Consider the following 54,671-nt stretch of genomic DNA (forward strand, 5'->3'; position numbering starts at 1 on the left):
TAGACTGTGTCGCGGTCGCGCACGCCCGCCTGCAATGCCTGTTCCAGATACTGGCGCGCCACGTCGAGCTCGCCCATCTGCAGGGAAATCAGGCCCACCGCCAGGGGCACCTCCGCGTTGTCCGGGAAGTCTTTTACCAGTGTCTGGAACTCGGCACGGGCTAAAGAATATTGCTTCTGCTGCACCAAGAAGCGGGCGTAGGCCAGCCGCATCTCGCGCGCGCGCGGGTAGCGCGCGAGATAGTCGGTGAAGTAAGCACTGGCCTTATCGGGTGCGCGCGCCGCTAGCATCTGGGCCTGGAACAAAGCCGCGTCCTCCCAGTCCGGGCGCAGCCGCAAGGCCTCGCGGATAGCGGCGAGGGCGAGCTCGGTCTTGCCCGCATTCCAGGCGGCGCGCGCCACGGCGAAATGGGCTTCCGGCAGCTGGGGATAAGGCTGGGCCAGGGTTTGAACCAGACTCAGCACCTCCTCTTTGTTGCCATGGCGGGCCAGCAGGTTGTTAAGGTGCAAGAAGCCATGCCCCAGGTTCGCGCCTTCCGCGGCCAGAAGCTTGGTTAGATGCGGGCGCGCCTCGTCGAGCCGGCCCTGGGTGACCAGGATGGCAGCCACGGTCTGGCGCGCGGCGACGGACTCGGGCTCCAATTCCAGCCAGCGCTTCGCCGCCGTCAGGGCCTGGTCGATGAGCCGGCTCTGCAGCGCCACCTGGGTGGCGCGCTCGGCGATGCGATAGTCCCGAGTGCGTGCGAGCAGGTCGAGATAGGCCTGGGTGGCCAGGCGCGCATCGCCCCGCTGCAGCGCGATTTCCGCCAGCAGGGTTTCGTAGAGGAGCTGCTGGGTGAGTGCCTGAGTGGGGGGCGTGGGACGCTTGGGCGCAGCGAGCGCTTCGCTCTGAATGACAGCTTGCGCAAGGGACGTGGGCGTGGCGGGCACTGGTGACACAGTAGGGGTGGGTCTGGCCGCTAGGCCGGCGCAGCCGGTAAGCGTCGCTGCCAGGGCGCAGTATGCCGCAGCGCGCAAAAAGGAAAACGTGTTCATGGATATCGACGCCATGAGGTTGATGTGCCGCTTTGGGCCGGTGGCGATTGGAGACGCAAGGATGTGGATGGTTCTCTTCTGGAATAGAAATTCGTGCCGCAGCAGGCGGAATCCGGTATATTCCGAGCTTCACGCCGCACCTATCCTAGCAGCAAACGTCGTCCATGTCCCCTCTCGCCGCCTCCCCCGCGACGACCGTCGAGCCCTTGGTCACCGTTGCCGCGCGTGGTCTGTCGCGGCGCTACGGCGCGGCGGTGGCAGTGGAGCCACTGGACCTGGAACTGCGCCGCGGCGAGGTGCTGGGCCTGCTGGGCCCCAATGGCGCAGGCAAGTCCACCACGCTGCGCATGCTCACGGGTAATCTCGCGCCCAGCGCGGGGGAAATCCGTATCTGCGGCATCGACCTTTTGGCGGCACCGCGCGCCGCCAAACGCCATCTAGGTTATTGTCCGGAGACGCCACCCCTCTACCGGGAACTCACGGTGGACGAATATCTCGATTTCTGCGCGCGCCTGCACCGCGTCCCCAGCGGCCGGGTGCATGCCGCGCGGGAACAGGCCAAGGCCCGCTGCGGCCTGGCGGACATGGGTCGGCGGCTGATCGCGCAACTTTCCAAGGGCTATCAGCAGCGGGTGGGCATCGCCCAGGCCATCGTGCACGAGCCCGACGTGATCATTCTCGACGAGCCCACGGTGGGGCTCGACCCCCACCAGATGCGGGAAATCCGCGTCCTCATCCGGGAGCTGGGAACCGCCCATAGCGTGATCCTGTCCAGCCACATCCTGTCCGAAGTGGAAGCGGTGTGCGACCGGGTGCTCATCCTTCATCGGGGACGGGTCGTGTTTGCCGATCGCATCGAGGCCTTGAAGCACTTCCGCGCGGGCCATGCCCTGCTCGTGTCGTTTACCCGCCCGCCCGCAGTGGAGGCGCTCGCCGCCCTGCCAGGCATCGTTGCCGTGGAACCCCTAGAAACCGGACTATTCCGCGTGCGGCTGATGCCCGATGCGGGGGCGCCCCAGGCCATCGCCCGCGCGGCAGTGGAAGGCGACTGGGGCTTGACCCGTCTCTGCCCCGAGCATACCACCCTGGAAGAAGTGTTCGTGGAACTCACCCGCGACGTCACGGGAACGAAACCATGATCCTCACCCTCGCACGCAAGGAGCTGAAAATCCTGTTCGCCTCACCCCTCGCCTGGGTGGTGTTGGCGGTGCTGCAACTGGTGTTCGCCTGGGTGTTCCTGTTTCAGCTGGACCAATATCTGGAGAATCTGCCGCGCCTGCGCCAGCTCGCCAATCCGCCCGGGGTGACGGAGGTGGTGGTGGCCATGTTGTTCGGCTTCGCGGCCATCGTGCTGCTGATGGCCGTGCCGCTCATGAGCATGCGCCTGTTCGCCGACGAATACCGCAACCAAACCCTGCCGTTACTGTTTGCGGCGCCGGTCTCCCTCACCGAGATCGTGCTGGGCAAATTTTGTGGCCTCATGCTGTTCCTGTCGCTGGCGGTGCTCCTGCTCGTCGCCATGGCGATGTCGCTGGCCCTGGGTGGCCCGCTCGACTGGGGACTGCTCGCCGCCAACGTGCTGGGGATCGTGCTATTACTCGCGGCGTTTTCCGCGCTCAGCCTGTTTCTCTCCAGCCTCACCCAGCATGGCGTGGTGGCGGCGTTCTCCAGCTTCGGCGCATTGCTCCTGCTTTGGCTGATCAACGCCTCGGACAGTGATCCCGAGGCCCTGCTCAACTACCTGTCGCTGATGCGCCATTTCGATGGCTTAAACCGCGGGCTTTTGGACACACGCGACGTGGCCTATCTGCTGATCTTTACGGCGTTGTTTCTAACGCTCACCATCCGCCGCCTCGACGCGCGGCGCCTCACGGGCTGACCCATGGAGCTCAACCGCAAGACGCGGCTTGCTCTCGCCGTGCACCACTGGGTGTTCATCGTGCTGCTGCTCATCCTGGCAGCGCTTCTGGCGGCGTTAAGCCGGCAATATCACACCAGTTGGGATCTGTCTTTGAACGCTCGCAACAGCCTGAGTCCAGGGAGCCAAGCCTTCCTCGCCAAGCTTTCAGGGCCTGTGCGCATCACCGCCTATTGCGCCCCCGATGGGGACACGGCGCGCGCCATCCGCGATTTCCTCACGCCCTACCAACGGGTCAAGCGCGACATGGCCCTCACTTTCGTCGATCCCGACCGGGAACCCCAACTCGCCCGCGCCGCTGGCATCCAGCGGGAAGGCGAACTGGTGGTGGAATACGCCGGCCGCAGCGAACACCTCACCCTACTCAACGAAATGAGCTTCACCAACCTCCTCATGCGCCTGGCGCGGGATCGCGAGCGGGTGGTGATGTATCTAGACGGACACGGCGAGCGCAAGCTGGAAGGCGGCGCCAACTTCGATCTGGGTGAATTCGGCGGCCAGCTCACCCGCCGTGGCTTTCGCTTAAGCCCCCTCAAGCTCACCCTGGCCCAGGAGGTGCCGGCCAACGCCGCCCTGCTGGTGATCGCCGGGCCACGCGTGGACTTGCTGCCAGGGGAAGTGGACAAACTCAAGGCATGGCTTTACCGCGGCGGCAATCTGCTGTGGCTAATGGAACCGGGCCCACTCCATGGCCTGCAACCCCTGGCCGAGCAGCTGGGACTGGTGCTCAACCCCGGTGTGGTGGTGGACCCCGCCGCCCAAAATCTGAATGCCCCGCCCACCTGGGCCTTGTCCGCCGCCTATGCGCACCACCCGGTGATCGGCCCAATGGAGCTTGTCACCGTGTTCCCCATGGCGCGCGCGGTGGGCGTGGCCGAGGCGCACGATGATTGGCAGGCCACATCCCTGGTGGAGGTGGCGCCCCGCGGCTGGGTGGAGACCGGGCCGCCAAACGGCCCGCTACGTTTCGACAAGGGACAGGACACGCCGGGGCCGGTGACAGTGGCAGTCGCCCTGGAACGCCATCGCGAAGGGCACGCCCAGCGGGTCGTGGTCGTGGGCAGCGCCGATTTTCTCTCCAACCAGTTCCTGGGCAATGGCGGCAACCTGGACCTGGGCGTGAACATGATCAACTGGCTGGCAGGGGATGACAACCTCATCAGCATCCAGCCGCGGCCCACGCGCGATGCGGAATTCGCCCTGTCGCGCAGCCGCGCCTCTGGGATCGCGCTCGTCTTCCTGGTGGTTTTGCCACTTGCTTTCCTCAGCATGGGCGGCCTGCTCTGGTGGCGGCGGCGCAAGGGATGAAAGCGAGCCAACCTAACTCGAACGCGCATGGAAAGCTCTGACGCCTGGCTTTCGATGACTGCAAAACCCTTGTTTCGGTTTAGCCACTGGGTGCGCGTGCGACGCGCCGGCTTTATCCCATCGAGGTTTCGAACGTGAGTAGCCGGCTCATCACCAACCTGGTACTCGCAGCGACGGTGCTGGCCCTGGCAAGCGTCCTGCTTTTCAAGCCCGAACCGGCGGGGCCGCCGCAGTTTCACCTGTCCACGCTGACGCCCCAGACGGTCACGCGCATCGAACTCACCCCCCGCGACGGGCCGGCCATCGTGCTGGCGCGGAAGGCGGCAGGCTGGCGTCTGGCTGCGCCTTTTTCCGCGCGCGCCGACGAGGCCCGCGTCGAGGCCCTGCTCGGGCTGTTGGCAAGCCGCAGCGAACAGCGCCTGCCGGCGCGCGAGCTACAAAAATTTGGGCTGGCGCCGCCCTACGCGCGCCTCACCATTGACACGGCCGCCAGCCGGCAAGTATTCGATTTCGGCGATCGCCAGCCTGTGAGCGACCAGGTCTACGTCCTGACCGGCGGCTGGGTGTATCTCGTCTCGCCGGTGTATCTCGTGGATGTCTCGCGCGGCGCCATGGATTTCGTGGCCAAGAACCCGCTGGCCGAGGAAGAAAAGCCAGTGGGCTTCAGCCTACCCAGACTCAGGCTCAGCCTCGAAAATGGCCGCTGGCGCCGCGAACCCGACAACGGGCGGTTGTCCGCCGATTCGCTCAACCGCTTCCTGGACGAATGGCGCCTGGCGAGGGCCGTCTCGGTGCAGCAGGCGGGCCGGGCGCCGGCTCAATCCCGTGCCAGTGTGCACCTGGCCGATGGCCGCGTGCTGGTCTTCTCCCTGATCGCGCGCGAGCCGGAATGGATCCTGCGCCGCGAGGACGAGGGGCTGGAATACCACTTCGCGCCGGACGCGGGGGCGCGGCTAATTGATCCTGCCCGCGCCGAGGCCGCGCCCTGACATGCCCGAGCTGCCGGAGGTGGAGACCACCCGCCGGGGCCTCATGCCCCACGTGGTGGGCCGCGTCATCGAAGGCGTGACCGTGCGCGCCGTCCGGCTACGCTGGCCGGTGCCACCGGGTCTTGCACGGCGGCTTGCTGGCGCGCGCCTGGCCGACATCGAACGACGCGGCAAGTACCTGCTGTTCCGCGTCGAAGCGAGTACCCCCGGCTGGCTAATCGTGCATCTGGGCATGTCCGGTAGCCTGCGCATGGTGGCGGCGGGTACGCCTGCCGGCTGCCACGATCACCTGGATCTATCCCTCGACAATGGCCACGTTGTTCGGCTGCGCGATCCCCGCCGCTTCGGAGCGGTGCTCTGGCACCCGGGCGATCCCGCCCGTCATCCGCTGCTCGCCCATCTGGGCGTGGAACCGCTCTCCGAAAGCTTCACCGGCGCGTGGCTATACCGCCATACACGCAACCGCAGCGCCGCGATCAAGCAGGTACTCATGGATGCGGGGCTGGTGGTGGGGGTAGGCAACATCTACGCCAACGAGGCCCTGTTTCATGCCGGCATCGACCCCCGGCGGCCGGCGCGGCGCCTGGGTCAAGCGCGCTGCACACGCCTGGTGGAGGCCGTGCGTGCCACCCTCGAGCGCGCCATCGCGGCAGGTGGCTCCAGCCTGCGCGATTTCGTCCACGCGGACGGCCAGCCCGGTTATTTCCAGCAGCACTACGCCGTCTATGGGCGGGCAGGCGAGCCCTGCCGCCGCTGCGGCGGACCCATCCGCCACCTGCGTCAGGGCAATCGCTCCACGTTTTTTTGTCCCCGTTGCCAGCGCTGACGATCATGGCGATGCATTACCCCGGAGAATGAAGCCCACCGCCAGGGTCGTGGCCTCACGCCGCGCCCCATGGGGAGAGGGCGACCATGGACGCTTTGCGTCCTTCGGCTAGCCAAATGGCTGGCAGGCGGATTGCCATTCCCCACAGGCGATAAGCCGAGTGTTCCATGGCCGCTTTGCCGGCTCCCCGTGTACGCGGGGACGACGGAAAGTCAGGCAGCAATCTCATGCCCGACAAACCCTCAAGTGTGGGGCAATCACGCCGATCATGACTTTGGCATTACCGCAAATCACTCTAGCAACTTGACGTAAGCCTGTTGTTTTGCTGGGAAATCATGCTAGAGTAGCGACGCGGTCCGCAGGCGCCCCGGCAGCGGCGCCAAAACGCCAAAACCTCGCGGGAGGCTCCATGAGCAATGACAACCTCGTCGCCCACTTCCAAGCCTACAGCGCCTGGCGCGAACGACTCGCTGACACCGTCGCGGCCCTGCGCAAATGGCTGGCGGAACAGGATCTCACCGACGCACAAATCGACCTGCGCATCCAACACGTGCTGGAACGGCTGAAGGACGACAAGCTCAACGTGGCCTTCGTGGCAGAATTCTCCCGCGGCAAGTCGGAACTCATCAACGCCATTTTCTTCGCCGATTACAAGCAGCGACTGTTGCCCTCCAGCGCGGGGCGCACCACCATGTGTCCCACTGAGCTCCTGTGGGATCCCACGCGCGAACCATGCATCATGCTGCTGCCCATTGAGACGCGCGCCACCGACACCACCACCACCGAGTACAAGCGCTACAGCGACGAATGGAAGGTGATCCCGCTGGACACCTCCTCCGGCGAGGGCATGATCCAGGCGCTACAGCGGGTTTCCGAGACGCGGCGCGTGTCAGTGGAGGAAGCCGAACGCTATGGGCTCTACGACCGCGACGACGAGGACAATGTCCTCACCGTGCACGATGACGGGACGGTGGACATTCCCGCCTGGCGCCACGCCATCATCAACTTCCCTCACGCCCTGCTGGAGCAGGGGCTGGTGATCCTCGACACGCCAGGTCTCAACGCCATCGGTACCGAGCCGGAGCTGACCCTCAACCTGCTACCCAACGCTCACGCCATCCTATTCATCCTGGCCGCCGACACCGGCGTCACCAAGAGCGACATCGAAGTGTGGCGTAACCACATCGGCAACACCCAGGGTCGTCAGAAGGGACGGCTGGTGGTGCTCAACAAGATCGACGCCATGTGGGACGAGCTCAAGGGCGAGGAAGCAGTGGAACGGGAGATCGCCCAGCAGGTGGAAACCACGGCGCATCTTTTGGGTCTCGATCCGGCCCAGGTGTTTCCCGTCTCCGCGCAGAAGGGACTCTTGGCCAAGGTGCAGCACGACCAGGCGCTCCTCGTCAAAAGCCGCCTACCACAGCTCGAGCGCGCGCTGTCCGACGAGCTCATTCCCTCCAAGCAGGAGATCGTGCGCGACGCCACCCAGAGCGAGCTGGAAGACATGATCCAAGCCACCCGCGACATCCTGCGCGGACGGCTGGCCGGCGTGCGCGAACAGCTCACGGAACTCAAAAACCTGCGTGGCAAGAACCAGGATGTCATCGAACACATGATGGCCAAGGTACAGCAGGACAAGCAGGATTTCGAGAGGGGCCTGCAGCGCTTCCAGGCCCTACGCTCGGTGTTCTCGCACCACACCAACGTGCTGTTCAGTCACTTGGGCATGGACGCACTCAAGCAGGAAATCCGCGACGTGCGCACGCAGATGGCCAACAGCAAGTTCACCAAGGGCATCCGCCATGCCATGAACCAGTTCTTCCGCGACACCCATGCCAACATCGCCAAGGCCTCCGAGCAGATCGAGGAAATCAAGGCGATGATGGAAGCCATGTACAAGAAATTTGCCGACGAGCATGGGCTCAAGGCCGCCAGCCCGGCGCCCTTCTCCACCCTCAAGTACACCAAGGAACTGGCCAAGCTAGAGAAAGCCTACAATGACCATTTCGGCACGGTGACGGTGTATGCCACGGAACGCTTCAGCCTCATGGCTAAATTTTTCGAGACCGTGGCCGCGCGCGTGGTCCATGTCTATGAGGTCGCCAACCGGGACGTGGAGAACTGGCTCAAGGCGGTGATGGCGCCCATGGAAACCCAGGTACGGGAACACCAGCTTCAGCTACGCCGCCGCCTGGAGAGCATCAAGCGCATTCACAAGGCCACCGACACGCTGGAAGACCGTATCGCCGAACTCGAGCAGATGGAAAAAACCATCCTCGACCAGCTGGCCGACCTCAACGACTTGCACACCCGCCTCATCGAATCGCTCGCCTACGACGCCAGCCACGAGCGGGCCGTGGTCTGGGCTTGAGGTCCCCGTCTCTGGAGTCGGTCGCAAGCGAGGGCGTGCTGGTGCAAAAGCACGTGAAGCGTTTCCTTGTTCGCCTTTACCGCTTGCAAGCCACTGGGATGCAGGAACGATCATGGCCAGGTAGCGTTTGATGATGCCCATCGCCGTGATCGTTGATAAAACGAACAGGGCGGCTTGCGCCGCCCTGTTCTCCAGTCTGTCACGGGAAAACCGTCACGCCACCTTCTGCCCGCTGATGATGCGGTAGCGCTCCTCGAGCACTTCACGCGATTCCTCGACGCCGGTGATGATGCAGTCCACCGGGCACACCTCCATGCACTGCGGCGTGTCGTAGTGCCCCACGCATTCGGTACACATATTGGGGTCGATGACGTAAATGTCGGGGCCCTGGGAAATAGCGCCGTTGGGGCACTCCGGCTCGCACACGTCGCAGTTGATGCATTCGTCGGTGATCTTGAGTGACATGGCCGCTTCCTCGTATATGAGAAGTCACTAATATTCAGCGCATTCTGGCACTGAGACGGGAATTAATCAAGGGATGGACGAACTCGCTCACATCGCCCCCGAGCCTGGCGATTTCCCGCACCAGGGAAGCCGAGACGAACATGTATTGCTCGGAAGGCGTGAGGAACAAGGTTTCCACTGCGGGGTTGAGCTTGCGGTTCATGCCGGCAAGCTGCAGTTCGTATTCAAAGTCGGACACCGCGCGTAAGCCGCGCAGCACCACGGTGGCGTCCTGCTCCTCCAGGAATTTCATCAGCAGGCCGGAGAAGCCCACCACCCGTACCCCCGGCACTTCCGCCAATGCCTCGCGGGCCATGTCCACCCGTTCCTCCAGACTGAAGAAGGGACGCTTGTTGGGACTTTCCGCCACGCCCACGATGACCTCATCGAACAGCTTGGCGGCGCGCCGCACCAAATCCTCATGGCCACGGGTGATGGGGTCGAAGCTGCCGGGATAGACGATTTTTCGTGGGTTCATAAAGCCTCCGCCGGCTCGCGGCAGGCAAGGCCAAAATAAACCATACCAGCGCGCGCGCTCTTGAACAGTGCCCAACCTTCCGGCAGCGCAAGCGGCGCGCCGCTTTCCAGATAGACCACACCGTCCCCTGCCAGGCGCGGTCCCACCAAGGGCCACACGGCCGGCAGCAGGGCGGCGGCGAAGGGCGGGTCGAGAAAGATCACATCATACACGGCCGTGTCGCGCCGCAGCCACGCTAGGGCGTCGTCCTTGATGAGGGTGCATTGGGTCGCGCCCAACCGCGCGGCGTTCTCGCGCAGGGCAGCGAACACCCGGTGCTGCTTTTCCACCAGGGTGACATGCGCGGCGTGCCGTGAGGCAGCCTCCAGGCCCAGCGCGCCGCTGCCCGCGAACAGGTCGAGACAACGCTTGCCCTCTAAGCTCTGGCCCAGCCAGTTGAACACGGTTTCCCGCACCCGGTCAGGCGTGGGGCGCAGTCCTTCCGCCGCGGGGAAGGTAATCGAGCGGCTGCGCCAGGCACCGCCGATGATGCGCACCCGGCCCGCGCCACTTTTGCCGCCGCGTGCTTCAGGGCGTATCCGGGCCACCCACCACCACCGTGATCATCTTCTCCGGCAGCACCCGCCGCTGGAACGCATCCCGCACCTGGGCTACGGTCACGCGCGCCACGGCCTTGGGATAATCGTCAAGCCAGGTGAGGGGCAGACCATAGAAACCAATCACGCCGAGAAAATCGAGAATCTTGCGGTTGCTATCCACCCGCAGGGGAAAGCCCAGCACGATGTTGTTCTTGGCCTGGGCGAGTTCCGCCTCGGTGGGGCCTTCCGCGACGAAGCGGGTGACGGTGTCGCGCAGCACCCGCAACACTTCCGGCGCATCGTCCTTCTTGGTCTGCACGCCGATCTGCAGGGGACCAGGCTGGGCCAGGGGCAGGAAATAGCTGTAGGCGCTATAGGCGAGCCCCCGCTTCTGGCGAATCTCCTTGAGGATGCGGGAATCGAAACCGCCTCCGCCCAGCACGTAGTTGCCCACCAAGAGCGGAAAGTAATCGGGATCGAGCCGGCTCATGCCAGGCTGGCCCATGAGGATGTGCGCCTGCGTCGCCGGATGGGGCAGCCGCACCTGCTGCCCGGAAGGGGCGGGAATGGGCAGATCGAGGGACGGTAGCGGGGAACCCTCGGGCAACCCGGCAGTGAGACGCTCGGCGATGACTTGGGCCTCATCCCGCGTCACATCGCCTATCATCACCACCACCGCGGTGGCGGCCCCGTAGTGGGCGCGATGAAAGGCGAGGAGATCATCCCGCGTGATGCGTGCCACCGTTTCCACCTCGCCGCTTTCCGGCAGCGCATAGGGATGCGTGCCGTAGAGGGCCTTGTAAAAGGCCTTCTCCGCGATGTGCTCAGGCTGGGTATCCGCTTCTTTGAGTGTGGCCATGAGCCGCTCTTTTTCCCGCGCCACCACCGTGGCGGGAAAATCCGGTCGCGCCAAGATGGTGGCCAGCAAGCCAAGCGCTTCTTCGCGCTCGTGGCGGCTTACCAGCGTGCGCAGCGAGTAGCCGGCGCGGTCACGCTCGAAGGCCGCACCGAGCTCAGCCCCCACCGCGGCCAAACGGCGGGCAATCTCCTCTTCGGACAAGCCGCCCGCGCCAAGCTGCAGCAGGTTGGCCACCAGTGCGGCGCGTCCCGCGAGCGCCGGCTCGTCGCGACGGCTACCGGCGTCGAACCACACCGCCACATCCAACATGGGCAGGTCATGGTTTTCCACGAACAGCACCCGCGCCCCCTTGGTGGTGCGCCAGTCCTGGATGCTCACCCCGGCATGGGCAGCTACCGCCATCAGCCACAGGACGAGCAGAAGCATCAACCGTCGCACGGTCCGCCCGCGCGTGTATCCCTCAATCCACATGACGCAATCCTTTTGGCGGGGTAGTCGTTTGCCGCGCATCCAGCGGCTGGGGATCCAAAGTAGCCACGGTAAGATGGTCGTCCACCAGATACTTGCGTGCCACAGCCTTGATCTGCTCGGCGGTGACAGCCTTCAGTTTCTCGATGCGCCGCTCGACGAGACTGGGGTCGAACCCCACCGTCACCACCTCACCGATCTGCATCGCCTGGTAGAACATGGAATCCCGCTGATACACCTGGGCGGCGATGAGCTGGGAGCGGATGCGCGCCAGTTCCTCCTCCTTAACGCCCGCGTCCTGGATGCGCGAAAGTTCAGCGCGGATGGCGGCCTCGAGGTCATGGACCGTGCGTCCCTCGCTGGGCGTACCATCAACCAGGAACAGGCCCGGACCACGCTGGATGCTGTCGTAGCTCGCACCCGCTTGCACCGCCACGCGACTGTCGCGCACCAGGCGTGTGGGGAAGCGCGCCGCGGCATTGGCATCCAGGACACCGGCGAGCATTTCCAGCGCATAGGGTTCCCAGTCGTTCTCCGGGTCTTTCAGCACCGGCACCTGCCAGGCCATGATCAGGTAGGGTAGTTTCGCCGGCGCCTTTAGCGTCACCCGGCGGGGCCCGGTTTGTTCCGGCTCCAGCTGGGGCTTGCGGCCAGGCAATGGGCGCGCCTTGAGCGGACCGAAGTAGCGCTCGGCGAGTCGGAAAACCTCGTGGGGCTTTACATCGCCCACCACCACCAGCACGGCGTTGTTGGGCGCATACCACCGCCGGTACCAGGTACGCGCATCGGCCACCGTCATGTTGATTAGATCGTTCATCCAGCCGATCACCGGCCAGCGGTAGGGATGGGCCTCTAGGGCGGTGGCCATCAGCGCCTCATAGACCAAGGACTGGGGTTTGTCCTCGGTGCGCCAACGCCGCTCGTTGCGCACCACCTCGATCTCCTTGGCAAATTCCTGCTCGCTCAGCACGAGGTTGGCCATGCGGTCGGCTTCCAGCCGGAAGGCGAGCGGAAGTTTGTCCTTCTGCAGGGTTTGGAAATAGGCGGTGTAATCGCGACTGGTGAAGGCGTTCTCGCGACCGCCGGCGGCGGCAATCAAACGCGAAAATTCCCCGGCAGGCACCTGGCGCGTGCCTTTGAACATCATGTGTTCCAGCACGTGGGCCACCCCCGTCGTGCCGTTGTGTTCGTCCATACTGCCGGCGCGATACCACACCTGGGACACCACCACCGGCGCGCGATGATCTTCCTTGACGAAGATACGCAAGCCGTTGGCCAGGGTATGGCTCTCGATGCGGCTCGTCGCCCAGGCCGGCAGCAAGCCCATGCAAAGGAGCAAGACTGTCGCTGAAAGGCGTGCTACCAGTGCTCGTCTCATGCTCGGTCCTTGTCAGAAGGGAGCGGGTAGTATAATCGACGGCCCCAGGCCCCGTGCTCTGACACCCCAGCCCATGTTTGGTTTCTTCAAGTCAAAGTCCGAACTCGAACCCGAAGCCGCCGCCCAGGAACCGCGCCTCACCTGGCGTGAGCGCCTGAAGCGGGGGCTCGCGCGCACACGCGAGGCGCTCGGCGGCCGCCTGAGCGGCTTGTTCGGTAGCCACACTCAAATCGACGAAGCTCTATTCGAGGAGCTGGAAACCATTTTGCTCACCGCCGATGTGGGCGTGCAGGCCACCGAAGCCCTCCTCGCCACTCTGCGCGCCCGCGTCAAGCGCGATCGGCTCACCGATGCCGCCCAACTCAAGGCCGCCCTCATCGAAGCCATGACCGAGCTTCTCGCGCCCTTGGAAAAGCCGCTTGAAATATCCACTCACAAACCCTTCGTGATCATGATGGTGGGCGTCAATGGCGCGGGCAAGACCACCACCATCGGCAAGCTCGCCCACTGGCTCCAGAATCAGGGCAAAAGCGTATTGTTCGCGGCGGGCGATACCTTTCGCGCCGCCGCCCGGGAACAGCTCCTGATTTGGGGCGAGCGCAACAACGTCACCGTGATCGCCCAGGAGAAGGGCGATTCCGCCGCGGTGATCTTCGATGCGGTGCAAGCCGCCAAGGCCCGCAGCATAGACGTGGTGCTGGCCGACACCGCCGGCCGGTTGCCCACCCAGCTCCACCTCATGGAAGAAATCAAGAAGGTCAAGCGCGTGATCGCCAAGGCTGAACCTTCGGCGCCCCACGAAATCCTGCTGGTACTGGACGCCAACACGGGGCAGAACGCGCTGGCCCAGGTGAAGGCCTTCGACGACGCGCTGGGCCTTACTGGACTGGTGGTGACCAAACTCGATGGCACCGCCAAGGGCGGGGTACTGGCTGCGATCGCCCAAAGCCGGCCGATTCCGGTACGCTTCATCGGCGTGGGCGAAACCAAGCAAGATCTGCAACCTTTCCGCGCCCGCGAATTCGTAGAAGCCTTGTTCGAGTGATCACCTTCAGTCAGGTCACCAAGCGCTACCCGGGCGGCCACGAGGCCCTTTGCGAGGCCAGCTTCACCATCGCCACTGGCGAGATGGTGGCCGTCACCGGTCCTTCCGGTGCGGGTAAATCCACTCTGCTCAAGCTCATCGCTGGCATCGAGCGCCCCACCTCGGGCAGTGTGCTAGTGGATGGCCAGAACATCGGCCGCCTGTCACGCAAGGCCATGCCCTACTGGCGCCGCACCCTTGGCCTCGTGTTCCAAGACGCCAAACTCCTCTACGACCGTAACTGTTTCGAGAATGTGATGCTGCCGCTGCGCATATCGGGCATGCCCGTGAAGGAAGCAGCCCGCCGGGCGCGCGCGGCGCTGGACAAGGTGGGACTTAAGGACCGGGAACGGGCCATGCCCATCACCCTTTCGGGCGGCGAACAGCAGCGCTTGGCCATCGCCCGCGCGATTGTCAACCGGCCCAGCATCCTGCTCGCGGACGAACCCACCGGCAACCTAGATGCGGATTACGCCGAGCTGCTGCTGGACATGCTGGCCGCGTTCAGCCGCGCAGGCGTCACCCTGGTGATCGCCACCCATGAGCCGCGTCTGATCGAACGCCTCAAGCCCCGGGTGCTAGCCCTGCGGGGCGGACGGGTGCTGACATGAGGAACTGGCTCGCCCAGCAGCGAGCAGCCTTGACTCACACCCTGGTGCGTCTTGGCGCCGCCCCCTTTGCCACGGTTCTCACCGTGTTGGTAATCGGTGTGGCCCTTGCCCTGCCCGTCAGCCTCTACCTAGCCGTGGCCAACGTGGCTCGCCTCGCGACCCATGTCTCCCACACCCCGGAGATCACCCTCTTTCTCGAGGATGGCAGTGACCAAACCCAGACACTCGCGCGTTCCCTGCGTGCCCGCAAAGACCTGGCCCGCGTTCGGTTCGTGAGCCGGGAAGAGGCGCTCAAAGGCCTCGCCGGCCGGGCCGGCATGGCGGATGTGATCGCCACCCTGGGTCGCAACCCCCTGCCGGATGCCTTCGTCCTCACCCCGAAAGCGACCGAGCCCACGGCGCTCGAGGCCCTGCGCCAGGCGCTTTCCCGGCTGCCTGGCGTGGCGCGCGCCACCCTCGACTCCGCCTGGGCGCAGCGGCTTGCCGCGTGGCTCGCCCTGGGTCGCGACTTCGTGCTGATCTTGGCGGGGCTGTTCGGCACCGCCCTGGTGGCAGTCAGTTTCAACACCATCCGCCTGCAAGTGCTGGCACAACGGGAGGAAATCGAGGTGAGCCGCCTGCTGGGCGCCACCGACGCCTTCGTGCGTCGCCCCTTCCTCTATCTGGGCACGCTGCAGGGTCTAATGGGCGCCCTGCTCGCCTGGCTTTTGCTGGCGGCGGCCCTATTCTTCCTCGGGGAGCGGGTCGATGCCCTGGCCGCGGCCTATGGCGCCACGTTTCGCCTGGAAGGCCTGGGCTGGCATGAGACGGGGCTGCTGCTCGCCCTCTCCGGCGCCCTGGGCTGGCTCGGGGCGTGGCTTGCCGCCACCCAGCATCTGCGCCGCCTCTGACGGTTATTTCAGCATGCGGAACTTTCGCCCCTGCTAGCACTCTCAGGCCAGGAGTGCTAACATCAACGTAGCGAATGGGAGGGACCCACATGACCGCAATCACCTTGCCGAATCCGACCGTAGGCAGCCTGGAAAGCTACATCCAGGCGGTGAAGGCCTTTCCCGTGCTAAGTGCCGAGGAGGAATACGACCTGGCCCGGCGCTTGCGGGACCACAACGATCTGGACGCAGCCCGCGCCCTGGTGCTATCCCATCTGCGGGTGGTGGTGAACATCGCTCGGGGCTATGCCGGCTATGGGCTACCGCAGGCCGACTTGATCCAAGAGGGCAACGTGGGCCTGATGAAGGCAGTGCGCCGGTTCGATCCGGACCGCGGCGTGCGCCTGGTGTCCTTCGCCATCCACTGGATCAAGGCGGAAATCCACGAGTTCATCCTGCGCAACTGGCGCATGGTGAAGATTGCCACCACCAAGGCCCAACGCAAGCTGTTCTTCAACCTGCGTAGCATGAAGCAGAGCCTGGGCACGCTGGGGCCGCGGGAGGTGGAAGCCATCGCCAAGGATCTGGGGGTGAAGCCGGAAGAAGTGGTGGAAATGGAAACCCGCCTGGACGGCGGCGATGTGGCCCTGGAGCCCGTGGGCGACGACGAGGAACAGGGCTTTGCACCCATTGCCTACCTCACAGACGCAGAGGCCGAGCCAGCCCGCCAGCTGGAGTACAAAGAAGGCGAGCTGCTTCGTGAGCAGGGGCTCACTCAGGCGCTGGCCAGCCTGGATGAGCGTAGCCGCCGCATCATCGAGACGCGCTGGCTAAGGGAAGACGACACCCTGACGTTGCATGAGTTGGCGGCGGAATACGGCGTGTCCGCAGAGCGCATTCGCCAGATCGAGGCCAAGGCCTTGCAGAAGATGAAAGCGGCCATCGTCGCCCAGGGCTGCGAAAGCGCCACCTGCTGAAGACCGGATGCCCAAACGAAAAGCGCTGGCGGCTTACACCGCCAGCGCTTTTTTTTGGCCCGGGTACGACTTTAGAGATTGGCCAAGATCACGGACAAGAAAGACATCCAGCCCAGCAGCACCAGCGCGGCCACCAGGGTCATGGGCAGGTTTTCCTTGGAGAACAGGGTCTTGATCATGATCGCTCCGCAAGTGTTTGAAAATATTGGCTCATTATAAGCCCTTAGTCCTTATCCTTCAATTGTGCGTCACGCCCAGGCAAGAGAGGGTCGTCCTCATCCATCAGGATGCGCTGGGCCGGGCCTTCCAGATCGTCGAACTGGCCGCTTTTCACCGCCCACCAGATACCAATGGCCAGTGCGATGAACACCAGGGTGGACAGGCCGATGAGGAAGAACAGGATGGAAGCCACGCTCACTTCAGCCGCAAGGCGTTGAGGACCACGATCAGAGAGCTCGCCGACATGCCGATGGCCGCCACCCAAGGTGGGATGTAACCGAGCACGGCGAAAGGCAGGGCCACCAAATTGTAGCCCACCGCCCAGGCAAAATTGGATTTCATCACGGCCATGGCGCGGCGGCCGGTGTTGAGCGCCTGGGCTACGTCCAGTAGGTTTTCCGACAGCAGGACGATGTCGCTGCTCGAGCGTGCCACCTGGGTGCCCCCGCCCATGGCGATGGACACCTGCGCGGCAGCCAGTACCGGCGCATCGTTCACACCGTCCCCCACCATGGCCACCACCTTGCCCGCCTGCTGCAAGGTCTGCAGGGCGGCGAGCTTGTCCTCCGGCCGTGCCTGGGCGCGCCAGTCCGTCACACCCAAGCTCTGGGCGACATGGCGCACGGCCGGCTCGGCATCCCCACTCAGGATGCTCACCCCTACGCCCATGGCCTCGAGGCGGCGCACCAGCGCCGGCGCCTCGGGGCGCAACCGGTCACCCAGCAAGAAAGCGGCCAAGGCACGGCCCTCGTGCGCCAGCCACACCACCGACGCGCCTGGCGGAACATCCGCCGGCAACGGTGGCACCTGGGCCAGAACCCGCGCATTGCCGAGCTGGTAGCGCACCCCGGCGATGGTCCCCGCCACGCCCAGCCCCGGTGTGTTCTGGGCTTCGGCGACAGGCAGCAAGGCCTCGGCAGGGACCGCGGCCAGAAAGCTCGCCGCCAGGGGGTGTTCCGAGGCCTGTTCCAGACTCGCGGCCAGCACCTTGGCCCGTTCCGCGTCCAGCTCGGCAAAGGGAATCACCCCGATCAGCCAAGGACAGCCATGGGTAAGGGTGCCGGTCTTGTCCAGCACCACGTGATCGACCCGCGCCAGAGTCTCCAGGGCGTGGCCACGGGTGAGCAGGATGCCCCGCTTAAGCAAACTGGAGCCGGCAGCGGCAATGGCCGCGGGGGCGGCAATGGACAGGGCGCAGGGACAGGTCACCACCAGCACCGCCAACACGATCGCGAACACCCGCTCCGGTGCAACCAGCGCCCAGCCGATGCCGGTGGCCAGCGCCAGTAACAACAAGGCCATGGTGAAGTAGGCCGCCACCTGGTCGGCAAGCTGAGCGAGCCGGGGCTTTTGCGCCTGGGCGCGATCCAGCAGGCGCACGATGCCAGCCAGCACGGTGTTCTCCCCCACCCCGGTTACGCGCACCAAGAGCGGCCCCTCCAGGTTAACGCTGGCGGCGATCACATCATCACCGGGGCGCTTGAGCACAGGACGGCTCTCCCCGGTAAGCAGGGCCTCGTCGGCGCTACTCTCCCCTTCCACCACCACCCCGTCGGCGGCAATGGCCTCACCCGGCTTGGCGAGGATGAGATCGCCGGGTGAAAGCTCTAGCACCGGCACGACTTCCTGGCGACCCTCGCGCACCCGCGTGGCCATGGCCGGCGCCAGCTTGAGCAGGTTCTCCGCCGCTTCGACAGATTTTTCCCGCGCCCCTTGCTCGAGGAAACGGGAAGCAAGCAGGATGAAGACGAACATGGTGATGGTGTCGAAGTACACCACGCCGTCGCCGTGCCAGGTGACCCAAGCGCTGCCCAGAAAGCCGCTAAGCACCGCCAGACTGACGGGTACGTCCATGTTCAGATGGCGGCTCAAAAGACCGTTCCACGCCGCGCGATAGAAGGGGACGGCGGAATAGAGCACGACGGGGATGCTAAGGATGAGGCTCGCCCAGCGCATGAGCTGAGCGGTGCCGTGATCCATGTCGTAGTAGTAAGCCCCGGCGTAGAGAGCGATGGCGAACATCATCACCTGCGCCGAAGCAAGCCCCGCCACGAACAACCGGCGCAAGTCTTGGCTGCGCCGCTGACGGCGCAGGGTTTCGGCGGCGTGGGCGTTGTAGGGATGCGCCTCGTAGCCCAGTAGACGGATCTCGGCGAGGATCTTGGAAAGGCTGATTTGGCGCTCGTCCCAGGCGATGCGGGCGCGGTGGGTAGCGTAATTGACGCTCACCGCTTTCACCCCGGGCAGCTGCATGAGGTGGCGCTCATTGAGCCAGATGCAAGCGGCGCAGGTGATGCCCTCCAGGATGAGCACCGCCTCGCGGGTGTGCTCATCGGCGTCGATGACGAAGCTCTTTTGGATGGCCGGATGGTCATAGACCGCAAGCCGGCTCAGGGCCTCCGGCACCAGCTCCTGGGGTGTGGTGGCAGGCGCGGTGCGATGGCGATAGTAGTCTTCCAGATGGTTGGCAACGATTGCTTCGGCGACCGCCTGGCAGCCGCGGCAGCACATGGCCCGCGGCTCGCCGTCGATGGTCACGGACAGCGCCACATCATCCGGAATCGGCTGGCCGCAGTGGAAACAGTCGCCGCTCATTGCACCCGCTGTACGCTGAGCTGTTCCTCCGCCTGGAAGCTGTCGCCACGCCGGCTCACGTGAATCACGGCGATCCAGCGTCCGGGCTCCGGCAGCCGGACCCACGCCTGGAACAGGCCGGGCTCGGTGGGCGCTAGATCCAAACTGAGATCGCTCTTTGCCTGGGCGGGACGGAGCAGTTCCAAGGTCACGCGCGCATCCGCCAAGGGCGTGTCGTCGCGATCATGGGCGCGCACGGTCACTTGTGCGGCCCCGTCGCGGGCCAGGGTATCCAGTCCCTTCCAGGTCACGCGCCAGCCCAGCCGCATCTGGCGATGCCGTGCCGAGAGTTCGGAGCCGATCTCCTTCGCCGCTTCCAGCCCATGGGGCACGACACCGGGAAAGGCAGTGTGCACTCGGCCATCTTCGGCACCAGGCAGCACCCAGCGGGCGAGCCACGGGGGAACGCCCTGGCTGGAGACATAGAGGAAAGCCGCATTAAGCGCCAGCACGAACAGGAAGAAGCCGATGAAGACCTTGGGGGCCCAGTGCATAGGGGTCCGCGCACTGATCTTTTGGCTGGCTTCGCGACTCGCGGCCAGGGTGAGCAAGGTGGCAGTGGACAGATAGACGGCGGTATGCATCGCCAATACGTCCAGGCCCGCCCAGTTGCCGGTGCTGTAGATGGCATAGCCCACCAGGGGCAGCACGCCACTGATCACGCCGCGCCAATAATTGGGCAGACCCAGCACGCGCAAAATCTGGTAGAGCAGCACCACCAAAACCACGCCGCCAAACAATGTGAACAGCAGGCTCATGAGTGCGGTCCGTAGAAACGCGCCGGACTCACGTGTACCTCGGCGGGCCGGCTTCTGGGGGTAATCGTGAACTCGAAGGACTCCACGCGCATGGCCGCCTCCGGTGGCAGCTTCACGCTCACCTGCACCAGGATGCTCTGATCGGGTTTGACGGTCACCTCTTGGAAGTTACCGAAGTCGGCGGCCTGCGCCGGAATGCCGCGCACTCCCAGCGCATAAGTCTCCGCATGGTCGCTGCGGTTGGCCAGCCGGATCTGGTAGCGGTTGCGGATCTGGCCATCGGACAGCACCACATAGAGGGGTTGGCGCACTTGGGTCACTGCCTGTTCCAAATCGCTGCGGTTGGCGATGCTGTGGACGAGTAGCGCCGACATGACCACCACCGCCAGGCCATAGCCGATCACCTTCAGCCGCTTCCAATGGAGGTGCGGCTTACCTGGCGCGGGCGACTTGATGTTGACTTCGCAATCATAGCGGATCAGACCGCGTGGGAAGCCGATGGAATCCATCACGCCATCGCAGGCGTCAATGCACAGACCACAGGAAATGCACGGGTACTGTAAACCATTGCGAATATCAATGCCCACCGGACAGACCTGCACGCACAGGGTGCAGTCGATGCAGTCGCCGTAGCCCTTGGCCCGGCGTTCCTCGCGGGTCTTGGCGCCGGGCCGCAGCGGTGCCCGGCCCATACGGCCATCTCCCCGTTTCTCGTCATAGGTGACCACCAGGGTTTCTGGATCGTACATCACGCTCTGGAAGCGGGCGTAGGGACAGACATACATGCAAATTTGCTCGCGCCCCAGTCCCGCCGCCACATAGGTGGTGAGGGTGAGGATCAGCACCGTGGCATAGGCCGCCGGATGGGCCTGGCCGGTGAAGAAGTCGCGCACCAGCTCGGGCGCATAGGTGAAATAAGCGGCGAAGGTGAAGGCCGTCCAGAAGGACACCAATAACCAGACGAAATGGGTGGTGCCGAGTTTTAGGATTTTCTCCCGGTTCCAGGGCTGTTTGTAAAGCCGCACCCGTTTCGGGCGATCGCCCTGGATGAGATTTTCGATCCAGACGAAAAAATCCGTCCACAGGGTCTGGAAGCAGAAATAGCCGCAAAAAGCGCGTCCCACTAAGGCGGTGACGAAGAACAATAGGGCCGCGGCGATGAACAGAAGCAGACCCAGCCAAACGATGAGATCCTGGGGATAGGCCACCAGACCGAAGATGTAGAACTTGCGGTGAACGAGGTCGAACATCACCGCCTGACTCGGGCCATCGTGACGCGGCCAGGGCAGCCACACCAGACCGAAAAACACGCTGTAGGCGAGAATCAACACGCCCCACTTGAAGCGGCGGAAACGACCCTTCACCGCCCGCGGAAAAATCGGAATGCGCTTCTCGTATAGTGCACTCTGCTCTTCGATCCCTGCCTGCATTGCGCTTCCTCAGAAGAAAAAACCTCGCCCGGAGGCGAGGTCGTTCATGACTTTCGGTTGCAGGACCGGTGCGTATCCGGGCGCCGAGCCAGCCGCCTTGTCGAGTTTCCTGCGCCCGTGCGCAGCGCTTATTTGCCGCCGCCCAGTTCGTGGACGTACACCGCCAGCAGCTTGATCTGCTCGGGCTTGAGGCGATCCTTCCAGGCCGGCATCACACCCTTGCCGAGGCCCTGGGTGATGACCGTCTTGACGGCTTCTACTTTTTTCTCGGGCGTGTCCGCGGCGGGCACCTTGGCCCACAGCCAGATCTTGTCGGTGAGATTGGGCGCACCCACGTCCTGCCGCCCCTTGGCGTCATCGCCATGACAATAGAAGCACATGGCGTCCATGGAATGGAACAGGGCATTGCCGGCCTGAGCCTTGACGGCATCCACCTTCTCGCCAGAGAGGGAGAGCACGTAGTTGGCTAGCTGGTCGATCTGCTCCGGCGTGAACACGCTGCCAAAGGCCGGCATGAAGCCGCGGCGTCCGTACGTGATCGTCTCCTGAATCTTTTCCAGCGTGCCGCCGTAGAGCCAGTCATCATCGGTCAGGTTGGGGAACAGGCCCACCACCCCCTGACCACCGGCCTGGTGGCAGGCCGCGCAGTTGTCGCCGAACAGCTGCTTGCCCGCCGAGATCACGAAGCTGTTGAGTTCCGGATCCTTGGCGATCTGCTCCAGCGGCAAGGCGGCGATCTTGTCGTAATAAGGCTTCTGCGCCTTCGCCGCGGCGTTCATCTCGGCCATCAGATCGGCGCGGGTGTTCCAGTGGGTGGTGACCGTCTCGCCCTTGGAATTGACATAGGTCACCTTGGCAATACCCGTGGTGTAGCCTTTGCCCAGCGGCCAGGCAGGATACAGCACCCAATACACCAGGGCGAAGACGATGGTGAGGTAGAAGGCCCACACCCACCAGCGCGGCAGCGGGTTGTTGTATTCCTGGAGGTCGCCGTCCCAGGCATGGCCGGTGGTTTGCACAGCGTGCGACTGCAGTTTTTCCTTGCTCATTGCTTGCCTTTCATATCACTGGCATCACACCCGCTTACTTTCGGCTCGCGGGTTGGGAAGGTGCGTCGTCTTGCGCACCCTTCTGCTCCGATTCCTCGTCGAGAAAGGGAATATCCTTGTAGGATTCCAGCTTCTGTCCCCGCTTCCTGCTCCCGAACACGAACCACAGGATGCCGAGGAACGCAACGAAGAAGATCAGCAGGCCGAGGGGCTTGGTATTCTCCGGATGGGAAAGCCACTCGAGCATGACGCCTCGTCAGCGGAATTTCACGAAGTAGTCGTCGTCGTACTTGCTGAAGTCCACCATGGTCCCCAGCACCTGCAGGTAGGCCACGAGCGCATCCATCTCCGTGACGTTGGAGGGATCGCCGTCATAGTTGCCCTCGGTCGCCTGCTTGACCAGGTTGTCCTTGGCGTTCGGGATGTGCAGCTGTTTGGCGATGGCCTCGCCGAACTGCTTCACGTTACGCTCGTATTCTGCCTGGGTGAGGGAATACGGCACGCCCACCGCGCGCTGCGCCTTGAGCCGGTCCACCAGATCGGAAGTGTCCAGCAGCGTGGTGGCAAGCCAAGGGTAGCGTGGCATGACCGAGCCCGGCACCATGGAGCTGGGGTCTTTGAGGTGTGCCACGTGCCACTCATTGGAATACTTCTTGCCCACCCGCGCCAGATCGGGGCCGGTGCGCTTGGAACCCCACTGGAAGGGATGGTCGTACTGGGATTCCGCCGCCAGAGAGTAGTGGCCATAACGCAGGGCCTCATCCCGGAAGGGCCGAATCATCTGGGAATGGCAGGTGTAACAGCCCTCGCGCACGTAGATGTCACGACCGCGCGCTTCCAGCGGCGTGTAGGGACGCACCCCGTCGACTTTTTCCACCGTGCTCTTTACCAAGAACAGGGGTGCGATCTCCACCAAGCCGCCGATGCTGATGACGATCATCGTGAGCACCAGCATCACCCCGACGTTGGTTTCGATCCATTCGTGTTTGAAGTTGAGGTTCATCGCGCTTTCCTTCCCTCGCACCCGGGCGTCAGGCGCCCGCCCGGGCCAGTTTCGCCGCCAGCTTGGCTTCCAGCTCAGCCGCTTCGCGCTGGCCTTGGCGGATGGTCATGTAGATGTTGTACGCCATGATCAGCACGCCGCTCAGGAACACCATGCCGCCGACGGCGCGCATCACGTAGGCGGGATGCATGGCGATCACCGTCTCGATGAAGGAATACTTCAGGTTGCCGAAGTCATCGAAGGTGCGCCACATCAGGCCCTGGCCGATGCCGGAAGCCCACATGGCAGTGATGTAGAGCAACACACCGATGGTGGCCAGCCAGAAATGCCAGTACACCAGCTTGAGGCTATATAACTTGGTATTCCACAGCTTGGGCATCATGTGGTAGAGGGAACCGAAGGTAATCATGGCCACCCAGCCCAGGGCGCCGGAATGCACATGGCCCACGGTCCAGTCGGTGTAATGGGACAGGGCATTGACGCTCTTCAAGGACATCATCGGGCCCTCGAAGGTGGACATACCGTAGAAGGAGAGCGCCACCGCCATGAAGCGGATGATGGGATCGGTGCGCAGCTTGTCCCAGGCACCTGAGAGGGTCATGATACCGTTGATCATGCCGCCCCAGGATGGCAGCAGCAACATGATGGAGAAGGTGGCCGCCAGCGTCGAAGTCCAGTCCGGGATCGCCGTCCAGTGGAGGTGATGGGTGCCCACCCACATATAGAGGAAAGACAGTGCCCAGAAGTGGACGATGGACAGGCGGTAGGAATAAATGGGCCGCCCAGCCTGCTTGGGCACGAAGTAATACATCATCCCCAGGAACGCCGCGGTCAGGAAGAAGCCCACCGCATTGTGGCCGTACCACCACTGGGTCATAGCGTCCTGGGCGCCGGCAAACAGGCTATACGACTTCATGGAGAAGAGGCTCACCGGCACCGCCAGATTGTTGAAGGTGTGGAGCAGAGCCGTGGCCAGGATGAAGGCGATGTAGAACCAGTTGGCGACGTAGATGTGCGGCTGCTTGCGGCGCATGATGGTGCCGATGAAGACTGCGGCATAGGCAATCCACACCACTTCGATCAGCAGATCGATGGGCCATTCCATCTCCGCATACTCCCGCCCTTGGGAATAACCCAGCATGTAGGAGATCGCCGCCAGCACGATCACCGCCTGCCAGCCCCAGAAGGTGAAGTTGGCCAGCGCATCGGAGATGAGCCGGGTCTGGCAGGTGCGCTGCACCACGTAATAGGAGGTGGCGAACAGGGCGGAACCACCGAAGCCGAAAATCACGCCGCTGGTGTGCACCGGGCGCAGGCGGCCGAAGGTGATGTAGGGAATGTCGAAGTTGAGAAAGGGCCAGGCAAGTTCAGAGGCGATATAGACGCCGGCGAGCATGCCCACCACCCCCCACACCAGGGACATCACCGCGAACTTGCGGACGACGTCAAAGTTGTACTGCTCCTTCTCTGTCACTGCGACCGCCATGGTTTTTCTCCTGAAATGCTCGAATGCTTGCCAACACCCGCGAGATTAATGTATGAGTATATTCGCAACTACTGTAACATCGCAAGGGTACGCCAGTCGCGCCCGGTCTCAGGCGCCCGCCAATAAGAGCTTGATGTCGTGGACCATGGGTTCGGCCCCGGCGCCGAAACCGAACAGCAGCCGCAGCCGGCCCTGGGGATCGAAGACATAGGTGTTGGCCCCGTGATCCAGGGTGTACTGATCCGGATCGCTGCCCGCCTGCTTTTGGTAGAACACCTTGAAATCGGCGGCGATCTTGCGCGTCGTGGCCTCGTCACCGTAGAGACCTAGGAAAGTGGGATAGAAGGCGGGCACATATTGCGCCAGCAGGGTCGGCGTATCGCGCGCCGGATCCAGGGTCACGAACAGGACCTGCACCCGCTGCGCGTCGGGGCCGAGGCGTTTCATCACTTGCGCCATTTCTCCTAGCGTGGTGGGACACACGTCCGGACAATGGGTGTAGCCGAAGAACATCACCACCACCTTGCCGCGAAAATCAGCCAGGGTGCGCACCTTGCCGGTGTGATCCGTCAGGCGGAAATCCCGGCCCCAGTCGGCACCCGTGATGTCCGTGCCCTGGAAGGCCGGCGGTTGCTGCCCGCAGCCAACCAAGAGGAAAGCAAGCAGCAATGGCAAGAAGCGAAAAAGGCCGCTCATGGGCACAGGCAACGAAAATGGGAGCGCATTATCCCCTTTCTGCGCTCGCCTGTCAGCTACCCGAATGGATCAGCGGCGGGCGGTTTCAGCGGCCCATTGGGCGAGCTCGGTCAGCACCAGGCGCACCGCCTGGTTGGCGGCTTCGGCACCGCGCACCGGGTCATCCGCTGCACAGGGCACAGTAGCGGCAAAGGTGCGCGTGGCGACCGGCTCGGCCGTTTTTACATTGGAAAGCTGGGCACGCAGCACCAATTCCACCCGCGAGGGGCTGGTGGAGAAGTTCTGGCGCAGACGCAGCACCTCGGTGTCCAGACGCAGGCCTGCGCGCGCGACGGCGGGAGCAGCCAGCACCGCGGAGAAACCACCGCTTGCCTCCAGTGCCTGCACCAAGAGCGGCGCCAGCATGCGCGGCGGCGTATCCACCCACCGATGGCGGGCGAAATAAGCCAGCTCCTGGGGCGCGCGCCAATAGGCCATGCCAGCACTGTCGTAGCCTGCACGGGCGCGCGGGAGCGCCACCAGCAGCGCAGGCCCGTCTGCCTGGGTAGCGCTGGGGGTGAAATCTGCCTCCAGCGTCATTAGCTTCACTTCCTCCGTGCGCGGCACGGGCAGACAGCCGGCAAGCGCAAATAGCGCAAGCACGAGATAAGCCGATACGCGCATGGCATCTCCTTTACGTTTCACTCACCCGGTCCGGGACGGGACACGGGCCGCCCGAACACCAGGCTGCTCGGCTGCCGCTCCAGCTCGCTGCTGGCACGGCGCAGGCTTTGTGCCAGCTCACGCATTTCGATCAGCAAGGCGTCGAGCTCGGGCAGGGTCTGGCCCGCAAGCTGCGTCATTCCCGTCTGCAGCGCCTGCGTCGCCCCGCTGGCATGGCTTAAGACACGGGTGATTTCATCGGCCATGCGCTCCACCCGGCCCGCGGTCTGCTGCAGCCGTTGTGCGAGATGGGCGACTTCCTGGCCTGCTGCACTGGTGCTCTTGAGGGTTGCTTCCAGCACGGGCATCTGCTGGGCGAGTAGCCGTGTGCTGGTTTCCACATTGGCAAGGATCTGGCGGAGCTGACGCCGGGTTGCCTCGTCCGTGAGGGCATTGAGGTTTTCTGTGCCGCGATTGAGATTGGCGAGCACGGTGCTGACCGCAGTGTCCAGGCGCGTCATGAGGGACGGCCGGGTCGGGATCACGGGCACCTTGTCCGGTGCGCGCGCCGCAAGCGGCGGTGCATCGGGCGAGCCACCCGTGAGCTCCACCTGCATGAGACCGGTGAGTCCTTGCATGCGCAGGGTCGCCACCGTGTCGCTGCGGATGGGCGCCCTCTCGTCCAGCGACATGACCAGGCGCACGCGGCCCGAACCGTCCGGGGCGAGTTCGATTTCGGTCACGCGCCCCACGGTCACGCCCTTGTATTTCACCGGAGCGTTGACGTTAAGGCCCGCCACGGATTCATCGAAATACGCGTAATAAACGCGGGCAGGCGGCTCGCGAAGCCCCCCCGCATACAGCCAAAAAACGACACCCACCAGGGCCGCTCCCATGAGGAGCACGAAGGCACCCACCAACGTGTAACTGAAGCGTGATTCCATCACCCATCCTCAGGGCGCCTCGGCCAACGGATTGCGCCGGTCTTTTTGTCTGGGATGCTCGCCGTCCGCGGAAACAGGCGAGGGATCTCGACCACGCGTGCTTGCATGCCCTAGCAGAAACCGCCTCAGTTCTCGCCAGGCCAAACAGCGCGCCCGCGCGGACCATGGAAATAGGGCCACAAGCCAGGATGCGTCGAGCGGGCGAGCTCCGCCATGGTGCCCAGACCCACCACCCGCCTTTCACCCAACATGGCCACACGATCGGTCACGTGCCAGAGCAGGTCCAAATCGTGGGTAACCACAATGATGGTCAGTTTGAGCGCCGCCTTCAAGCCGAGAATGAGTTCGTCCAAGGCGCTCGCCGCCAATGGATCCAGCCCCGCAGAGGGTTCGTCCAAGAACAAGAGTTCCGGATCCAGGGCGATGGCCCGCGCCAGTGCCGCCCGCTTGCGTAGCCCGCCCGACAGCTCGCGGGGATATTTGTGGACGGTATCCGGCGGCAGATCGGCCAAGGCGATCTTGATGCGCGAAAGCTCCTCGATTTCCCGCGGGCTCAGGGTGGTATGCTCCCGGAGCGGCAAAGCGACGTTTTCCAGCACCGTGAGTCCGGTGAACAAGGCCCCGCCCTGGAACATCACCCCGCAGCGACGACGCAGCGCCTGCGCCTTGCCCTCGTCGAGTTCCATTAAGTCCACGCCCAAAATGCGGATGCGACCGGCATCCGGCCGCTGCAACATCAGCATCTCCTTAAGCAGGGTGGATTTGCCGCAGCCGCTGGGGCCGGCGATACCGAACACCTCGCCGTGCCAGACAGCGAGATCGATGCCGTCATGGATCAAGGTGCCCCCGAGACGGGTCCTCACTCCGGTGAGTTCGATGGCGGGGAGCATGCTCAGCGAAACCCGAGCCGTGTGACATTGGCCAGCACCGAGAACACGGCATCGACGATAATGATGAGGAAGATGGACTGCACCACGGACAGCGTGGTGTGGCGTCCCACGCTGTCGGCGCTGCCCGCGGCGCGGAAACCCTGGTAGCACCCCACCAGGGCGATGATCAAGGCGAATACCGGTGCCTTGCCCACCCCGAACAGAAACGTCGAAACACGGATGGTGTCGTCGAAGCGGTCGAGGAAGCTCGCGGCGTCCACATCGAGCTGCACACGCGCCACCACGAAGCCGCCCAGCAGCCCCAGCACATCGGCGTAAAAGGTGAGCAGGGGCAGCACCAGCGCGAGCGCCAGCATGCGCGGCAGCACTAGCACCTCCTGGGGCGAAAGCCCCAGGGTGCGCAGTGCGTCGATTTCCTCCGATACCTTCATGGTGCCAATCTGCGCCGCGAACGCGGAGCCGGAGCGTCCGGCGACGATGATGGCCACCAGCATGGGCCCCAATTCCCGCAGGATGGCATGGGCGATCAGATCCACCACGAAGATGTTGGCGCCATAGCGCGCGAGCTGGGTGGCACCCTGGTAGGCGATTACCACGCCCACCAGGAAAGCCAACAGGCCCACCAGGGCTAGCGCATCGAGACCCGCGTGCTGAATGTGGTGCAGCACCAGCCGGCCGCGCCAGCGGCGCGGCTCGCGCAGCGCCACGAGGGCGCTGAGCGTGGTCTCCCCTAGAAAGGCCAGCATGCCCTGGGCCTCTTGCCAGCGCTGTGAAACGCCCATGCCCAGGCGCGCAAGCCAGCCGGGCGGCCGGGGCGGGGCAAACCACGGCAAGCGCGCAGCGCGGCTTTGCACCAGTTCCAGGAGGCGGGCGCGTTCTGGCGCCAGCCCCACCAGCTCCACCTCGCGCCCCATTCCGCGCAGATGGCAAAGAAGCGCATCGAGTAGCCAGGCGCCAGCGGTATCGAAGGCGAGGATGTCACCGCAGTCCACGACGAGCCGGGATTCTCCAGGATAGGCAAGCGTGGCCACGCGAGGCTTGAGTCCGGCGATGCCCTGCACGGTCCAGTGACCAAGGCAGCGCACGCGGCCATCCCCAAACAGGAAGTCCGCGGCTTGGCTTTGCGAAGAGGTAATGGATGAGGCGGACGGCATGACGCTGGGAGTATATCCAGCGCTCGCCCGCGCGTCAGGCTGGCTCGCGCTCCAACCGCTGCGTGGTGAGCACGCTGCTGGGCAGATCCGCCAGCCGATACTTGCCGGTTTGCACCGCGCGCGCAAGTTTTTCCAGGGTTTGCTCCTTGAGCAGGGCGAGCACTTTTTTCTTGATGGGCTGCCACTTGGCGTGCATGGGACAAGCGGTGGCATCGGAACACACCTTGAGCCCCAGCACGCAGTCCTGGGCAAAGCCCGGGCCTTCGGTGATGGCCAGCACCTGCAGCAGATCGGTCTTTTCTGCGCCCTCGCGCAGACAGAAGCCGCCCAGGCGGCCACGGAAGGAATAGAGCAGATTCCCCCTGCAGAGGCTCTGCATGATCTTGGCGAGATAGGCCGGCGGGACGTTGAGGCGGCTGGCGATCTCGCGGTTGAGCACCGGCTGGCCCTTGGGTTGGGTGGCGATGAAGATCAGCGCCTGGATCGCGTATTGGCTGGTACGGGAGAGCATCATGGCCGTTGGATAAGACTCTTTACGGAGCAGTTTATCCTAATTCCGGCCATTGCGCACGGAGCCGGCAACCCTTTAGGCCAGGATCCCAAGCGGTAGCCGGAGATAGTGGTCCACGAGCAGCGCGGCGAACAGAAGGCTCAAGTAGAGGATGGAGTAGGCGAAGGTCTTTTTCGCCAGGACGTCGCTGTAGGCCCGATACAGGCGCCAGCCATACCACAGGAACACGCCATCGAGCACCAGGGCAGCGGCTAGATAGATGAGGCCGCTCATGCCGCTCGCCACGGGCAGCAAGGTGCAAGCAGTGAGAATCAGCGTATAGAGCAGCACGTGCAGGCGGGTGAAGGCCTCACCGTGGGTGACGGGCAGCATGGGCATGCCGGCTTTGGCGTACTCCTCACGACGGTACAAGGCCAGGGCCCAGAAATGGGGTGGGGTCCAGGCAAAAATGATGAGGAATAGCAGCAGGGCATCGGCGCTCACCTCCCCCGTGGCAGCAGCCCAGCCCAGCACCGGTGGCATGGCGCCGGAGGCGCCGCCAATGACGATGTTCTGGGGTGTCAGGGGTTTGAGCACCACCGTGTAGATCACCGCGTAGCCCACGAAGGTCGCCAGGGTGAGCCACATGGTGAGGGCATTGACATAGGCGTTGAGAATGAACAGACCTAACCCGCCCACCACACCAGCGAACACGAGGGTCTGTATTGGCGTCACCTGCCCGCGCGGCAGCGGGCGCGCCCGGGTGCGCGCCATGATGGCGTCCACCTTCTGCTCGATGAGACAGTTGAAGGCCGCCGCCGCGCCCGCCACCAGGGCGATGCCCACGGTGCCCGCGATCAGGATGCGCAGCGGCACCATGCCCGGAAGGGCGAGGAACATGCCAATCACCGCGGTGAACACGATCAGCGCCACCACGCGCGGCTTGCACAGAGCAAAGAACTGTTGGCAGCGGCAGGCCACCTGATTGACGCTCAGCGTCGTCATGCGCGTCTCCTCAACCGGAATCATCCCGTCTGCGCGGGATTGTGTCGGGCACCTACCCCGACGCGAAAGTGTAACACCACGAGCATCATCACCAGCAACGCCGCACCTCCGTTGTGCAGCACCGCCACGGGCAGCGGCCACTGCAGCATGACATTGGACAGGCCAGTGAGAAACTGCAACAAGATCAGCCCCGCCAGCGCGCGGGCCCAACGGGCCAGGCCCGGCACCGACCGGGCGCGCCAGGCAAGCGTGCCCAGCACGGCGAGCACCAGATAAGCGAAGTTGCGATGGACCCAATGAATGGCCACCAGGGACTGGAAAGGAATGAGATCGCCGTCCGCCGTCTGCCCCAGCGGACGCCACAGGGTATAGGCGTGATGAAAGTCCATCTCCGGCGGCCACCAGTGCCCATGGCAGAGGGGAAAGTCGGGACAGGCCAGTACCGCGTAATTGGTGCTCACCCAGCCACCGAGGGCGATTTGCAAGACGAGCACGACCGCCGCCAGCAGACCGTGGCCACGCAGGGCCACCGCCTCCGCGCCCACCGCCGGGCGCGGGCCTTCCCGCAAGGCAAGGCCCGTGAGGAGCGCCAGCAGTAGCATGCCGCCCAGTAGATGCAGGGTGACGATTGCCGGCGTTAGTTTCATGGTCACGGTGAAGGCGCCGAATGCGCCCTGCACGCAGACGGCGAGGAAAATGACCGTGGCAAGCCAGGGCGAGCGGCTGGGATCTCGCCGAGCCCGCAGCCAGGCCTGCACCATGAGCACGATGATGAGCAGCCCTACACCCATGGCGAAATAACGATGCAGCATTTCGATCCACGCCTTGATGCGCGTGACCGGGCCGCTGGGCATGGCCGTCTCCGCGGCGCGGATATGCTCCGCTGCCGAGAGCGGATTCGAGTGGCCGTAACACCCCGGCCAGTCAGGGCAACCCAGGCCGGAATCGGTTAGACGGGTAAACCCACCAAACATGATCAGATCCAGCGCGAGGAAGGCCGTCACCCAGGCAAGTCGGGCATGGACATCGCCGCCCCTTCGCGCCACGTAGGCGAGCACGGGTAGGGCCACCAGCAGGCCGAACAGCGCGAGCAAAAGCAGGTTCGGAGCCGTCATCAACCGATCTGCGAGGCCTTGAGCAAACGGGCGAGGTCCTTGCCCATGCGCTTGAGATCCGGATCCAAGTCATAGCGCATCATCGCGTTGCCCAGGGGATCGATCACGTAGAGATGGCCAGTCAGGCCGTGCCTCGCAGGCAGACGGCGGGCGAGATCGCCGTGCGGATCCCGCACCACGCGCAGGGGTCCGAGCCGTTCCAAGAGCGCCGGATCCGGCACACCGGCGTCTGTCAACAGCCACACCACCTGCACGCGCGCCTGGTCACGGCCCTGCAGCAGGCGCACCCGGCGCAGGGCATCGAACTGACGTGCGCAGACGGCGTCGCAGGCGCTGGGCGCGGCATGCAGGAGCAACCACTTGCCGCGCAATTGGCGCAGGGGCAGCGGCGTGCCATCTGGCAAGGCCAGGGTCAGCTCGCTGGGCAGAGACACCGGCTCGATGAGCTCACCATAGTTCACCGCCGCCCCCTTGGGCGGCCACACGTAGTAGAACAGATAGGAAGCGACCACCGGTGCCAGGAACACCGCCAGCACCAGTAGGAATTTAGCTCGATTGCCGCGCCCTGCATCGTCTTGCATACAGCACCACGTAAAGGATCACGATGGTCGCCGCCATGGCAAACCATTGGAAGGCGTAGCCCAGATGTTTTTCCACGCCCGTATCGGGCCGCACCCACTGGCGGTGAAGGCCGTCGCCCGTGTCGTTGAGCTGGGTGACCACCACGGGCAGTAGGGAATAGGGCAAGGTGGCAGCATAGCGAGGCAAATCCAGGTTCTGCCACACCTTGCCCTGCACCACCTGGCGCGACAGCTCCAGATATTTCCCAGGCGGGGGACCGGCAATGCCGTCGATACGCACCGGTGCGGGCGGCACCGGCACCACCGGCAGCGGCCCGTTCCAGTCACGGATCACCCGGCCGCGATCGATCAGCACCGCCACCGAGGCACCTTCGATCAGAAGGGGCGTCAGCACCTGATAGGCGGGGTGACCTTCCCAGCTGCGATTGTCGAGGAAGATTTCGTGGGCGGAATCGAACCGGCCTGTGACCTGTACCCGCCGGCCTTGCAGCGCTGCCGCGTCAACCGGGCGACCATCCAAGGCGATGGGTGCCGCCTGGAGGCGAGCGTCGATGCGGGCTTGCAAAGCGCGTTTGTACTCCGCCCGGTCGAGTTGCCACTTGCCTGCGGCGAGCGTCACGGCAAGCAGCAAGGCCGCGGCCACGCTGGGCCAGAGCAAGCCTCGCCCACCCTCAGCCATGGCGGTCGCGCGAGGCTTGCATTACACTGTGCATATCTGCCGCCACGCCTTCGGCACGCGGCAGACGCCCACGCGCCTGCGCCGCTAAATCCGGCCAGCCGCACTCACCCAGGCCCGATTGCGAGTCCACCATGTCCCCCATCCTGTACCGCAGCCTCGTCGTCGCGTTTCTCGTCGTCATCATCGGCAGCTTGTTTTCGGCCTTGCTCTTTCTGCTCAAGGACAAAGGTAGCACGGAACGCACGGTGAAGGCGTTGACGGTGCGCATCGGCGTTTCCATCACCCTGTTCGGCCTGCTCATGGCCGGCTTCTACTTCGGCGTACTGCCTCCCAAGCCCTAGCCCCGTTGTTATTCCTTCGCCGGTGAGAACAAACAAAAATGGCGCCGCGGTACCCTGCGGCGCCAGAGTCCCCTTTCTCCTAATCGTTCTGGTTATAGGCCTCCTTTGGTTTATGGGGCCGCGCGCTCAAAGCGCATAGACGAACACGAACAGAAGCAGCCAGACCACATCCACAAAGTGCCAATACCAAGACACCGCTTCGAAAGCGAAGTGGCGCTCCGGCGTGAAGTGGCCCTTCAGCGCCCGCAGCCAGACCACGGTCAGCATCACCGTGCCGATGGTCACGTGCAGCCCATGGAAACCAGTGAGCATGAAGAAGGTCGCGCCATAGGCGCCCGCGCCCAGTGTGAGCCCCATCTTGGTGTAGGCATGGACATACTCATAAGACTGTAGCCCGAGGAAGAGTAGGCCCAGGCAGATGGTGAGGAACAGCCACACCACGAGTTGGGTGCGGTTATTCTTCTTCAGCCCCCAGTGGGCAATGGTGACGGTAAGACCCGAAGTGAGCAGGATCAGGGTATTGAGGGCAGGAATGCCCCACGCCCCCATGGCCGCAAACTGATTGGAACCGGGCGGCACCTCCGTGTCCACACCCGCCAGGCTCGGCCCCAAGGGGCCCGCGGTCGGCCAACTCGGCGTGTAGCCCGGCCACAGCATCGCACCCGTTTCCCCCGAGCCCAGCCAGGGCACCGCCAGCACCCGCAGATAGAACAAGGCGCCGAAGAAAGCGGCAAAGAACATCACTTCGGAAAAAATGAACCACGTCATGCCCCAGCGGAAGGAGCGGTCCACCTGCTCGTTGTACTTGCCAGACTCGGATTCCTCGATGACACGACCAAACCAGCCGAACATCATGTAGAACAGCACCGCCAAGCCGGCCAGCACCAGCCAGCCGCCTGGCAGCCGATTCGCCCACAGCACCATGCCGGATGCGAACAAGAGCAGCGCCACCGAACCCACGATGGGCCAGCCCGAAGGCTGTGGCAGATAGTACCCTCCCCCTTGATGCTCACTCATGTTTCGTTCCTCCTCGCTTTGGTTACCCAGAATGGCTCATTCCAAATCTTGCATCATCCCGCGGCGAGGTGGGTCACCAGCCACACCACACCCAGCAACGCCGCAATGAACAAGGCCGCAGCCACCAGCCCCATGGCAATCACCTGGCCGGGGGTGAGCTTGGCGGCATCCGACTCATAATCGTGGCGGCGCCGCACGCCAAAAAAGCTCCAGAAGACAGCCGTGGCGGCCGCAAGCCAGCCCCGCTTGTCTCGCCCATTCATGCGCCTTCCCCGGAGGCGCCTGCCACCGCAGCCTTGGGGGCGCGCTCGTAGAAGGTATAGGAGAGGGTGATGGTGTGCACGTTGCGGGGCAAATCGTTTTGCACCACGAATTGAACCGGCATCAGCCGTTCCTCGCCAGGCTTGAGAGTCTGCTCGCTAAAACAGAAGCATTCGATTTTCTTGAAGTAGCTGGCGGCGTACGCAGGGGCATACGCCGGAACGGCCTGACCGACGATGGTGCGGTCGGTGGTGTTGACCACGCGATAGAACACCTGCTTCATCTCACCCGGATGGACTTCAAGCTTCACCGTCTGGGGCTCGAAGCGCCAGGGCAAGCCCGTGCCCACGTTGGAATCGAACTCGATGGTCACGGTGCGCGCGAAATCCACCTGGGTGTTGCTCGGGGCGATCCGTTCCCGGCTGAGTCCGGTAACCTCACAGATCTTTTTATAAAACGGCACCAAGGCGAAGCCGAAGCCAAACATGGCCACCGTGACCACGATCAGCTTGCGCAGGAGGACTGTGTTTTGCTCGCGCCGATCCATCGCTTCAGCCATACATCCGTAGCGTCCACAGGAAAATGATGACCACCAGCGCCACCAGGATGGCGGCGGTGAGGTATTTATTCTTCTCGCTGGGGGGCATTGTTTTCCCGTGGGCACTGGGACGGCCCATCACGGGCCGTCCCTGCGTGTTACTTCAGCACCGGCGGCGTTTCAAAGGAGTGGTAAGGCGCGGGCGAGGGCAAGTGCGTCCACTCCAGGGAATCCGCCCCCTCCCAGGGCTTGGCCTCGGCCTTGACGCCCCCCTTGATGGCCTTCAGCACCACCACCAGGAAGATAAGCTGCGATAAGCCGAAACCGAAGGCGCCGATACTAGACACCATGTTCCAGTCGGCGAACTGCAGGTTGTAATCGGGCACGCGCCGCTGCATGCCGGCCAGCCCCAGGAAGTGCATGGGGAAGAAGGTGATGTTGAAGAAGATCGCCGACAACCAGAAATGGAGCTTGCCCAGTTTCTCGTCATACATGTGACCCGTCCACTTGGGCAGCCAGAAGTACACGCCCGCGAAGATGGCGAACAATGCGCCGGACACTAGCACGTAGTGGAAGTGCGCCACCACGTAGTAGGTGTCTTGGATCTGGATGTCCACCGGCGTGATGGCGCACACCAGACCGGTGAAGCCGCCGATGGTGAACAGGGCGACGAAACCCAAGGCGAACAGCATGGGCGTCTCGAAGGTCATCGAGCCGCGCCACATCGTCGCCACCCAGTTGAACACCTTCACGCCGGTCGGCACGGCAATCAGCATCGTGGCGTACATGAAGAAGAGCTGGGCGGAGGTGGGCATACCCACGGTGAACATGTGATGTGCCCAGACGATGAAGGAGAGGATGGCGATGGACGCCGTGGCATACACCATGGATGCGTAGCCAAACAGCGGCTTGCGGGCAAAGGCTGGGATCACCTGGGAGATGATGCCGAACGCCGGCAGGATCATGATGTACACCTCAGGATGACCGAAGAACCAGAAGATGTGCTGGAACATCACCGGATCGCCGCCGCCCGCGGGATTGAAAAAATGAGTGCCAAAGTGGCGGTCCGTGAGCAGCATGGTCACGGCACCGGCGAGCACCGGCATCACGGCGATCAGCAGGTAGGCAGTAATCAGCCAGGTCCACACGAACAGGGGCATTTTCATCAAGGTCATGCCCGGAGCGCGCATGTTGAGGATGGTGGTGATGATGTTGATTGCTCCCATGATGGAAGAGATGCCCAGGATGTGCACCGCGAAGATGGTCATGTCATTGGCGATGCCACCTTGCAGGAACAGCGGCGCATACATGGTCCAGCCACCGGCTACCGCGCCACCCGGCACGAAGAACTGGCTCACGAGCAGGATTGCCGCTACCGGCAGCAGCCAGAAGGACCAGTTGTTCATGCGCGGAAAGGCCATGTCGGGCGCGCCGATCATCATGGGCACCTGCCAGTTTGCGAAGCCCACGAAGGCTGGCATGATCGCACCGAACACCATGATCAGACCGTGCAGGGTGGTGAGGCTGTTGAACACTTCTGGCTCAACGATCTGCAACCCCGGCTGGAACAGCTCGGCGCGAATGAGCAGGGCCATCACACCACCTGTGAGCAGCATGATGAAGGAAAACCACAGATAGAGGGTGCCTATATCCTTGTGGTTGGTGGTAGTGAGCCAGCGCATCAGGCCCGTGGGATGGGCGTGACCGTACTCGTGTGTGTGTGTCGCTTCCATTATTGGACCTCCTCGGATTATTTGCGCAAAGCCTTGATGTCGGCAGGCTGGACCACATCACCCGTGGCATTGCCGAAGGCATTGCGCTCGTAGGTGATGACCGCCGCCAGCTCCACATCGGAGAGCTGTTTGCCGAACGCGGCCATGGCCGTATTGGCCTTGCCGTTCATGACGATGTCAAGATGCGCCGCCTTGTCGCCGGTGGCGATCTTGGATCCGGCCAAGGCTGGAAAGGCTGGCGGCAGTCCCTTGCCATCGGCCTGATGGCAGGCGGCGCAATGGGTCTTGTAGACGGCTTCGCCCTTGGCTTTCAATTCGTCTAGGGTATAGGTCTTGCTGGCATCGGCCACGGCCGCGGCCTTGGCGGCCCTCTGGGCCAGGACCCATTTGTCGTACTCCTCCTGGGTCTTCACTTCCACCACGATGGGCATGAAGCCGTGGTCCTTGCCGCACAGCTCGGCGCACACGCCGCGATAGACGCCTGGGTTGTCGGCCTTGAACCAGGCGTCCTTGACGTAGCCCGGGATGGCATCCTGCTTGATGCCAAAAGCCGGCACCCACCAGGAGTGGATCACGTCGTTGGCGGTGAGCAGCAGACGCACCTTCTTGCCCGCTGGCACCACGAGGGGATTGTCCACCTCGAGCAGATAGTGCTCGCCCTTGGCGGCCCGGTTCTCGATCTCATCCCTTGGCGTGGAGAGGGTGGAGAGGAAGCGAATACCCTCGGCGGGATATTCGTATTCCCACTTCCACTGGTAGCCGGTGACCTTGACGGTCATGTCCGAATTGCTGGCATCGCGCATGTTGAGGATGGTCTTGGTGGAGGGAATGGCCATGCCCACCAAGATCATGAAGGGAATGATGGTCCACACCACTTCCAGCTTGGTGTTCTCGTGGAAATGGGCCGGTTGATGCCCGACGGACTTGCGATGCTTCCAGATGGAATAGAACATGGCGCCGAAGACCACGATGAAGATCCCCACGCACACCCACAAGATGAGCATGTGCAGGTCATAGATCTCTCGGGCCACCTGGCTTTGCGGCGTGGGCAGATTGAATTTCGATTCCGCCGCCCATGCCGCGGCCATCGCGCCCCAGGTCATGAATGCGGTGAGCGCGCTCACCGCCCGCCCCCTCGACTTGCTTGCCATTGCCTTCCCCCTCGATGGTTGTAGTCGTCAGTTGTTGAAATGGTTCCGCAATTCCTGAGCCAGCGCCGCCCGCGCTTGCGCGGCCAGACAGCGTCCCAGCACCACTTCGCGACCGTGGGAGCGCAGACACAGGGCAAGCTCGCCAGCCGCGTCCCGCTTAAGCACTAGGCGGACCCAATAGCGGTTAAATTCGTGGCGTGTCACCCGACTCCCGACACGGCGTTCCACCGCGACCGTGTCGCCGCGGATGCTGATCACTTCGTAATCGGCCGCATGACGGTCCAATTCACGAAACGCCCACACCAAAACCCCCAGTTCCAGACCGGCAAAAGGCAGCACGAGCCAAGCACCCGCCCAGGCAAAAGCCAGGGCGATGGCAAAGGTCACGATGGCGATGAGGAAGAGGAAGCCCCGCCGACCGGCGGGCGAAAGGGAGCAATTGGGTCGCACCAAAACGGTACATTCCGACCCGGTTGCTGCGTGTATGCCTTCCATCCTCGGCTGCTGCCTTCTTCTGTCATGGGCATGCGGCGGATTTCTGCGCCCGCCTTTTCGTTGCCCGCTACGGTAGCACGCCGCGACATTTTGCCGCAAGGGGAGAGCCGGAGAAAATCCTTTGCTTTCCGGTATTTAAATTCACAATGTAACCAAATTATGAATTGCTGATGAAATCTGTCGGTGGGGGCGACACGCCAGCCCTCAGGGCAGGCGCAGGTGGGCAGCGACTGCAGCAGGGTCGGGGGGATTGGGAAAGGGCGGGAGCACACCCAGAAGGGGTAGCGCAAGCCGCGCGCGCAAGGTGGCGAGATTTTCCTCAAACCGCGCCATCTGGGGATCGATACGATTGGCCACCCAGCCAGCCAGCCTCAGGCCACGGCGGGCGATGGCCTCGGCGGTGAGCAGGGTGTGGTTGAGGCACCCCAGGCGCATGCCCACCACCAACACCACCGGCAATGCCAAGCGCAAGGCGAGATCGGCGAGGGTCGTCTCGTCATCGAGGGGCACCAGGAAACCTCCCGCGCCCTCCACCACGACCAAGTCGGCGCGGGCGGCGAGCTCACGGAAACGATCAGCCATGACCTCGATGTCGAGGGACACGCCGCTTGCCGCCGCGGCCAGGTGAGGGGCAACCGGCTCCGGAAAGCGGTATGGGTTGATCGCTTCCCGCGGTGCGACCACATTGGAAGCGGCAATGAGGGCCTCCACGTCTTGGTAGACGCAGGAGGCGCCCACCCGCTCACAGCCAGCCGCCACCGGCTTCATGCCCACGCACTTGAGTCCAGCCTGCACACCGCGCCGCAACAGCGCCGTGGCGACCAGGGTCTTGCCCACGCCCGTATCGGTGCCCGTGACGAACACGCCTCGGCTCATCGCAGACCCGCCTGCCGCCGCGCGATCTGCAGGGCGATCGCCTGCCGTCCGTCCTCGCGCCGCTTGCTCTCGCCCACCCAGGCATGGCCATAGACGACCTCGAAGGTGGCGGGCAGCCGGCCATCCCGGCGCAGGCTCTCGTAAGCCTCCACCATGGCCTGCCAGCGTCGTTTGCCCATGAGCCCGTGATTGCGCCCGAAGGTGACGTTGTGGGCACCAAGGGCCTTCAGTTCGCAAAGCAGTTGCTTCAGGTCGAGATAGGTGAGGGTGATCATCTCCATGTCCATCACCGGCGCGGCGAAACCCGCATAGGTGAGCAGGTCGCCCAAATCGTGCATGTCCACGAAGCGATTCACGTGCGTATAGCCATCCACGCTGGCAAAGGCCTGCCGCAGTTCCTTGAGAGTATCTGGACCGAAAGTGCTGAACATGAACAGCCCCCCCGGCACCAGCACGCGGTAGCATTCGCGGAAGGCCTGCTCCGGCGCATTGCACCATTGCAGGGTGAGGTTGGACCAGACGAGATCGACACTGGAAGCCGCCAACGGCAGCCGCTCCAGATCGCCGCACAGATAGCGCGCGCGCCGCGCTGGCCCCGCCAGGCGTTGCCACCACGGCTGCGCCGCACGCGCGGCCTTGAGCATGGCCCAGGCGAGATCAAGGGCAATGAGATGCGCCTTGGGATAGCGCCGCGCGAGCAGCCGTGTGCCGAAGCCGGTGCCCGCGCCCGCATCCAGGATGCGGCGCGGCACGAGCTTCACGTAGGGAAGCCGCTGGGCCATGCGCTGCGCGACCTCCCGCTGCAACACCGCCGCTTGGTCGTAGCTTTGCGCAGCACGCTCGAAGGACAGACGCACGAGACGTTTGTCAAGCCTTAGCGCTTCGTCAGCCATGAGAGAATGCTTCCACTGCCTGCGCCACCTGGGCGCGATGGGAAAGAAACGGCGCATGGGCTGCGCCCGCCACCTCCAGCAAGCGGCCGTCGGGCAAGTGTTGCGCAAGCCAGCGGCCAGCCGCCGGCGGCGTCACGTTATCGTGGCTACCGTGGATCACCAGCGCAGGCTGCATCACCTGGGCCAGCTCGCCGCGCATATCGGCCTCACGCAGAATGGCAAGTCCGGCGCGCAGGGCTTCCGGCACGGGTCTGCCCCGCGTGAACAGGCTGGCGCGCAGGCGCGCGATCACCCCGCGCGCGCCCTCGCCCGCGCGCGCGGTGAGGGCGAGGAAACGCTTGAGCGTGCCTTCGTAGTCGGCCTCAAGATTGCGCGCGAATTCCGCGAGGCTGGCCTCGTCCATGCCGTGCGGCCAATCGGGCCGCCGGCGAAAACAAGGGGTGGTGGCGATCAGCGTGAGACGCGCCACGTGCCCCGGCCAGTGCTGCGCCAAGCGCAAGGCCACCTGCCCTCCCAAGGACCAGCCACAAACATGGGCGCCTGCGGGCAGCACCTGCGCCAGCGCGGCAGCAAGGGCGTCTAGGTCGTAGGGTGTAATGGATGCGCTCGCCCCATGCCCCGGTAGATCCGGCACGTGCAGGCGAAAGCGCGGGGCGAGCGCTTCTGCCAGATCTTGCCAAACGCCGCCGTGCAGGCCCCAGCCATGGAGCAGCACCAGGTCCGGCCCGTGACCGCAGCGTTCCACATGCAGACCCTGGTTTCCCATGCGCAGCCTAGAGCGTCCGTTCTATGTCCTTGAGCGCCTCGCACAGACGGCGCACGTCTTCCTTGCTGTGGGCCGCCGACAGGGAGATGCGCAGGCGGGCCTGGCCCTTGGGCACCGTGGGGGGACGGATAGCCGGCACCAAGATGCCGCGGGCACGCAAGGCCTCGGCGAGCCGCACCGCGGTCTCGTTGTCCCCCACCACCAGCGGCTGGATGGGTGTGTCCGAAGGCAGCAAGCGCCAACGTGCCGTGCCGAGATGCGTCTTGAAGTAGGCGATGAGCTCGCGTAAGCGGCCGCGCCGCCAGCCCTCCTCGGAAAACAGGTGCAGACTGGCCAGGAGCGCGGTAGCCAGCAGGGGAGGGAAGGCCGTCGTGTAGATGTAAGTGCGCGCCCGCTGGATCAGCGCTTCGATCAGGGGTTCGGCGCCGGCCACGAACGCGCCGAACACCCCCGCGGCCTTGCCCAGGGTGGCCATGTAGATGATGCGCGGATCACTCAGACCGAAATGCTCCAACACCCCCCTCCCCGCCTCTCCCAGCACGCCGAAACCATGCGCGTCGTCCAGTATCAACCAGGCATCGTAACGCTCGCACAGGGCAAGCAGTTCGGGCACCGGCGCGATGTCGCCGTCCATGCTGAACACCGCATCGGTCACCACCAGCTTGCGTCTTCCCCGCGCCGCGGCCAGGGCTCGCTCGAGCTGTTTGAGATCAAGATGCGTGTAGCGCAGAAACTGGGCGCGGCAGAGCAAGGCGGCATCGTTGAGGGAGGCATGATTGAGTTTGTCGGCCAGCACCACGTCGTTGCGCGCAGCCAATGCGGAGACGATGCCCAGGTTGGCCATGTAGCCGGTGGAAAACAACAGCGCCTTCGGCAGGCCGAGAAATTGCGCAAGCGCCCCTTCCAGCTTGTGATGCGCTTCGGAGTGGCCCACGATGAGATGGGAGGCGCCCGCTCCCACGCCATACTGAGCCGCGCCGCGACAGGTCGCGTCAATCAGCGCGGGATGAGAAGCGAGCCCCAGGTAATCGTTGCTGCAAAAGGCGAGATAGTCGCGGCCATCTACCCGCACATGCGCCCCCTGGGCACTCTCCAGGATGCGCCGCTCGCGCAGGAGCCCCTGGGCTTTAAGCTTCTGCAGTTCCGCGTGGAGCTCAGCAAAGGTCATGACGCGCTCGCCCTAGGCAGCCATGCCACCGGTTCCCATGGGCAACCCTCTGTGTCTTTTACACCCGGCGCGCTGCGCGCCTTCGCGCTCACCCACCCGCGAACGGCCCTTCTTCGCCTAGGGGCCGCATGCCCAGTTTCTCCAGTAGGGCGAGATCGCGACTGACGGTAGGGTTGCCGGTGGTGAGGAGCTTCTCGCCGTAGAAGATGGAATTTGCGCCCGCCAGGAAACACAAGGCCTGGGTGGATTCCGACATCTGCTCCCGCCCTGCGGACAGACGCACGAAGCTCTTGGGTAGCGCGATACGGGTCACGGCGATGGTGCGCACGAACTCCAGCGGGTCCAGCGGCTCGGTGCCATAAAGCGGGGTTCCTTCCACCTGCACCAGCATGTTGATGGGCACCGACTCTGGCTGCGGATCGAGATTCGCCAGCTGGGCGATGAGGCCTGCGCGCTCACGGCGGGATTCTCCCATCCCGACGATGCCGCCACAGCACACATTGAGCCCCGCGCGCCGAACCCGTTCCAGGGTTTCCAGCCGATCCGCATACTCGCGGGTGGTGATGACGCGACCGTAGAACTCGGGCGCCGTGTCCAGATTGTGGTTGTAGTAATCCAGCCCCGCCGCGCGCAGTTTTTCCGCCTGGCCCTCGCGCAGCATGCCTGCGGTCAGGCAGGTCTCAAGCCCCAGCGCCTTGACTTGACGCACCATCTCCAGCACCGGTTCCAGATCCCGGTCCTTGGGGCTGCGCCAGGCGGCGCCCATGCAAAACCGGGTCGCTCCGCTCGCCTTGGCGGCACGCGCCGCCGCCAGCACTGATTCGAGATCCATCAGCCCTTCGTTGGGCACGCCTGTGGCGTGCCGCACGGACTGGGGGCAATAGCCGCAGTCCTCGGGACAGCCGCCAGTCTTGATGGACAACAGGGTGGAAAGCTGCACCACATTGGGGTCGAAATGCGTCCGGTGCACGCTCTGGGCACGATGGATCAGATCGGCGAAGGGTGCTGCCAGCAGCGCCTCCAGCGCCTCTACGGTCCAACGCACGGGGCTTACCACTTCACTCATTGACCGGCACCTCCACAATGATGTCGCGCCAGTCCTCGCGGCGCGCCTTGAGGATGTCCAACACGGCGGGTGGAATCAGGGTGAGGGCTAAGATGGCCCAGACCGCCAGCACGCCGTACAAGCCACCTAGCCAGTTGACGATGGGCTGTCCAAAAATCACCATCGCCCCCGCCACGCCGTAGAACCGGAAGCCCGCCCGCCGTGTGTAGCGCGCCACCCGCTCGTCCGGATGATGGGCGTTCTGGGCATAGACGAACATGGATGCCCCTACCCACAACATGAGCAGGATGGGCACCAACACAGCGAGGATGGTGGCCAAATTGAACAGCTGGGCCGCGAGGCGGCATTGCTCGGCGGTGATGGCTTTTTTGATTTTCATGGACGTCGCGGCTGGCAGCCCGCCCCAGGGAGCCTTAGAATCGATCTATCTTTGGGAGAGGGCGGATGATCGATGATCCCGGCTCGGCTGTCAAACACGATGCTATCCTTTTTGAACAACTGCTCACAACTTGTGCAGTCGGACTGCGTCCTGTGCGGCGCGCCCACCGCCCAAGGCCAGGTGTGTCCCCGCTGTGGCGCCGCCCTGCCGGTTTCCAGCGGTGGCTGCCCAGTGTGCGCGGGCCCGGGCGAAGACCGCATCTGCGGTGACTGCCTGCGCGAGCCGCCGCCATACACCCGCTGCATCGCCGCCCTGCGCTACGAATTCCCTGCCGACGAGCTGATCCAGGCGCTTAAATACCGAGGCGCGCTCGCCCTGGCACCAATACTCGCCGAGTGGCTCGCGCGCGCTGTGGCCCATGCGCCGCGCCCGGACCTCATCATCCCCATGCCGCTGTTTCCCGCGCGTGCGCGCGCCCGGGGCTTCAACCAGGCGACGGAAATCGCCCGCCCGCTGGCGCATCGCCTGGGCGTGCGCCTGGACACCACGAGTCTTTCGCGTATCCGCGACACCGCCCCCCAGGCTCAGCTTTCTCTGCCGGAGCGCCGTCGCAACGTGCGCGATGCCTTCGCCTGTGCCAGGACCGTGGCCGGTCTGCACGTGGCCCTGGTGGATGACGTCATGACCAGCGGCGCCACCCTGCGGGAAGCGGCGCGGGCGCTCAAACGCGCGGGCGCCGCGGAAATCAGTCTGTGGGTCGTGGCCCGCGCCCTACCGCGAAAGTAACCAGGTGGACAACCAGCGTGTGGAGCAGGTCGTCACCCACATCTGCGAGCTGGGTTGCACCCGCGTGCGCGAGATCATGGGGGCACTCGCCGCCCAGGAGGCAGTCCCCGAAACGGCGGAACTCGGGGCCGAAGAGCGCGCAGCCGTGCTCGCCGAGCTCCGTAGCATCATGGCCGTGTACGACGCGCGGACCTGAGGCACCGAATCCGCCATGCCCAGACGTTTCCTGCGCCGCACCCGTCATGCCTGGCTGTCGCCCGCCCGCTGGCGCAAGCGGCTCCTGCTATGGGGGGGCGCATGCTGGTCTGCCCGACGCCGCTGTATCGCTCGCTGGCCGTCAACTTCCTGCCGCAGCATCGCCGCTGACGGACCCTGCCGGCGCTATTTCGGCACCGTCACCTGGTTCATGCGTGCCAGGATGCGTGCCGTCTGGCGCGCCAGGTAGGGGGAATTGGGGCGCTTCTCGAAATAGCGCGGGCGGGGCACCATCGCCGCCAGGCGCGCCGCCTGGAAGGGGTTGAGCCGCGCGGCGCTGGTGTGGAAATAATGGCGCGCGGCGGCCTCCGCCCCATAGACGCCTTCGCCCCACTCGATCACGTTCAGGTAGATCTCCAGGATGCGGCGCTTGGTCATCATCTTCTCCAGCATGAGCGTGATGACGGCTTCCTGGGCCTTGCGCAGGTAGGAACGCTCGCCGGACAGGAACAGGTTCTTGGCGAGTTGCTGACTGATGGTGGAGCCGCCCGCCACCACGCGCCCTTTCTTCTCATTCTTTTCCAGGGCCTTCTCGATGCCCTCGAAATCAAAGCCATCGTGCGCCGGAAACTTGGCATCCTCCGCCGCGATCAGCGCGCGCTTGAGGTGGATCGAAATCTGATCGTAGGGCACCCACTTATGCTTGAGTTCGGCGTCCTCGCCCAGCTTGGCCTGCAACTCGGCCAGCCGCCGCTCCATGAAAGCAGTGGTGCTGGGATTGTGGTCCACGTACCACCACACGTGGAGCAAGAACCACACCTGCAGCAGCAGCACCCCCAGCAGCGCCACCGCCAGGCCGCGCCACAGCCAGCGCCAGATCGCCTTCAGCATCGTGCCCGCTACTTGCGCAATTGAGCGATGACCGGGGCCGTTTCCGGGCGCACGCCGCGCCACCAGAAGAAGGATTCCGCGGCCTGTTCCACGAGCATGCCAAGGCCGTCGACCACGCGCGCGCGCTGGGCCCGGGCGAAGGCCATGAAGGGCGTTTCCTTGCCGTACATCATGTCGTAGGCGAGCGCGCCCGGCGCGAAGACGCGCCCCGGCAGCGGCGGCATTTCATCGCTCAAGCCGGTGGAAGTGGCGTTGATCACGATGTCGAAGGCGCCCGTGATGGCGTCGAAACCGCCGCCTGTGACCGGGCCCAGGGCGCCGAACTGGGCGGCCAGCGCCGTGGCCTTTTCTGGCGTGCGGTTGGCGATGAACAGCCGTGCCGGACCTTCTTGCAGCAGGGGCAGGATCACGCCGCGCGCCGCGCCGCCTGCGCCCAGGAGCAGCACGTGTTTTGCGCGGATCCCGAGCCCGAGGTTGGCGGTGATGTCGCGCACCAGGCCGGCACCGTCGGTGTTGTCACCCAGGATATGCTCGCCTTCGAACTTGAGCGTGTTCACCGCCTGGGCAAGGCGGGCACGCTCGCTCAACGTCTGGGCATAGTGAAAGGCGTCCACTTTGAAGGGGACGGTGACGTTGGCACCCTTGCCGCCCTCGGCCCGGAAAGCCTCCAGGGCATCGATGAATCCATTAAGGGGCGCAAGCCGCGCCTCATAGACCATGTCCTGCCCCGTTTGCCGGGCGAAGGCGGCGTGGATACGGGGAGACAAGCTATGGGCAATGGGATTGCCGAAGACGGCGTAGCGGTCGGTCATCAGTGGGGATGGCTGGGGGTCGTCATACCATGGAACAGGAACACTGAAGCCCCTTGGGCGGCAGTGGCACTCGATCGGGAGTACGAAGGTCAACGCCGGGACGTAGCCTGTCGTTCCCGCGCAGGCCGGAAGAACGGCCTCGCATGGCCATTTGCCTAGGTCCCCAGTGGTGCGGAAAAGTTGCGCGGATACGATGGAATCCCATTCCGCATTATGCGTCCCTCTCGATAGGCGCGAAGGGGCTGATTTTAGCCCGTGTCACCAGCCGTTAAAACCCGACGGGCCAACAGGCAATGACTAGCGGAAAACGACGCAGCGTAATGCCTGTTCTTTAGGAGGAGTCGTGGGTAGGCTTACCGGGCAGCAGGGTTGCACGGGGGCGGCTGGCGCCCCGAGGGCAAAACTTCAGCTCTGCACCCACGGCAGGCCCGCTTTCTTCCAGCCATTGACCGTGCGCTGCTGGGTGAGCCGGTCGCGGTCACCCTCGAAACCCTCGAGAACGTTGTAGCAGTCGAGCCAACCGTGGCGGGTGGCCGCCTCGGCTGCCTTGTGGGAGCGGCTGCCGCTGCGGCAGATGAACATGACCAGAGATTCCTGGTCCACCGCCTGCTTAAGCTGCTGCAGAAAGTAGGGATTGGCATGCCAGCCGGGGTAGGTCTGCCACTCGATCTGTACCGCGCCGGGAATGGTCCCCACCAGATCCCACTCCGCGCGGCTACGCACGTCCACCAGGCGGGCACGGGGAGCCTGCCGCAACACCTGCCAAGCCTCCACCGGGGTGAGCGCTCCCTCATAGGGCAGGTGGGCGGCCCGCGCCCGCTCCTGGGCCCGAGCCAGGATTTCGCTCAGGGTCATCGTCGTTTTCCTTGTCAGCCGCAAGCCAGTTTGAGTATAAGTCAGATTTTCCGCCGCCTACGCCATGTCACCCGCGTCTTTCACCGATAGTCGCAACATCACGCCCGAGGAACGCTATCGCGCCACGCAGCGCGTCACCTGGGTCAGCGTGGCCGCCAACCTGCTGCTCACCTTGCTCCAGATCATCGTGGGATATCTGGGCCGTTCCCAGGCGCTGGTGGCCGATGGCCTGCATTCAGCTTCCGACCTGCTCTCGGATTTCTTGGTGCTGTTCGCCAACCGCCACGGCAGCCGCGGCGCCGACGCCAACCATCCATACGGTCATGCGCGCATCGAAACAGCCGCCACCCTGGCGTTGGGCGCGATGCTCATGGGCCTGGGCGCGGCGCTCCTTTGGGGAGCAGGGGTGCGGCTGGGGAACCCCGCCGCGATTCAGCCGGTGCACGTGGCCACGCTCTACATCGCCCTAATCACCTTAGCCGGGAAAGAAGCGCTGTTTCGCTACATGATGGTGGTGGCGCGGCGCCTGCGCTCCCAGATGCTGGTGGCCAATGCCTGGCATTCCCGCTCCGATGCGGCTTCCTCCCTGCTGGTTGTGCTGGGCATTTCTGGCAATCTGCTGGGTTATCGCTTCCTCGATCTCGTCGCAGCCTTGCTGGTGGCCTTCCTCATCATTCGCATGGGCTGGAAAATGGCCTTCCAGGCCCTGTCCGAACTAATCGACACGGGCTTGTCGGAGGAGGAGGTTGCGGCCATCCGGGCCACCCTAGAAGGCACGCCGGGGGTGCGTGGCCTGCATGAGCTGCGCACCCGGCGCATGGGCGACCAGGCGCTGGTTGACGCCCACGTGCTGGTGGACGAAAGGATCAGCGTCTCGGAAGGCCACCACATCGCCGAGCGGGCGCGCAAGCGGGTGCTGGAACACCACGACGTCTTGGATGTGATGGTGCACGTGGACCCGGAGGACGATGCCCTCGTCAAGCCCTCGGCCCACCTGCCGCCCCGGGAAGCGTTGCTCGCCCGCCTGCGCGCCGCCTTGGGCGAAACCTTGCCCGAACCGCAACGGGTGCAGTTTCATTACCTGGACGGGCAGGTGGAAGTAGAAATCCTGCTGCCTGAAAACCTCTGCGCCGACCCCGCGCGAATAGAAGCCCTAAGATCCCGCATCCAGACGCTCAAGACGCAGGATCCCCTGTTCCGCGCCATCCGCGTACATGCGGATTATCCTCAAATTGGTGCATGAAAGAAGGGTTACGCACCATGCTGGTGCGTAACCCCAGACACATGGGAGATACCACTTTGTGGCACAATGGTTTTTTTCGCTTTTCCTGTTTGGCATGCTTCCTGCTTTAGCAGGCGAAGCCTGAAAATCCCCTTTCCTTTCCATTTGCTTTGAGGAGAAACCCATGGCGGTCGCCGATGTCATGAAAATGATCAAGGACAACGAAGTGCGCTTCGTTGACCTACGCTTCACCGATACCCGCGGCAAGGAGCAGCACGTCTCCGTGCCGGTGTCTGCCTTCGACGAGGATAAGTTCGAGTCGGGCCATCCCTTCGATGGCTCATCCATCGCCGGCTGGAAAGGCATCCAGGCTTCCGACATGATACTCATGCCCGACCCGGATACCGCCAACATGGATCCCTTCATGGAAGAGCCCACGCTCATCCTCACCTGCGACGTGATCGAACCGTCGGACATGAAGGGTTACGACCGCGACCCGCGTTCCATCGCCAAGCGCGCCGAAGCCTATCTCAAGTCCACCGGCATCGCCGATACCGCCTATTTCGGTCCCGAGCCCGAGTTCTTCATTTTCGACTCCGTGACTTGGCATGACGACATGTCGGGCTGCGCTGTGAAGATCCAATCCGAGGAAGCCGCCTGGTCCTCCGGCGAGCAGACCGAGGCCGGCAACCTGGGCCACCGCCCCAAGGTGAAGGGCGGGTATTTCCCCGTGCCGCCGGTGGATTCCCTGCAGGATATCCGCTCTGCCATGTGCCTCGCGCTGGAGGAAATGGGCGTGCCAGTGGAGGTGCATCACCACGAGGTGGCCACCGCCGGCCAATGCGAGATCGGCACCCGTTTCAGCACCTTGGTCAAGCGCGCCGACTGGACCCAGATCCTCAAATACGTGGTGCACAACGTGGCCCACCAGTACGGCAAGACGGCAACCTTCATGCCCAAACCCATCGTCGGCGACAACGGCTCCGGCATGCATTGCCACCAGTCCCTGTGGAAGGATGGCCAGAACCTGTTCGCCGGCAACGGCTATAGCGGCCTGTCCGAACTGGCGCTCTACTACATCGGCGGCATCATCAAACATGCCCGGGCGCTCAATGCCATCACCAACCCGGGCACCAACTCCTACAAGCGCCTGGTGCCCGGCTTCGAAGCACCCGTGATGCTGGCCTATTCCGCTCGCAACCGTTCTGCCTCCATTCGCATCCCGCACGTGGTAAGCCCCAAGGCGCGACGTATCGAAGTGCGCTTCCCCGATCCTACCGCCAATCCCTATCTCGCCTTCGCGGCCATGATGATGGCGGGTCTGGACGGCATCCAGAACAAGATCCATCCGGGTGAGCCGGCGGACAAAAATCTCTACGACCTGCCACCGGAAGAAGCGGCCAAGATCCCCACTGTCTGCCATAGCCTGGATCAGGCCCTGGAAGCGCTGGACAAGGACCGCGAGTTCCTCACCCGCGGTGGCGTATTCAGCAACGACTTCATCGATGCCTATATCGAACTCAAAATGGAAGACGTCACCCGTCTGCGGATGACGACTCATCCCATTGAGTTCGACATGTACTATTCGCTGTAAACCTGGCCTTGCTCCCTCGCGTGGGGCGAGGCAACCTTTTCCCGGTTACAGCATCCGAGGGCGGGCTTGAGTCCCGCCCTTTTCATTTACTTCCATCATCGGGTCGTTGCGTTGCAAGGCCCACGCACCTGTCATACACTGGATTGCCGTTTTCGGGGAGTGTTCCATGTCGCAACCCTACTTGCTGCTCGCCCTGCTCCTGGTTGCCGCACTGCCTGCGCGCGCCGATATCTACAAGTACGTGGACGAACGCGGTCACGTGACCTACTCCAACAAGCCCATCAAGGGCGGCCAAAAGGTGGAGTTGCCGGAAATCTCCACCGTGCCGGCGCCCAAGCTGGAACCAAAGCCTGCGCGTGCCCTCGGCGTGGACGAGCGCGAGCAGCAGAAAGAGGCCCTGGCTAAGCGCATCGCCGCGGCGGAGCAGGCCTTGGCCGAGGCCAAGAGGGCCTATCAGGAGGGGGCGGAGAAGCCGGAAGTGTTCGTGCGCCGTGATGGCACGCGGGGCCGCAACGTGGCCGCCTACGAAGAAAAAATGAAACGCTTGCAGGAAGAAGTGGACCGGCGCCAGAAGGAACTGGATGACCTCAAGGCCCAGCTCGCCGACCTGGAAGGCCGTGGCCAGACCCTGGCACCGCCGGCCAGCGTGCCGGAGGCGCGGCCGCGATGAAGGAACGCTTCCTATTCTTCGCGCTTTGCATGGTCGCGGCCTGGCCCGCACCGGCAGAGATCTACAAGTTCGTGGACGAAAACGGCCGGGTCACCTACACCAACATTCCCCGCAAAGGGGCCATCAAGCTGGATATCGGCGGCGCAGAGGCCCCGGCGCGGAACCGCAATCACGCTGGCCCCGGCAACTTCCCCAAAGTGGACGCCAAAACCCAGCGTCAACGGGACGACCTGCGCCGCCAGATCCTGGAAGACGAACTGGCCAGCGAGCAGCGGGCCCTCGCCGAGGCGCGCCGCGCCCTGCAGGAAGGCGAAGCCGCACACCTGCCAGAGGAGGCGGGCAATCCCCAGAAGACTCAGGAGCGGCTCAAGCGGCTGCGTGAAGCCGTGGCGCTGCACGAACGCAACATCGCCGCCCTGCGCCGGGAGCTGGGGCTGGCTCGTTGAAGCGCCGGGCCTTGCTGGTCCGCTTATTGCTTCGTTCCACTGCACCATGACCGTGCCGGCTCCACCCTCCTTTCCCGTGGGACTCGAACAGCTCGCCACCGCCGTGATGCTGCTAGACGGTGAGCTTAGCATCCAGTACCTGAACCCGGCGGCAGAAAATCTGTTCGAATTGAGCCTGCGCACCGTCCGCGGGCAGCCCCTCAGCCAGGCATTCGTGGAGACGGGTGGCCTGGTGAGTGCCATGGAAATCGCACTCACCGAAGGCGTGAGCTTTACTGAACACGAGCTTACCCTGGCCACCCTCGCTAATCGCTACCGCGTCAACTGCATCATCACGCCGCTGGCCCAGCCGGCAAACGCCCTGCTGCTGGAATTTCAGCCCCTGGATCAGCATCTCAAGATCGCCCGTGAGGAGCGCCTCTACCTGCAGCAGGAATTCAATCGCGAACTGCTGCGCAACCTGACGCACGAAATCCGCAATCCGCTCGGTGGCATCCGCGGTGCGGCGCAGCTGCTGGAACACGAACTGCCGCGCGCCGGCCTGCGCGAATACACCCAGGTGATCATCAAGGAATCGGACCGGCTGCAATCCCTGATGGACCGGATGCTGGCCCCCAACCGGGCACCCCATTTCACGATGGTGAACATCCACGAAGTGTTGGAGCGGGTACGCAGCATCATCCTCGCACAACGGCCAGTGGGCGTTTCCATCCGACGCGATTACGACTTGAGCCTACCGGAGCTTTTGGCCGATCCGGAACAGTTGATCCAGGTGGTGCTCAACATCGCGCGAAATGCGGTGCAGGCGCTCGAAGCAGCGCAAATCGAGGGCGAGATCGTGTTCCGTACCCGCGTGGCCCGCCGCGTACACATCGGCAAACGCGCCTTCCGGCTGGCGATGGAGCTCAAGATCATCGACAACGGTCCGGGCATTCCGGAAGAGCTGCGGGAGAAAATTTTCTACCCCCTGGTGAGCACCAAAGGGGACGGCTCCGGCCTGGGACTGACCATCGCTCAGACCTTTGTCGCCCAGCATCAGGGCCTCATCGACTGTGACAGTCGTCCCGGCCGCACTTGTTTCACGGTGCTTCTGCCCTACGTTCATCCGGAGCAGGCCCACTAGCATGACAGACCAGAATTCCGTCTGGATCATCGACGACGACCGTTCCATCCGCTGGGTGCTGGAAAAGGCCCTGGCACGGGAACACATCGCCCACCACGCCTTCGAGAGCGCAGAAAGCGCCCTGGCCGCGCTCAAACGCGCCACGCCCGAGGTGGTGGTCACCGACATTCGCATGCCTGGCGGCTCCGGCCTGGATCTGCTGCAGGCGATCAAGGCCCGTCACCCAAACTTGCCGGTGATCATCATGACCGCCTATTCGGACCTGGATAGCGCAGTGGCCGCATTCCAGGGCGGCGCTTTCGAATACCTGCCCAAGCCCTTCGACGTGGACCAGGCGGTGGAACTGATCCGCCGCGCGCTGGAAGAAAGCCGTGCAAGCGCCCAGGGCGCTGCGCCTGAGCAAGCCACCCCAGAAATCCTCGGCCAAGCACCGGCCATGCAAGAAGTCTTCCGTGCCATCGGCCGGCTCGCCCTGTCCCACGCCACCGTACTCATTACCGGCGAGTCCGGCACCGGCAAGGAACTGGTGGCGCGGGCGCTCTACCGCCACAGTCCCCGCCGCGACCAGCCCTTCATCGCCCTCAACATGGCAGCGATTCCGCGCGATTTACTCGAATCGGAGCTGTTCGGCCACGAACGGGGCGCCTTCACCGGGGCGCACACCCTGCGCCGGGGCCGGTTCGAACAAGCCGATGGCGGCACCCTGTTCCTGGACGAAATCGGCGATATGCCAGCCGAGCTGCAGACCCGGCTTCTGCGTGTGCTCTCCGACGGCCAGTTCTACCGTGTAGGTGGCCACCAGCCCATCAAGGTGAACGTGCGGGTGATCGCCGCGACCCACCAAAATCTGGAAGAGCGCGTCAAACAAGGCTTGTTCCGGGAGGACCTGTTTCACCGCCTCAATGTCATCCGCCTGCGGCTACCGCCCCTGCGTGAACGGCGCGAAGACATCCCGCTCCTGGCGCGCCACTTCCTGGTGAAAAGTGCGCGCGAGCTCGGCGTCGAAGCAAAGAAAGTTTCCGATGCGGCGATGAAATACCTGCAGTCCCTGGACTGGACCGGCAACGTGCGGCAGCTGGAGAACGTCTGCCACTGGCTCACGGTGATGGCGCCTGGACAGAACATCGAAGTCGCCGATCTACCGCCCGAGCTGAGGAGCGAGACACCTGGCGCCACCGGCCAAGACTGGATCGCAGCGCTGGAACGCGAAGTGGAATCCCTGCTCAACCGCGGCGAGACGGGCATTATGGACAATCTCGTCACCCGCTTCGAAAAAGCCTGCCTGCTAAAAGCGCTGGACCACACCGGCGGCCGCCGCATCGAAGCAGCCCATCTTTTGGGCATCGGCCGCAACACCCTCACCCGGAAACTACAGGAACTGGGCATCGACGAAAAACTCGAGGGAAAGACGGCTGACTAATAGACCGTTGAAATGCTACTGCGCGGGGCCTTGCGCTTTTGCGCGCTATTCGCTTTCTCGTCTGTCTACTTGTCGATATGTCCCGCTCGCCAAACGCTGCGCGCCTTGCATCTGGCCATCCTCGCCACCTTGCTCAACGGCCTGTCATCGCTTCCGGCAGCAAGCTTCTGTTAGTTAGCTTTACCGCCTATTGTTTCCAGGTCGATTAGGCCGCCTGCCAACTTGAACTGGTCTCCATTCACACCCACGCTCACACCGGATTGGTTGTCGAGACAATTCCCTTGGGCGTCGCACAGGCGGCCGGGCCGCCCGGTATCGCCGGTGAGGCGCCAGTCAGCACACGGGTGCGGTTGGTGACGGTGCCGCCGGCAGCGATGGCAAGGTCGCGCCCCGCGGAAAGCGTCCCGGGATCGCCCAGGTGGGTGAGGGTAAGAGATGCACTGGCACAAGAGTCTGGCGGATCGCAATGGAAAGGTCAGGGGGACGCGAGAGCAGCACACTATAAGGTAAAGGCCTGACCCCGCCAGCCGCAGACCGCCAGCCCCATACGCTTCTTCAAATCGCATCTTCCGTATCTCCTGCAACACTTCCGTCCGTCTCATCAGGCACCTCCTCGGTACCCAATAAAACCGGACAACCATCGTGCTACAAGTCCGGACAGTTTATTTGCTCTCTACATACAAGTAGTGGACTAGTTGTGTATCTTTCTGTAAATTCCGTTCCGCTGTTCCGGCAGGGCGGTGGGGCGGGAATTCTGGCGCCATGACATCGAGAAAGGAGTATATCCACCATGGCGATGCGAGTCGAAGCAAACCCCTTGGAGGCAGCGTATGCCGCCCGCGAGCCAATTGACCTTCCCCCGAAATTTCGTCTTCCAAGCGTGGGGGGTTAGGATAGACGAAACGGAGGACGAAGATGTTCAAGATACCGAAGCAGGAGTACACCG

59 protein-coding genes (1 of these 59 running past the window's edge) are annotated in these 54,671 nt (G+C 64.0%); 19 read left to right on the plus strand and 40 right to left on the minus strand.

The window, feature by feature from the left end; genetic code table 11:
• On the minus strand, positions 1–1,034 hold the 5' portion of the coding sequence (locus V6E02_RS07060; protein ID WP_347308075.1) for a tetratricopeptide repeat protein. It extends 751 nt beyond the left edge of the window; the window shows 1,034 of its 1,785 coding nt (coding positions 1–1,034); the start codon lies at positions 1,032–1,034; its stop codon lies off the left edge, out of view.
• A gap of 164 nt (positions 1,035–1,198) precedes the next feature.
• Between V6E02_RS07060 and V6E02_RS07065 the strand changes: the two genes are divergently transcribed.
• From V6E02_RS07065 to V6E02_RS07090, 6 genes are all read left to right on the plus strand, one after another.
• Positions 1,199–2,173, plus strand: coding sequence for an ABC transporter ATP-binding protein (locus tag V6E02_RS07065; protein WP_347308076.1), 975 nt, complete (start codon positions 1,199–1,201; stop codon positions 2,171–2,173).
• Positions 2,170–2,913: an ABC transporter permease gene (locus V6E02_RS07070; RefSeq protein WP_347308077.1), complete on the plus strand. Its 744-nt coding sequence runs from the start codon at positions 2,170–2,172 to the stop codon at positions 2,911–2,913. The genes V6E02_RS07065 and V6E02_RS07070 overlap by 4 nt, the downstream gene beginning before the upstream one ends.
• A gap of 3 nt (positions 2,914–2,916) precedes the next feature.
• Positions 2,917–4,260, plus strand: a complete 1,344-nt coding sequence (locus V6E02_RS07075; protein WP_347308078.1) for a GldG family protein — start codon at positions 2,917–2,919, stop codon at positions 4,258–4,260.
• Positions 4,261–4,394: 134 nt separating this feature from the next.
• Positions 4,395–5,249: a DUF4340 domain-containing protein gene (locus V6E02_RS07080; protein ID WP_347308079.1), complete on the plus strand. Its 855-nt coding sequence runs from the start codon at positions 4,395–4,397 to the stop codon at positions 5,247–5,249.
• A gap of 1 nt (position 5,250) precedes the next feature.
• A complete protein-coding gene (gene mutM / locus V6E02_RS07085; protein ID WP_347308080.1) occupies positions 5,251–6,075 on the plus strand; it encodes a bifunctional DNA-formamidopyrimidine glycosylase/DNA-(apurinic or apyrimidinic site) lyase in 825 nt (274 codons plus the stop codon).
• Positions 6,076–6,484: 409 nt separating this feature from the next.
• Complete coding sequence (locus V6E02_RS07090) at positions 6,485–8,446, plus strand: dynamin family protein (protein WP_347308081.1); 1,962 nt, start codon at positions 6,485–6,487, stop codon at positions 8,444–8,446.
• Between the two features lie 213 nt (positions 8,447–8,659).
• On the opposite strand, the gene V6E02_RS07095 is transcribed toward V6E02_RS07090, so the two are convergent.
• The 5 genes from V6E02_RS07095 to V6E02_RS07115 are packed head-to-tail and all read right to left on the minus strand — an operon-like array spanning position 8,660 to position 12,711.
• Positions 8,660–8,911, minus strand: a complete 252-nt coding sequence (locus V6E02_RS07095) for a YfhL family 4Fe-4S dicluster ferredoxin (protein ID WP_347308082.1) — start codon at positions 8,909–8,911, stop codon at positions 8,660–8,662.
• A 34-nt stretch (positions 8,912–8,945) separates the two neighbouring features.
• A complete protein-coding gene (gene coaD, locus V6E02_RS07100) occupies positions 8,946–9,428 on the minus strand; it encodes a pantetheine-phosphate adenylyltransferase (protein WP_347308083.1) in 483 nt (160 codons plus the stop codon).
• On the minus strand, positions 9,425–10,015 hold the full coding sequence (gene rsmD / locus V6E02_RS07105; protein WP_347308084.1) for a 16S rRNA (guanine(966)-N(2))-methyltransferase RsmD: 591 nt from the start codon (positions 10,013–10,015) through the stop codon (positions 9,425–9,427). The genes coaD and rsmD overlap by 4 nt, the downstream gene beginning before the upstream one ends.
• Positions 9,996–11,291, minus strand: a complete 1,296-nt coding sequence (locus tag V6E02_RS07110) for a M16 family metallopeptidase (RefSeq protein WP_347308085.1) — start codon at positions 11,289–11,291, stop codon at positions 9,996–9,998. The genes rsmD and V6E02_RS07110 overlap by 20 nt, the downstream gene beginning before the upstream one ends.
• A gap of 34 nt (positions 11,292–11,325) precedes the next feature.
• The gene (locus V6E02_RS07115) at positions 11,326–12,711 is read right to left on the minus strand and encodes a M16 family metallopeptidase (RefSeq protein ID WP_347308086.1); all 1,386 of its coding nucleotides are present in this window, start codon (positions 12,709–12,711) and stop codon (positions 11,326–11,328) included.
• 73 nt (positions 12,712–12,784) lie between these two features.
• Here V6E02_RS07115 and ftsY point away from each other — a divergent pair, with 73 nt between their 5' ends.
• From ftsY to rpoH, 4 genes are all read left to right on the plus strand, one after another.
• Positions 12,785–13,756: a signal recognition particle-docking protein FtsY gene (gene ftsY, locus V6E02_RS07120; RefSeq protein WP_347308087.1), complete on the plus strand. Its 972-nt coding sequence runs from the start codon at positions 12,785–12,787 to the stop codon at positions 13,754–13,756.
• Positions 13,753–14,406, plus strand: coding sequence for a cell division ATP-binding protein FtsE (locus V6E02_RS07125; RefSeq protein ID WP_347308088.1), 654 nt, complete (start codon positions 13,753–13,755; stop codon positions 14,404–14,406). Before ftsY ends, V6E02_RS07125 begins: the two co-directional genes overlap by 4 nt.
• A complete protein-coding gene (gene ftsX / locus V6E02_RS07130; protein ID WP_347308089.1) occupies positions 14,403–15,296 on the plus strand; it encodes a permease-like cell division protein FtsX in 894 nt (297 codons plus the stop codon). Before V6E02_RS07125 ends, ftsX begins: the two co-directional genes overlap by 4 nt.
• Positions 15,297–15,385: 89 nt before the next feature.
• A complete protein-coding gene (gene rpoH, locus V6E02_RS07135) occupies positions 15,386–16,252 on the plus strand; it encodes an RNA polymerase sigma factor RpoH (RefSeq protein WP_347308090.1) in 867 nt (288 codons plus the stop codon).
• Positions 16,253–16,475: 223 nt separating this feature from the next.
• On the opposite strand, the gene ccoS is transcribed toward rpoH, so the two are convergent.
• From ccoS to V6E02_RS07230, 19 genes are all read right to left on the minus strand, one after another.
• Entirely contained in the window at positions 16,476–16,664 is a 189-nt protein-coding gene (ccoS, locus tag V6E02_RS07140) for a cbb3-type cytochrome oxidase assembly protein CcoS (protein ID WP_347308091.1), read from the minus strand.
• A 2-nt stretch (positions 16,665–16,666) separates the two neighbouring features.
• Positions 16,667–19,066, minus strand: a complete 2,400-nt coding sequence (locus V6E02_RS07145) for a heavy metal translocating P-type ATPase (RefSeq protein WP_347308092.1) — start codon at positions 19,064–19,066, stop codon at positions 16,667–16,669.
• Positions 19,063–19,863, minus strand: coding sequence for a FixH family protein (locus V6E02_RS07150; protein ID WP_347308093.1), 801 nt, complete (start codon positions 19,861–19,863; stop codon positions 19,063–19,065). The genes V6E02_RS07145 and V6E02_RS07150 overlap by 4 nt, the downstream gene beginning before the upstream one ends.
• Complete coding sequence (ccoG, locus tag V6E02_RS07155) at positions 19,860–21,293, minus strand: cytochrome c oxidase accessory protein CcoG (protein ID WP_347308094.1); 1,434 nt, start codon at positions 21,291–21,293, stop codon at positions 19,860–19,862. The genes V6E02_RS07150 and ccoG overlap by 4 nt, the downstream gene beginning before the upstream one ends.
• Positions 21,294–21,421: 128 nt before the next feature.
• Positions 21,422–22,342: a cytochrome-c oxidase, cbb3-type subunit III gene (gene ccoP / locus V6E02_RS07160; protein ID WP_347308095.1), complete on the minus strand. Its 921-nt coding sequence runs from the start codon at positions 22,340–22,342 to the stop codon at positions 21,422–21,424.
• Between the two features lie 34 nt (positions 22,343–22,376).
• On the minus strand, positions 22,377–22,589 hold the full coding sequence (locus tag V6E02_RS07165; protein ID WP_347308096.1) for a cbb3-type cytochrome oxidase subunit 3: 213 nt from the start codon (positions 22,587–22,589) through the stop codon (positions 22,377–22,379).
• Between the two features lie 9 nt (positions 22,590–22,598).
• Positions 22,599–23,345 (minus strand): cytochrome-c oxidase, cbb3-type subunit II, encoded by a 747-nt coding sequence (gene ccoO / locus V6E02_RS07170; protein WP_347308097.1) that lies wholly within the window; start codon positions 23,343–23,345, stop codon positions 22,599–22,601.
• Between the two features lie 28 nt (positions 23,346–23,373).
• Positions 23,374–24,831: a cytochrome-c oxidase, cbb3-type subunit I gene (gene ccoN / locus V6E02_RS07175; RefSeq protein WP_347308098.1), complete on the minus strand. Its 1,458-nt coding sequence runs from the start codon at positions 24,829–24,831 to the stop codon at positions 23,374–23,376.
• 108 nt (positions 24,832–24,939) lie between these two features.
• Positions 24,940–25,527 (minus strand): SCO family protein, encoded by a 588-nt coding sequence (locus V6E02_RS07180; protein WP_347308099.1) that lies wholly within the window; start codon positions 25,525–25,527, stop codon positions 24,940–24,942.
• A 69-nt stretch (positions 25,528–25,596) separates the two neighbouring features.
• Positions 25,597–26,190 (minus strand): ABC-type transport auxiliary lipoprotein family protein, encoded by a 594-nt coding sequence (locus V6E02_RS07185; RefSeq protein ID WP_347308100.1) that lies wholly within the window; start codon positions 26,188–26,190, stop codon positions 25,597–25,599.
• Between the two features lie 17 nt (positions 26,191–26,207).
• Positions 26,208–27,113: an MlaD family protein gene (locus V6E02_RS07190; protein WP_347308101.1), complete on the minus strand. Its 906-nt coding sequence runs from the start codon at positions 27,111–27,113 to the stop codon at positions 26,208–26,210.
• 125 nt (positions 27,114–27,238) lie between these two features.
• Positions 27,239–28,003, minus strand: a complete 765-nt coding sequence (locus tag V6E02_RS07195; RefSeq protein ID WP_347308102.1) for an ABC transporter ATP-binding protein — start codon at positions 28,001–28,003, stop codon at positions 27,239–27,241.
• A 2-nt stretch (positions 28,004–28,005) separates the two neighbouring features.
• Entirely contained in the window at positions 28,006–29,088 is a 1,083-nt protein-coding gene (locus V6E02_RS07200) for an ABC transporter permease (protein ID WP_347308103.1), read from the minus strand.
• 103 nt (positions 29,089–29,191) lie between these two features.
• Complete coding sequence (locus V6E02_RS07205) at positions 29,192–29,671, minus strand: RrF2 family transcriptional regulator (RefSeq protein WP_347308104.1); 480 nt, start codon at positions 29,669–29,671, stop codon at positions 29,192–29,194.
• Positions 29,672–29,743: 72 nt separating this feature from the next.
• Entirely contained in the window at positions 29,744–30,652 is a 909-nt protein-coding gene (gene cyoE / locus V6E02_RS07210) for a heme o synthase (protein ID WP_347308105.1), read from the minus strand.
• A 20-nt stretch (positions 30,653–30,672) separates the two neighbouring features.
• On the minus strand, positions 30,673–31,767 hold the full coding sequence (locus V6E02_RS07215; RefSeq protein ID WP_347308106.1) for a COX15/CtaA family protein: 1,095 nt from the start codon (positions 31,765–31,767) through the stop codon (positions 30,673–30,675).
• Positions 31,767–32,348, minus strand: a complete 582-nt coding sequence (locus tag V6E02_RS07220) for an SCO family protein (RefSeq protein ID WP_347308107.1) — start codon at positions 32,346–32,348, stop codon at positions 31,767–31,769. The genes V6E02_RS07215 and V6E02_RS07220 overlap by 1 nt, the downstream gene beginning before the upstream one ends.
• Positions 32,314–33,027, minus strand: coding sequence for an SURF1 family protein (locus V6E02_RS07225; protein ID WP_347308108.1), 714 nt, complete (start codon positions 33,025–33,027; stop codon positions 32,314–32,316). Before V6E02_RS07225 ends, V6E02_RS07220 begins: the two co-directional genes overlap by 35 nt.
• Positions 33,020–33,160 (minus strand): hypothetical protein, encoded by a 141-nt coding sequence (locus V6E02_RS07230; RefSeq protein WP_347308109.1) that lies wholly within the window; start codon positions 33,158–33,160, stop codon positions 33,020–33,022. The genes V6E02_RS07225 and V6E02_RS07230 overlap by 8 nt, the downstream gene beginning before the upstream one ends.
• Between V6E02_RS07230 and V6E02_RS07235 the strand changes: the two genes are divergently transcribed.
• Positions 33,159–33,368: a twin transmembrane helix small protein gene (locus V6E02_RS07235; protein ID WP_347308110.1), complete on the plus strand. Its 210-nt coding sequence runs from the start codon at positions 33,159–33,161 to the stop codon at positions 33,366–33,368. The genes V6E02_RS07230 and V6E02_RS07235 overlap by 2 nt on opposite strands.
• A gap of 126 nt (positions 33,369–33,494) precedes the next feature.
• Here V6E02_RS07235 and V6E02_RS07240 read toward each other — a convergent pair whose 3' ends face one another.
• From V6E02_RS07240 to V6E02_RS07295, 12 genes are all read right to left on the minus strand, one after another.
• Positions 33,495–34,385, minus strand: a complete 891-nt coding sequence (locus V6E02_RS07240) for a cytochrome c oxidase subunit 3 (RefSeq protein WP_347308111.1) — start codon at positions 34,383–34,385, stop codon at positions 33,495–33,497.
• Between the two features lie 53 nt (positions 34,386–34,438).
• Positions 34,439–34,648, minus strand: a complete 210-nt coding sequence (locus V6E02_RS07245; protein WP_347308112.1) for a DUF2970 domain-containing protein — start codon at positions 34,646–34,648, stop codon at positions 34,439–34,441.
• Positions 34,645–35,205, minus strand: coding sequence for a cytochrome c oxidase assembly protein (locus tag V6E02_RS07250; protein WP_347308113.1), 561 nt, complete (start codon positions 35,203–35,205; stop codon positions 34,645–34,647). The genes V6E02_RS07245 and V6E02_RS07250 overlap by 4 nt, the downstream gene beginning before the upstream one ends.
• Positions 35,206–35,342: 137 nt before the next feature.
• Positions 35,343–36,917: a cytochrome c oxidase subunit I gene (gene ctaD, locus V6E02_RS07255; protein WP_347308114.1), complete on the minus strand. Its 1,575-nt coding sequence runs from the start codon at positions 36,915–36,917 to the stop codon at positions 35,343–35,345.
• Between the two features lie 17 nt (positions 36,918–36,934).
• A complete protein-coding gene (coxB, locus tag V6E02_RS07260) occupies positions 36,935–38,068 on the minus strand; it encodes a cytochrome c oxidase subunit II (RefSeq protein ID WP_430626779.1) in 1,134 nt (377 codons plus the stop codon).
• 27 nt (positions 38,069–38,095) lie between these two features.
• Positions 38,096–38,518, minus strand: a complete 423-nt coding sequence (locus V6E02_RS07265) for a DUF2244 domain-containing protein (protein ID WP_347308115.1) — start codon at positions 38,516–38,518, stop codon at positions 38,096–38,098.
• A gap of 249 nt (positions 38,519–38,767) precedes the next feature.
• The gene (bioD, locus tag V6E02_RS07270) at positions 38,768–39,439 is read right to left on the minus strand and encodes a dethiobiotin synthase (protein WP_347308116.1); all 672 of its coding nucleotides are present in this window, start codon (positions 39,437–39,439) and stop codon (positions 38,768–38,770) included.
• Positions 39,436–40,332, minus strand: coding sequence for a malonyl-ACP O-methyltransferase BioC (gene bioC, locus V6E02_RS07275; protein WP_347308117.1), 897 nt, complete (start codon positions 40,330–40,332; stop codon positions 39,436–39,438). Before bioC ends, bioD begins: the two co-directional genes overlap by 4 nt.
• On the minus strand, positions 40,325–41,098 hold the full coding sequence (gene bioH / locus V6E02_RS07280) for a pimeloyl-ACP methyl ester esterase BioH (protein WP_347308118.1): 774 nt from the start codon (positions 41,096–41,098) through the stop codon (positions 40,325–40,327). Before bioH ends, bioC begins: the two co-directional genes overlap by 8 nt.
• Before the next feature lie 7 nt (positions 41,099–41,105).
• Positions 41,106–42,266, minus strand: a complete 1,161-nt coding sequence (gene bioF, locus V6E02_RS07285; RefSeq protein ID WP_347308119.1) for an 8-amino-7-oxononanoate synthase — start codon at positions 42,264–42,266, stop codon at positions 41,106–41,108.
• Positions 42,267–42,354: 88 nt separating this feature from the next.
• Positions 42,355–43,332 (minus strand): biotin synthase BioB, encoded by a 978-nt coding sequence (bioB, locus tag V6E02_RS07290; protein ID WP_347308120.1) that lies wholly within the window; start codon positions 43,330–43,332, stop codon positions 42,355–42,357.
• Positions 43,325–43,711, minus strand: coding sequence for a hypothetical protein (locus V6E02_RS07295; protein ID WP_347308121.1), 387 nt, complete (start codon positions 43,709–43,711; stop codon positions 43,325–43,327). Before V6E02_RS07295 ends, bioB begins: the two co-directional genes overlap by 8 nt.
• 99 nt (positions 43,712–43,810) lie before the next feature.
• Between V6E02_RS07295 and V6E02_RS07300 the strand changes: the two genes are divergently transcribed.
• Together V6E02_RS07300 and V6E02_RS07305 are read left to right on the plus strand one after the other, a co-directional pair.
• Positions 43,811–44,497 carry a ComFC family protein gene (locus V6E02_RS07300; protein ID WP_347308122.1) on the plus strand — a complete coding sequence of 229 codons (687 nt, stop codon included), beginning with the start codon at positions 43,811–43,813 and terminating at the stop codon, positions 44,495–44,497.
• A gap of 4 nt (positions 44,498–44,501) precedes the next feature.
• Positions 44,502–44,693, plus strand: coding sequence for a hypothetical protein (locus V6E02_RS07305; protein ID WP_347308123.1), 192 nt, complete (start codon positions 44,502–44,504; stop codon positions 44,691–44,693).
• A 185-nt stretch (positions 44,694–44,878) separates the two neighbouring features.
• Here the strand turns inward: V6E02_RS07305 and mtgA are convergent, their stop codons facing one another.
• The 3 genes from mtgA to V6E02_RS07320 all read right to left on the minus strand — a co-directional run bounded on the left by mtgA (position 44,879) and on the right by V6E02_RS07320 (position 47,250).
• Positions 44,879–45,583, minus strand: a complete 705-nt coding sequence (gene mtgA, locus V6E02_RS07310) for a monofunctional biosynthetic peptidoglycan transglycosylase (protein WP_347308124.1) — start codon at positions 45,581–45,583, stop codon at positions 44,879–44,881.
• Positions 45,584–45,591: 8 nt separating this feature from the next.
• Entirely contained in the window at positions 45,592–46,395 is an 804-nt protein-coding gene (gene aroE / locus V6E02_RS07315; RefSeq protein ID WP_347308125.1) for a shikimate dehydrogenase, read from the minus strand.
• A gap of 405 nt (positions 46,396–46,800) precedes the next feature.
• Positions 46,801–47,250 carry a rhodanese-like domain-containing protein gene (locus tag V6E02_RS07320; protein WP_347308126.1) on the minus strand — a complete coding sequence of 150 codons (450 nt, stop codon included), beginning with the start codon at positions 47,248–47,250 and terminating at the stop codon, positions 46,801–46,803.
• Positions 47,251–47,314: 64 nt separating this feature from the next.
• On the opposite strand from V6E02_RS07320, the gene V6E02_RS07325 reads away from it, so the two are divergent.
• The 6 genes from V6E02_RS07325 (at position 47,315) to ntrC (ending at position 53,725) form a co-directional block, all read left to right on the plus strand.
• Complete coding sequence (locus V6E02_RS07325) at positions 47,315–48,493, plus strand: cation diffusion facilitator family transporter (protein ID WP_347308127.1); 1,179 nt, start codon at positions 47,315–47,317, stop codon at positions 48,491–48,493.
• Positions 48,494–48,656: 163 nt separating this feature from the next.
• Positions 48,657–50,066 carry a glutamate--ammonia ligase gene (glnA, locus tag V6E02_RS07330; protein ID WP_347308128.1) on the plus strand — a complete coding sequence of 470 codons (1,410 nt, stop codon included), beginning with the start codon at positions 48,657–48,659 and terminating at the stop codon, positions 50,064–50,066.
• Between the two features lie 166 nt (positions 50,067–50,232).
• The gene (locus tag V6E02_RS07335; RefSeq protein ID WP_347308129.1) at positions 50,233–50,736 is read left to right on the plus strand and encodes a DUF4124 domain-containing protein; all 504 of its coding nucleotides are present in this window, start codon (positions 50,233–50,235) and stop codon (positions 50,734–50,736) included.
• On the plus strand, positions 50,733–51,182 hold the full coding sequence (locus V6E02_RS07340) for a DUF4124 domain-containing protein (RefSeq protein WP_347308130.1): 450 nt from the start codon (positions 50,733–50,735) through the stop codon (positions 51,180–51,182). The genes V6E02_RS07335 and V6E02_RS07340 overlap by 4 nt, the downstream gene beginning before the upstream one ends.
• A 46-nt stretch (positions 51,183–51,228) precedes the next feature.
• Positions 51,229–52,305 carry a nitrogen regulation protein NR(II) gene (glnL, locus tag V6E02_RS07345; RefSeq protein WP_347308131.1) on the plus strand — a complete coding sequence of 359 codons (1,077 nt, stop codon included), beginning with the start codon at positions 51,229–51,231 and terminating at the stop codon, positions 52,303–52,305.
• A gap of 1 nt (position 52,306) precedes the next feature.
• A complete protein-coding gene (gene ntrC / locus V6E02_RS07350; RefSeq protein ID WP_347308132.1) occupies positions 52,307–53,725 on the plus strand; it encodes a nitrogen regulation protein NR(I) in 1,419 nt (472 codons plus the stop codon).
• Positions 53,726–54,671 lie beyond the last annotated feature (946 nt).

This window comes from Thiobacter sp. AK1, from assembly GCF_039822265.1.
GTDB classification, from domain to species: Bacteria; Pseudomonadota; Gammaproteobacteria; order Burkholderiales; family Thiobacteraceae; genus Thiobacter; species Thiobacter aerophilum.

Excerpts from the sequence above, each read along its gene's own strand:
- V6E02_RS07065 (WP_347308076.1), top strand. The coding sequence starts at position 1,199 with ATGTCCCCTCTCGCCGCCTCCCCCGCGACGACCGTCGAGCCCTTGGTC.
- V6E02_RS07070 (WP_347308077.1), top strand. The coding sequence starts at position 2,170 with ATGATCCTCACCCTCGCACGCAAGGAGCTGAAAATCCTGTTCGCCTCA.
- V6E02_RS07075 (WP_347308078.1), top strand. The coding sequence starts at position 2,917 with ATGGAGCTCAACCGCAAGACGCGGCTTGCTCTCGCCGTGCACCACTGG.
- mutM (WP_347308080.1), top strand. The coding sequence starts at position 5,251 with ATGCCCGAGCTGCCGGAGGTGGAGACCACCCGCCGGGGCCTCATGCCC.
- V6E02_RS07090 (WP_347308081.1), top strand. The coding sequence starts at position 6,485 with ATGAGCAATGACAACCTCGTCGCCCACTTCCAAGCCTACAGCGCCTGG.
- V6E02_RS07095 (WP_347308082.1), bottom strand. The coding sequence starts at position 8,911 with ATGTCACTCAAGATCACCGACGAATGCATCAACTGCGACGTGTGCGAG.
- coaD (WP_347308083.1), bottom strand. The coding sequence starts at position 9,428 with ATGAACCCACGAAAAATCGTCTATCCCGGCAGCTTCGACCCCATCACC.
- V6E02_RS07110 (WP_347308085.1), bottom strand. The coding sequence starts at position 11,291 with ATGCTTCTGCTCGTCCTGTGGCTGATGGCGGTAGCTGCCCATGCCGGG.
- V6E02_RS07115 (WP_347308086.1), bottom strand. The coding sequence starts at position 12,711 with ATGAGACGAGCACTGGTAGCACGCCTTTCAGCGACAGTCTTGCTCCTT.
- ftsY (WP_347308087.1), top strand. The coding sequence starts at position 12,785 with ATGTTTGGTTTCTTCAAGTCAAAGTCCGAACTCGAACCCGAAGCCGCC.
- ftsX (WP_347308089.1), top strand. The coding sequence starts at position 14,403 with ATGAGGAACTGGCTCGCCCAGCAGCGAGCAGCCTTGACTCACACCCTG.
- rpoH (WP_347308090.1), top strand. The coding sequence starts at position 15,386 with ATGACCGCAATCACCTTGCCGAATCCGACCGTAGGCAGCCTGGAAAGC.
- V6E02_RS07145 (WP_347308092.1), bottom strand. The coding sequence starts at position 19,066 with ATGAGCGGCGACTGTTTCCACTGCGGCCAGCCGATTCCGGATGATGTG.
- V6E02_RS07150 (WP_347308093.1), bottom strand. The coding sequence starts at position 19,863 with ATGAGCCTGCTGTTCACATTGTTTGGCGGCGTGGTTTTGGTGGTGCTG.
- ccoG (WP_347308094.1), bottom strand. The coding sequence starts at position 21,293 with ATGCAGGCAGGGATCGAAGAGCAGAGTGCACTATACGAGAAGCGCATT.
- ccoP (WP_347308095.1), bottom strand. The coding sequence starts at position 22,342 with ATGAGCAAGGAAAAACTGCAGTCGCACGCTGTGCAAACCACCGGCCAT.
- V6E02_RS07165 (WP_347308096.1), bottom strand. The coding sequence starts at position 22,589 with ATGCTCGAGTGGCTTTCCCATCCGGAGAATACCAAGCCCCTCGGCCTG.
- ccoO (WP_347308097.1), bottom strand. The coding sequence starts at position 23,345 with ATGAACCTCAACTTCAAACACGAATGGATCGAAACCAACGTCGGGGTG.
- ccoN (WP_347308098.1), bottom strand. The coding sequence starts at position 24,831 with ATGGCGGTCGCAGTGACAGAGAAGGAGCAGTACAACTTTGACGTCGTC.
- V6E02_RS07180 (WP_347308099.1), bottom strand. The coding sequence starts at position 25,527 with ATGAGCGGCCTTTTTCGCTTCTTGCCATTGCTGCTTGCTTTCCTCTTG.
- V6E02_RS07185 (WP_347308100.1), bottom strand. The coding sequence starts at position 26,190 with ATGCGCGTATCGGCTTATCTCGTGCTTGCGCTATTTGCGCTTGCCGGC.
- V6E02_RS07190 (WP_347308101.1), bottom strand. The coding sequence starts at position 27,113 with ATGGAATCACGCTTCAGTTACACGTTGGTGGGTGCCTTCGTGCTCCTC.
- V6E02_RS07195 (WP_347308102.1), bottom strand. The coding sequence starts at position 28,003 with ATGCTCCCCGCCATCGAACTCACCGGAGTGAGGACCCGTCTCGGGGGC.
- V6E02_RS07205 (WP_347308104.1), bottom strand. The coding sequence starts at position 29,671 with ATGATGCTCTCCCGTACCAGCCAATACGCGATCCAGGCGCTGATCTTC.
- cyoE (WP_347308105.1), bottom strand. The coding sequence starts at position 30,652 with ATGACGACGCTGAGCGTCAATCAGGTGGCCTGCCGCTGCCAACAGTTC.
- V6E02_RS07215 (WP_347308106.1), bottom strand. The coding sequence starts at position 31,767 with ATGACGGCTCCGAACCTGCTTTTGCTCGCGCTGTTCGGCCTGCTGGTG.
- V6E02_RS07220 (WP_347308107.1), bottom strand. The coding sequence starts at position 32,348 with ATGCAAGACGATGCAGGGCGCGGCAATCGAGCTAAATTCCTACTGGTG.
- V6E02_RS07225 (WP_347308108.1), bottom strand. The coding sequence starts at position 33,027 with ATGGCTGAGGGTGGGCGAGGCTTGCTCTGGCCCAGCGTGGCCGCGGCC.
- V6E02_RS07235 (WP_347308110.1), top strand. The coding sequence starts at position 33,159 with ATGTCCCCCATCCTGTACCGCAGCCTCGTCGTCGCGTTTCTCGTCGTC.
- V6E02_RS07230 (WP_347308109.1), bottom strand. The coding sequence starts at position 33,160 with ATGGTGGACTCGCAATCGGGCCTGGGTGAGTGCGGCTGGCCGGATTTA.
- V6E02_RS07240 (WP_347308111.1), bottom strand. The coding sequence starts at position 34,385 with ATGAGTGAGCATCAAGGGGGAGGGTACTATCTGCCACAGCCTTCGGGC.
- V6E02_RS07245 (WP_347308112.1), bottom strand. The coding sequence starts at position 34,648 with ATGAATGGGCGAGACAAGCGGGGCTGGCTTGCGGCCGCCACGGCTGTC.
- V6E02_RS07250 (WP_347308113.1), bottom strand. The coding sequence starts at position 35,205 with ATGGCTGAAGCGATGGATCGGCGCGAGCAAAACACAGTCCTCCTGCGC.
- ctaD (WP_347308114.1), bottom strand. The coding sequence starts at position 36,917 with ATGGAAGCGACACACACACACGAGTACGGTCACGCCCATCCCACGGGC.
- coxB (WP_430626779.1), bottom strand. The coding sequence starts at position 38,068 with ATGGCAAGCAAGTCGAGGGGGCGGGCGGTGAGCGCGCTCACCGCATTC.
- bioD (WP_347308116.1), bottom strand. The coding sequence starts at position 39,439 with ATGAGCCGAGGCGTGTTCGTCACGGGCACCGATACGGGCGTGGGCAAG.
- bioC (WP_347308117.1), bottom strand. The coding sequence starts at position 40,332 with ATGGCTGACGAAGCGCTAAGGCTTGACAAACGTCTCGTGCGTCTGTCC.
- bioH (WP_347308118.1), bottom strand. The coding sequence starts at position 41,098 with ATGGGAAACCAGGGTCTGCATGTGGAACGCTGCGGTCACGGGCCGGAC.
- bioF (WP_347308119.1), bottom strand. The coding sequence starts at position 42,266 with ATGACCTTTGCTGAGCTCCACGCGGAACTGCAGAAGCTTAAAGCCCAG.
- bioB (WP_347308120.1), bottom strand. The coding sequence starts at position 43,332 with ATGAGTGAAGTGGTAAGCCCCGTGCGTTGGACCGTAGAGGCGCTGGAG.
- V6E02_RS07295 (WP_347308121.1), bottom strand. The coding sequence starts at position 43,711 with ATGAAAATCAAAAAAGCCATCACCGCCGAGCAATGCCGCCTCGCGGCC.
- V6E02_RS07300 (WP_347308122.1), top strand. The coding sequence starts at position 43,811 with ATGCTATCCTTTTTGAACAACTGCTCACAACTTGTGCAGTCGGACTGC.
- mtgA (WP_347308124.1), bottom strand. The coding sequence starts at position 45,583 with ATGCTGAAGGCGATCTGGCGCTGGCTGTGGCGCGGCCTGGCGGTGGCG.
- aroE (WP_347308125.1), bottom strand. The coding sequence starts at position 46,395 with ATGACCGACCGCTACGCCGTCTTCGGCAATCCCATTGCCCATAGCTTG.
- V6E02_RS07320 (WP_347308126.1), bottom strand. The coding sequence starts at position 47,250 with ATGACCCTGAGCGAAATCCTGGCTCGGGCCCAGGAGCGGGCGCGGGCC.
- V6E02_RS07325 (WP_347308127.1), top strand. The coding sequence starts at position 47,315 with ATGTCACCCGCGTCTTTCACCGATAGTCGCAACATCACGCCCGAGGAA.
- glnA (WP_347308128.1), top strand. The coding sequence starts at position 48,657 with ATGGCGGTCGCCGATGTCATGAAAATGATCAAGGACAACGAAGTGCGC.
- V6E02_RS07335 (WP_347308129.1), top strand. The coding sequence starts at position 50,233 with ATGTCGCAACCCTACTTGCTGCTCGCCCTGCTCCTGGTTGCCGCACTG.
- V6E02_RS07340 (WP_347308130.1), top strand. The coding sequence starts at position 50,733 with ATGAAGGAACGCTTCCTATTCTTCGCGCTTTGCATGGTCGCGGCCTGG.
- glnL (WP_347308131.1), top strand. The coding sequence starts at position 51,229 with ATGACCGTGCCGGCTCCACCCTCCTTTCCCGTGGGACTCGAACAGCTC.
- ntrC (WP_347308132.1), top strand. The coding sequence starts at position 52,307 with ATGACAGACCAGAATTCCGTCTGGATCATCGACGACGACCGTTCCATC.